This window comes from Microbulbifer aestuariivivens (assembly GCF_039545115.1).
Taxonomy (GTDB): domain Bacteria; phylum Pseudomonadota; class Gammaproteobacteria; order Pseudomonadales; family Cellvibrionaceae; genus Microbulbifer; species Microbulbifer aestuariivivens.
Genome location: NZ_BAABRT010000015.1, coordinates 1 through 57,671, shown reverse-complemented (window position 1 = coordinate 57,671; position 57,671 = coordinate 1). Strand labels below are relative to the sequence as shown.

The 57,671-nt window shown below is 58.8% G+C and carries 46 protein-coding genes and 1 tRNA gene (1 of these 47 running past the window's edge); 17 read left to right on the top strand and 30 right to left on the bottom strand.

Going from position 1 to position 57,671, the window contains the following annotated elements:
* The 7 genes from ABEA58_RS10110 to ABEA58_RS10080 all read right to left on the bottom strand — a co-directional run.
* On the bottom strand, positions 1 to 577 hold the 5' portion of the coding sequence (locus ABEA58_RS10110; protein WP_345551156.1) for an FAD-dependent oxidoreductase. The gene continues 638 nt to the left of window position 1, outside the view; 577 of the gene's 1,215 nt are visible here — the first part of the coding sequence; its start codon is at positions 575 to 577; its stop codon lies off the left edge, out of view.
* 64 nt (positions 578 to 641) lie between these two features.
* Positions 642 to 1,244 (bottom strand): isochorismatase family protein, encoded by a 603-nt coding sequence (locus ABEA58_RS10105; protein WP_345551155.1) that lies wholly within the window; start codon positions 1,242 to 1,244, stop codon positions 642 to 644.
* Positions 1,245 to 1,306: 62 nt separating this feature from the next.
* Complete coding sequence (locus ABEA58_RS10100) at positions 1,307 to 2,143, bottom strand: alpha/beta fold hydrolase (RefSeq protein WP_345551153.1); 837 nt, start codon at positions 2,141 to 2,143, stop codon at positions 1,307 to 1,309.
* On the bottom strand, positions 2,121 to 3,563 hold the full coding sequence (locus ABEA58_RS10095; protein WP_345551152.1) for an aldehyde dehydrogenase family protein: 1,443 nt from the start codon (positions 3,561 to 3,563) through the stop codon (positions 2,121 to 2,123). Before ABEA58_RS10095 ends, ABEA58_RS10100 begins: the two co-directional genes overlap by 23 nt.
* Positions 3,564 to 3,572: 9 nt before the next feature.
* Positions 3,573 to 4,859: an acyl-CoA dehydrogenase family protein gene (locus ABEA58_RS10090; protein ID WP_345551150.1), complete on the bottom strand. Its 1,287-nt coding sequence runs from the start codon at positions 4,857 to 4,859 to the stop codon at positions 3,573 to 3,575.
* A gap of 64 nt (positions 4,860 to 4,923) precedes the next feature.
* Complete coding sequence (locus tag ABEA58_RS10085; protein WP_345551148.1) at positions 4,924 to 5,670, bottom strand: hypothetical protein; 747 nt, start codon at positions 5,668 to 5,670, stop codon at positions 4,924 to 4,926.
* Positions 5,671 to 5,777: 107 nt separating this feature from the next.
* Positions 5,778 to 7,490 (bottom strand): nitrilase-related carbon-nitrogen hydrolase, encoded by a 1,713-nt coding sequence (locus ABEA58_RS10080; protein WP_345551146.1) that lies wholly within the window; start codon positions 7,488 to 7,490, stop codon positions 5,778 to 5,780.
* 228 nt (positions 7,491 to 7,718) lie between these two features.
* Here ABEA58_RS10080 and ABEA58_RS10075 point away from each other — a divergent pair, with 228 nt between their 5' ends.
* A complete protein-coding gene (locus ABEA58_RS10075; RefSeq protein WP_345551144.1) occupies positions 7,719 to 9,047 on the top strand; it encodes an MFS transporter in 1,329 nt (442 codons plus the stop codon).
* A gap of 1,197 nt (positions 9,048 to 10,244) precedes the next feature.
* Here the strand turns inward: ABEA58_RS10075 and ABEA58_RS10070 are convergent.
* The 6 genes from ABEA58_RS10070 to ABEA58_RS10045 all read right to left on the bottom strand — a co-directional run bounded on the left by ABEA58_RS10070 (position 10,245) and on the right by ABEA58_RS10045 (position 16,422).
* Positions 10,245 to 11,105 carry a hypothetical protein gene (locus tag ABEA58_RS10070; RefSeq protein WP_345551142.1) on the bottom strand — a complete coding sequence of 287 codons (861 nt, stop codon included), beginning with the start codon at positions 11,103 to 11,105 and terminating at the stop codon, positions 10,245 to 10,247.
* A gap of 364 nt (positions 11,106 to 11,469) precedes the next feature.
* A complete protein-coding gene (locus tag ABEA58_RS10065) occupies positions 11,470 to 12,225 on the bottom strand; it encodes an alpha/beta hydrolase (protein WP_345551140.1) in 756 nt (251 codons plus the stop codon).
* A 465-nt stretch (positions 12,226 to 12,690) separates the two neighbouring features.
* Positions 12,691 to 13,551 (bottom strand): hypothetical protein, encoded by an 861-nt coding sequence (locus ABEA58_RS10060; protein WP_345551138.1) that lies wholly within the window; start codon positions 13,549 to 13,551, stop codon positions 12,691 to 12,693.
* Positions 13,552 to 13,577: 26 nt separating this feature from the next.
* Positions 13,578 to 14,282 (bottom strand): hypothetical protein, encoded by a 705-nt coding sequence (locus tag ABEA58_RS10055; RefSeq protein ID WP_345551136.1) that lies wholly within the window; start codon positions 14,280 to 14,282, stop codon positions 13,578 to 13,580.
* Positions 14,283 to 14,348: 66 nt separating this feature from the next.
* Entirely contained in the window at positions 14,349 to 15,002 is a 654-nt protein-coding gene (locus ABEA58_RS10050; RefSeq protein WP_345551134.1) for an alpha/beta hydrolase, read from the bottom strand.
* 613 nt (positions 15,003 to 15,615) lie between these two features.
* Complete coding sequence (locus ABEA58_RS10045) at positions 15,616 to 16,422, bottom strand: SDR family NAD(P)-dependent oxidoreductase (protein WP_345551132.1); 807 nt, start codon at positions 16,420 to 16,422, stop codon at positions 15,616 to 15,618.
* Positions 16,423 to 16,544: 122 nt separating this feature from the next.
* Here ABEA58_RS10045 and ABEA58_RS10040 point away from each other — a divergent pair, with 122 nt between their 5' ends.
* The 4 genes from ABEA58_RS10040 to ABEA58_RS10025 all read left to right on the top strand — a co-directional run bounded on the left by ABEA58_RS10040 (position 16,545) and on the right by ABEA58_RS10025 (position 20,377).
* Positions 16,545 to 17,177 carry a hypothetical protein gene (locus ABEA58_RS10040; RefSeq protein ID WP_345551131.1) on the top strand — a complete coding sequence of 211 codons (633 nt, stop codon included), beginning with the start codon at positions 16,545 to 16,547 and terminating at the stop codon, positions 17,175 to 17,177.
* A 155-nt stretch (positions 17,178 to 17,332) separates the two neighbouring features.
* Entirely contained in the window at positions 17,333 to 18,781 is a 1,449-nt protein-coding gene (locus ABEA58_RS10035) for an FAD-dependent oxidoreductase (protein WP_345551129.1), read from the top strand.
* Between the two features lie 104 nt (positions 18,782 to 18,885).
* Positions 18,886 to 19,857: a hypothetical protein gene (locus ABEA58_RS10030; protein ID WP_345551128.1), complete on the top strand. Its 972-nt coding sequence runs from the start codon at positions 18,886 to 18,888 to the stop codon at positions 19,855 to 19,857.
* The gene (locus ABEA58_RS10025; protein ID WP_345551126.1) at positions 19,847 to 20,377 is read left to right on the top strand and encodes a flavin reductase family protein; all 531 of its coding nucleotides are present in this window, start codon (positions 19,847 to 19,849) and stop codon (positions 20,375 to 20,377) included. The genes ABEA58_RS10030 and ABEA58_RS10025 overlap by 11 nt, the downstream gene beginning before the upstream one ends.
* A 260-nt stretch (positions 20,378 to 20,637) precedes the next feature.
* On the opposite strand, the gene ABEA58_RS10020 is transcribed toward ABEA58_RS10025, so the two are convergent.
* Entirely contained in the window at positions 20,638 to 21,591 is a 954-nt protein-coding gene (locus ABEA58_RS10020; RefSeq protein WP_345551125.1) for a hydroxymethylglutaryl-CoA lyase, read from the bottom strand.
* Positions 21,592 to 21,733: 142 nt separating this feature from the next.
* Here ABEA58_RS10020 and ABEA58_RS10015 point away from each other — a divergent pair, with 142 nt between their 5' ends.
* From ABEA58_RS10015 to ABEA58_RS10000, 4 genes are all read left to right on the top strand, one after another.
* The gene (locus ABEA58_RS10015; RefSeq protein WP_345551123.1) at positions 21,734 to 22,948 is read left to right on the top strand and encodes a CaiB/BaiF CoA transferase family protein; all 1,215 of its coding nucleotides are present in this window, start codon (positions 21,734 to 21,736) and stop codon (positions 22,946 to 22,948) included.
* Between the two features lie 86 nt (positions 22,949 to 23,034).
* Positions 23,035 to 23,709 carry a Crp/Fnr family transcriptional regulator gene (locus ABEA58_RS10010; RefSeq protein ID WP_345551120.1) on the top strand — a complete coding sequence of 225 codons (675 nt, stop codon included), beginning with the start codon at positions 23,035 to 23,037 and terminating at the stop codon, positions 23,707 to 23,709.
* A 137-nt stretch (positions 23,710 to 23,846) separates the two neighbouring features.
* Positions 23,847 to 25,034 carry a class I SAM-dependent methyltransferase gene (locus ABEA58_RS10005; RefSeq protein WP_345551118.1) on the top strand — a complete coding sequence of 396 codons (1,188 nt, stop codon included), beginning with the start codon at positions 23,847 to 23,849 and terminating at the stop codon, positions 25,032 to 25,034.
* A gap of 37 nt (positions 25,035 to 25,071) precedes the next feature.
* A complete protein-coding gene (locus ABEA58_RS10000; protein ID WP_345551116.1) occupies positions 25,072 to 25,467 on the top strand; it encodes a hypothetical protein in 396 nt (131 codons plus the stop codon).
* Between the two features lie 378 nt (positions 25,468 to 25,845).
* Here ABEA58_RS10000 and ABEA58_RS09995 read toward each other — a convergent pair whose 3' ends face one another.
* The 7 genes from ABEA58_RS09995 to ABEA58_RS09965 form a co-directional block, all read right to left on the bottom strand.
* Complete coding sequence (locus ABEA58_RS09995) at positions 25,846 to 26,694, bottom strand: enoyl-CoA hydratase/isomerase family protein (protein ID WP_345551114.1); 849 nt, start codon at positions 26,692 to 26,694, stop codon at positions 25,846 to 25,848.
* 106 nt (positions 26,695 to 26,800) lie between these two features.
* On the bottom strand, positions 26,801 to 28,177 hold the full coding sequence (locus ABEA58_RS09990) for an amidase (protein WP_345551113.1): 1,377 nt from the start codon (positions 28,175 to 28,177) through the stop codon (positions 26,801 to 26,803).
* Between the two features lie 109 nt (positions 28,178 to 28,286).
* Positions 28,287 to 29,687, bottom strand: a complete 1,401-nt coding sequence (locus tag ABEA58_RS09985; RefSeq protein WP_345551111.1) for a phenylacetate--CoA ligase family protein — start codon at positions 29,685 to 29,687, stop codon at positions 28,287 to 28,289.
* Between the two features lie 17 nt (positions 29,688 to 29,704).
* On the bottom strand, positions 29,705 to 31,099 hold the full coding sequence (locus tag ABEA58_RS09980; RefSeq protein WP_345551109.1) for an MmgE/PrpD family protein: 1,395 nt from the start codon (positions 31,097 to 31,099) through the stop codon (positions 29,705 to 29,707).
* Positions 31,086 to 32,447: an MmgE/PrpD family protein gene (locus tag ABEA58_RS09975; RefSeq protein WP_345551211.1), complete on the bottom strand. Its 1,362-nt coding sequence runs from the start codon at positions 32,445 to 32,447 to the stop codon at positions 31,086 to 31,088. The genes ABEA58_RS09980 and ABEA58_RS09975 overlap by 14 nt, the downstream gene beginning before the upstream one ends.
* Positions 32,448 to 32,449: 2 nt before the next feature.
* Positions 32,450 to 33,100: a 3-isopropylmalate dehydratase small subunit gene (leuD, locus tag ABEA58_RS09970; RefSeq protein WP_345551108.1), complete on the bottom strand. Its 651-nt coding sequence runs from the start codon at positions 33,098 to 33,100 to the stop codon at positions 32,450 to 32,452.
* The gene (locus tag ABEA58_RS09965; protein WP_345551106.1) at positions 33,097 to 34,527 is read right to left on the bottom strand and encodes a 3-isopropylmalate dehydratase large subunit; all 1,431 of its coding nucleotides are present in this window, start codon (positions 34,525 to 34,527) and stop codon (positions 33,097 to 33,099) included. Before ABEA58_RS09965 ends, leuD begins: the two co-directional genes overlap by 4 nt.
* 249 nt (positions 34,528 to 34,776) lie before the next feature.
* Between ABEA58_RS09965 and ABEA58_RS09960 the strand changes: the two genes are divergently transcribed.
* From ABEA58_RS09960 to ABEA58_RS09945, 4 genes are all read left to right on the top strand, one after another.
* Entirely contained in the window at positions 34,777 to 35,520 is a 744-nt protein-coding gene (locus ABEA58_RS09960) for a hypothetical protein (protein ID WP_345551104.1), read from the top strand.
* 93 nt (positions 35,521 to 35,613) lie between these two features.
* Positions 35,614 to 36,387, top strand: a complete 774-nt coding sequence (locus ABEA58_RS09955) for a DUF3108 domain-containing protein (RefSeq protein WP_345551103.1) — start codon at positions 35,614 to 35,616, stop codon at positions 36,385 to 36,387.
* Between the two features lie 373 nt (positions 36,388 to 36,760).
* A complete protein-coding gene (locus ABEA58_RS09950) occupies positions 36,761 to 37,627 on the top strand; it encodes an NAD-dependent epimerase/dehydratase family protein (protein WP_345551102.1) in 867 nt (288 codons plus the stop codon).
* Positions 37,628 to 37,696: 69 nt separating this feature from the next.
* Positions 37,697 to 38,506: a hypothetical protein gene (locus ABEA58_RS09945; protein WP_345551100.1), complete on the top strand. Its 810-nt coding sequence runs from the start codon at positions 37,697 to 37,699 to the stop codon at positions 38,504 to 38,506.
* 9 nt (positions 38,507 to 38,515) lie between these two features.
* Here ABEA58_RS09945 and ABEA58_RS09940 read toward each other — a convergent pair whose 3' ends face one another.
* Positions 38,516 to 39,226, bottom strand: coding sequence for a hypothetical protein (locus ABEA58_RS09940; RefSeq protein ID WP_345551098.1), 711 nt, complete (start codon positions 39,224 to 39,226; stop codon positions 38,516 to 38,518).
* A gap of 208 nt (positions 39,227 to 39,434) precedes the next feature.
* Between ABEA58_RS09940 and ABEA58_RS09935 the strand changes: the two genes are divergently transcribed.
* Positions 39,435 to 40,415, top strand: coding sequence for an alpha/beta hydrolase family protein (locus tag ABEA58_RS09935; protein WP_345551097.1), 981 nt, complete (start codon positions 39,435 to 39,437; stop codon positions 40,413 to 40,415).
* Between the two features lie 148 nt (positions 40,416 to 40,563).
* Positions 40,564 to 40,640 (top strand) — tRNA-Arg (locus ABEA58_RS09930).
* A gap of 219 nt (positions 40,641 to 40,859) precedes the next feature.
* Here the strand turns inward: ABEA58_RS09930 and ABEA58_RS09925 are convergent.
* The 3 genes from ABEA58_RS09925 to ABEA58_RS09915 all read right to left on the bottom strand — a co-directional run bounded on the left by ABEA58_RS09925 (position 40,860) and on the right by ABEA58_RS09915 (position 45,888).
* Positions 40,860 to 41,609, bottom strand: coding sequence for a PP2C family protein-serine/threonine phosphatase (locus tag ABEA58_RS09925; RefSeq protein WP_345551096.1), 750 nt, complete (start codon positions 41,607 to 41,609; stop codon positions 40,860 to 40,862).
* A 26-nt stretch (positions 41,610 to 41,635) separates the two neighbouring features.
* Positions 41,636 to 43,138, bottom strand: coding sequence for an Hsp70 family protein (locus ABEA58_RS09920; protein ID WP_345551095.1), 1,503 nt, complete (start codon positions 43,136 to 43,138; stop codon positions 41,636 to 41,638).
* 197 nt (positions 43,139 to 43,335) lie between these two features.
* Positions 43,336 to 45,888: an SUMF1/EgtB/PvdO family nonheme iron enzyme gene (locus tag ABEA58_RS09915; protein ID WP_345551093.1), complete on the bottom strand. Its 2,553-nt coding sequence runs from the start codon at positions 45,886 to 45,888 to the stop codon at positions 43,336 to 43,338.
* 551 nt (positions 45,889 to 46,439) lie between these two features.
* Here ABEA58_RS09915 and ABEA58_RS09910 point away from each other — a divergent pair.
* Positions 46,440 to 48,215: a coiled-coil domain-containing protein gene (locus ABEA58_RS09910; RefSeq protein WP_345551091.1), complete on the top strand. Its 1,776-nt coding sequence runs from the start codon at positions 46,440 to 46,442 to the stop codon at positions 48,213 to 48,215.
* Positions 48,216 to 48,231: 16 nt separating this feature from the next.
* Entirely contained in the window at positions 48,232 to 50,085 is a 1,854-nt protein-coding gene (locus ABEA58_RS09905) for a coiled-coil domain-containing protein (protein ID WP_345551089.1), read from the top strand.
* A gap of 273 nt (positions 50,086 to 50,358) precedes the next feature.
* Here ABEA58_RS09905 and ABEA58_RS09900 read toward each other — a convergent pair whose 3' ends face one another.
* The 5 genes from ABEA58_RS09900 to ABEA58_RS09880 form a co-directional block, all read right to left on the bottom strand.
* On the bottom strand, positions 50,359 to 53,193 hold the full coding sequence (locus ABEA58_RS09900; protein ID WP_345551087.1) for a bifunctional serine/threonine-protein kinase/formylglycine-generating enzyme family protein: 2,835 nt from the start codon (positions 53,191 to 53,193) through the stop codon (positions 50,359 to 50,361).
* Positions 53,194 to 53,233: 40 nt separating this feature from the next.
* Positions 53,234 to 53,437 carry a hypothetical protein gene (locus tag ABEA58_RS09895; RefSeq protein WP_345551086.1) on the bottom strand — a complete coding sequence of 68 codons (204 nt, stop codon included), beginning with the start codon at positions 53,435 to 53,437 and terminating at the stop codon, positions 53,234 to 53,236.
* The gene (locus ABEA58_RS09890; RefSeq protein WP_345551084.1) at positions 53,437 to 55,332 is read right to left on the bottom strand and encodes a hypothetical protein; all 1,896 of its coding nucleotides are present in this window, start codon (positions 55,330 to 55,332) and stop codon (positions 53,437 to 53,439) included. Before ABEA58_RS09890 ends, ABEA58_RS09895 begins: the two co-directional genes overlap by 1 nt.
* A 368-nt stretch (positions 55,333 to 55,700) precedes the next feature.
* Positions 55,701 to 56,156, bottom strand: coding sequence for a hypothetical protein (locus ABEA58_RS09885; RefSeq protein WP_345551082.1), 456 nt, complete (start codon positions 56,154 to 56,156; stop codon positions 55,701 to 55,703).
* Positions 56,157 to 56,569: 413 nt separating this feature from the next.
* Positions 56,570 to 57,166 (bottom strand): hypothetical protein, encoded by a 597-nt coding sequence (locus ABEA58_RS09880; RefSeq protein ID WP_345551080.1) that lies wholly within the window; start codon positions 57,164 to 57,166, stop codon positions 56,570 to 56,572.
* Positions 57,167 to 57,671: the final 505 nt, after the last annotated feature.

Below are 57,671 nucleotides of genomic sequence, written 5' to 3'. Positions count from 1 at the left end.
TGACAACGAGAAACTTCTCATCGTAGGTGAAGCCCATATAACCGATGCCGGACTGCTTGCGCACCACACTGCGGGCGCCTTCGGCACCAACCAGGTAAGATCCCTGGATGCGCTCACTGCCGGAAGCGGTATTGACGATTGCGGTAACGCCGGACTCGTCCTGCTCAAAGGACACCAGCTCAGAACCGAAGCGAACATCCGCGCAGTCGTATTCTTTCAACGCGTCGCAGATAAAGTGCGTGAGTTCGTACTGCTCCAGCTGCAGACGGAACGGATAGCGAGTCTCGTCGGCGATCAGAGACATATCGAAGGTAGCCACTTCGCCGGTGCTGCGATCGCGATACTGGTAACGATCCGCATGCAGACCTTTTTCCAGCATTTTATCGATAACACCATCACCCAGATCTGCGATCATCTCCAGAGAGGGGGGGTGGAAAGTAGATGCCCGCAGGTCGATAGGCAAAGTTTCACACTTTTCCAGCATAATTACCGGAATTCCCTGCTTTACCAGGGACAGTGCCAACACACAACCACTGGGACCTGCGCCAGCGATGATCACGGGGGATTGTATAGACATAGCGACTCGCCAATCTTCACTTGTTGTTTTCTGTAAGGTCTCTTAGCGCATAACCGAACGTTGATTATGCGATCTGAGGTTCCGGCAAGAGTGTTTCCACTTCTGCAAGCGGCATAACATCCGCATACTTTGCATGCATATCGAACAGGTTGGCCTGATGGGCCTCGGCATTGCGATCACCCACGGCCTCCTCCGGCACCACTACGCGATAGTCGTACTGGAGACCATCCACGACCGTGGCGCGAACACAGCCACTGGTCGTCAGCCCTGTCACAACCAGCGAATCCACACCCTGCTGCTGCAGCCACTCGTGCAGGCTGGTGCGGTGAAAACTGCTGGCCCACTGCTTCTCGATCACCGGCTCGCCCTGAAGCGGAGCCAGCCTTGGGTCGACCTGCACCCACTCGGAATCCGGGGTGAGAAGATTCAGGTGTCCGATGCGCTCACGGAACACCCGCGCTTCATCTTCATGGTGATAAACCACCGTGGTGAAAACCACCGGCAAACCCAGGGCGCGGAAGCGCTCCAGCAACCTGCGGTTAGCTTCCACCACATCGGGGCAATCGGTTCCGAGCGGACAACGGCTGCTGGTAAAACCATTGATCATATCCACCAGCAGCAGCGCCGGACGATTGCCAAGGCCAAGGCTGTTCCTCTTGAGATCCATGGATAAATCGCCCTCTTAAGAAATCAAGGTATCAGGATTTAACCGCGCACCGGCTTTACAGCTCAGCCAGTTTGCGCGACTTCGAGAAAAAACTGTCGCAGCACATCTGCCACCGCTTCGGGATGGCGATCACACACATAGGTGCCAGCCTCTGCGGGCAATGCTGCCGAGCGGCCCTGGGGCAACAGCTCCACAGAGGGGGCGACGGCACTGTTTAGCAGGTCGCGGCCACCGGCACAGACCAGCGCCGGGCAATTGATTGCCGCCATCTGCAGAACCACGTCCTGTTCCACCACCGCTCGATAGGACGCCTCGTAATAGTCTCCGCAGGTAAATGCGAGCAATGTTTCACGCACACTGAGAGAGAGATCGGCCTCTGGGTCTTTGCCGCGCAAGCGTTGCCACATGTTCTGCCAGTGGCTGCCGCTGTCGTCGATAGGAAACGCTCTTGCTGCCGATGGCAGGGCCCGTTTCTGCGCTTCCGTCAGCAGTGTGGGGCCGCTCAGCGCCAGAGCGCGAACAAATTCTGGCTGGTCATAAGCAAGCTGGACGGCAATCGCGGCACCGGTATGGTGACCAAACACCAGAGCGGGCTGGTCGAAGGCTGCACTGACGGCTTGATAAATCGCCGCGGCGAAGGCTTCGATCGTGACATCCCCAGCCAGCGGATCACTACCGCCAAAACCGGGGGTATCCACTGCCACCACGAAAAAATTTTCTGACAGCATGGGCATCAGCCGCAGATACATCGCCGACGAGCTGGGAGTCTGGTGCAGCATCAACAGCAGTGGCGCGCTCTCTTTGCCACAGTAGCGGTAGTGGAGCTGCCCATTGCCGAAGTCGAGATAGCCGCGACGAATCACCGTCAACCTCCCATCAGCAGGGCAAACTGCCGACATCGACGCTGATCCACTTGACCTCGGTAAATTCCTCGGTACTGTAGTGACCGCCGCTGCGCCCCATTCCAGACAGACCCACACCGCCAATCGGTGCCAGTGCGTTGCTCTGGAAGGAGTGGGTGCCGATATGCACGGCCCCGGAGGCAATCCGCCGCGCGGCATGCAGGCCCCACTGCAGATTGCTGGTCAGCACCGCCGCCGAGAGCCCATACTCGCTATCGTTGGCGACATCAATGGCTTCCTGCAGGTCATCTACGGCAACGACGCTGGTTACCGGACCAAAACTTTCTTCACGCCAGGCGAGGCTATCCCGGGGCGGATCGAGCAGAACGGTGGGCTTGACCACCAGGCCCTTATAGATCTCACCGCCAGTGAGGATCTTCGCCCCGCCATCAACGGCGGCACGGACATGCTCCAGCACTTTTTCCACCGCGCGCGCATTGATCAGCGGGCCGTATACCGTGCGCTCTTCACGCAAATCGCCCAGATACAGGCTTTCCGCTTCAGCCTTCAACGCCTCGATAAACGGCTGATAAATCTCGCGCTCCACCGCTATACGGGAGTTGGCCATACAGATCTGGCCACTGTGGGTGAAAATTCCCTGCGCGGCGATCTTGGCGGCTTTGACCGGATCCATATCCTTCAAAACCAGCAGCGCACTCTTCCCACCCAGTTCCAGCTGCATACGCCGCATCTTGGTGAGACCGGCCTGGCCCACCGCAATACCGGTATTGGTTGAACCAGTCAGGGCGATACAGCGCACATCGGGATGGTTAATCAGCTCGGCACCGCACTCAGCGCCAAACCCAGTGACGACACTGACGGCTTCCGGCGGCACACCCGCATCCAGCAGCAGGCGGCCGAAGGCCAGTGCGGTCAAGGGGGTCTCTTCCGATGGCTTGATGACCAGGCTGTTGCCGGCGGCCAGCGGGAAAGCACACATTTTTGTCAGCAGGGAAAGCGGCGCATTATAGGGCGACACCACACCGACCACCCCCAACGGCTCGCGGATAACCAGCGACATGCGGTGCGGATCATCATTGGGGAAGGTCTCGCCATATAGCCGCCGGGCCTCGCCCGCGGCAGTGCGCAGCAGGTCGACGGTATAGGCAATTTCACCGCGAGCCTTGGTAATTGTGGAACCACTTTCGTCGATCAGGGTATCCAGAAAGCGCGCCTGCCCTTCCGCTTCCGCAAGGCTTGCGGCGCGCAACAGCGCAGCCTCACGCTCCGCCGGGCGCAACCGGTACCAGGCCTCAAAGCCACGCACCGCAGCGCGCACAGCACAATCAACATCACCGGCACCAGCACGGGGAACCTGCGCGAGAACAGCACCGGTAGCGGGAGCGGTCACCTCGAAGGTGCCGCCATTCGCCGCCGGCATCGCCTTCCCACCGATAAGCATATGGAAATCTTTCATGCCGGTTTCTTAGGCCTGTTGTGCCGCTGCTTTGTCACCGACACCGAACTGATTCTGTTCAGCGCCCTCCACTTCCATCTGCGCCGCCATCAGGCGACCGCGCTCGGCCGGGAATGCCTGCACAATACCCATGGTGAGCTCGCGCAGATAACGCGCGGCGTCGCCCATGGTGCCGGAAGTACCGCTGGCCTTAAGCGCGTTGGTGGCAATACTGAACCCAGACTCGGCGACAACGCCCTTACACAGCCGCCACTGCTTGACCACTTCTTCCTTGGGAGCAATCGGTGGCTCACTGGACTCAAGCTGCAGCTGACGACGCAGCCACAACAGGGCAGTCTGCAGATCCACCATCATCTTGCCGATCAGCTCCTGCTGATAGGGTGCAGAACCAATTGGCTTGCCGGTATCGGCAAATTTTTTCTCGGTCAGGTGCTTCAGCACAGACTGGTAGGCGGAGTTGGCAGCGCCGGCGTAGCCACACACAGCAGCCATCTGGTTGCCGACAAAACTGCCTCGGCTCATTTGCATGCAGCGGGTGAAGGCACCGGGAATAGCGAGAGACATCTCTTCCGGCACGAAGTAATTTTCCAGCACAATGCCGCCGGAGCTGCTGCCACGCATACCGATAGCATCCCACGGCGCTCTTTGACGCACACCTTCACCATCGCGATCGACAAAGAATGTACAGAGTCCTTCCGCGGTGTCGTAACCCTCCAGGCTGGCGGTTACCAGATACTTATCCGCAACACCGGTACCGGTGCCGAAGGATTTGACCCCATTAAGGATGTAGCCGCCGTCAACCTTGCGGGCTTCGGTGCTGATGGTAACCGCGGCCTTCTCGGACTTCACCGACTCACTGGCGAAGTTCGCGAACCAGAGGCCGTCGCGGCCCATACCATAGAGAATCTGCTCGGCGAATTGGCGCACCTGCGGCGCTTCTTCATCAGAGAACAGACCCGCTTCCAGCGCCTCGATTGCCAGCAAACCCCGCGAGGCGGCGCTGCAATGGAAGAAGTAAGCGAGTGCGGTAGAGGGACAGGCAGAACCCAGGGAGAAACACGCGGCCGCGAGATCCCGAAGGCCGCCACCCAGACCGCCGTATTGTGTGGGGATGATCAGACCCAGCAGGCCAGCCTTGCTGAACTGGCGCACATGGGGCATATGGAACTGGGCGTTGGCATCCACCTCGCGGGCGGCCGCACGCACATCGGCCAGTACGGACTCAACGACTTCAGCGCGGGCGCGCTCAGCCTCGTTCATATCCTCAACGAGAATTTCACCGGTGAATTTCATCATTATTCCCTACCCTATTTCTACCGTTTGACGTGGGGTTACGAGATCCAGGATCGCCGTAAACACCTCAGGCATTGTTCTTGAGCAGCGCGCGAAGCGCATCGCAGTTTTCTTTACCAATCAGGCCGCCGATCTGATTCCAGACCTTGTCCACATCCGGATCAAAAATAATCGCGCGGTTGCGACGATCCCGCTCCGACAGTGCTGCACTATCCACAGCCTCCAGGGCCTCATCGCTAATGCCCCGCTCCAAGATCGAAAACCAGTGATCCAGATAAGCATCAACAGATGCATCGAGGCCCTTGAAGGCATCCATGGTGGCGCGACTGACCAACATCCACGGAGACATAATCGCCAGCTGACGCATATCCAGCTGGGCTTCGCTCAAGCCCGGCATCGCGCGGCCGGCTTTGCAGGCTTCTGTCAGCGGGGTGTACACCTCATCCATATAGGTAAGGTTGGCACCGAGATCGAGGCGGGGCACCAGGTCGAGGTGGTAAGCACAGTGGCCGCCAGCGGCAACGGAATCCAGAGTGAAATGCGGCACAGCACTTTCACCGGGTGTGAAGGCAAACAGCATATGGGAGTCGAGGCCGATCTGCGGCACGGCGATGGTACAGGTGACCATCTGCTGCAGGGGCCCACCGGAATAGACGCGCACCTCGCCCACCTTACCCTGCGCCATCGGCGCATGGCTTTCGAGGGTCATGTAGGGACCGCCATCGTCGCCGGGGATTTCAGTGAGACCGAGAGCTGCAATAATCCTATCTCGGGTTTTGGTGGCCAGCGCCTCTGGTAGCGAAGCTGCGCTCATAGGGAACTCCGGGCTTTTTTCTTATTTCTAGGTGAATAATTGTGGGGAAATCAACGCGCCGCCACATTGATAATTCTCAATAAGGCGGCGCGTGGTATCGGCGCCGATTACTGGGCGGTGATGGCACCACACAGTTTCCACGGACGATTGGTAACCAGGTCGGTATTGCGGGAAACTTCTTTGTTTTCTGCCGCCGCCGGGTAGAGGGTGACGGTGAGCGACTGCGCACCGGCCTGCAGAGCATAAAGCTCCGGCTGACTGAGCAGGCCATCGAAGGGGCGCTCCTTCCATGGCGTCAACACGGTAAAGTCGCGCTGCAATGCGGTCGCAAAGCCCTGCCCCAGAGGCGAGCCGATCGCCGCCGCCAGCAGGTTAATGCGGTTTTCCGCCGAGCGTTCCAGCAGCCCGGTGCGCAGCTCCCAGGCCTCCAGCGGCTCCAGCGGAACCACTGCGGTATCCACGCCACTCATAGCCAGCAGGCGGAAAGTCTCCGGGTAGATACTGTCATCCGAGGTGACCGCCGCCAGGCGACCAAAAGGCAACTCCACAGACTCGAAGCCATCCGCCGGCACCGACCAGGCAAACCGGGCGCTGGGGTGCACCTGCCCCTGAGCAAGCAGAATGCCGGATTCGCCCACCACCACCGCGCAATAGCGGGATTGCCCATCATCACAGCGCAATGGCAGCGCAGTGACAATCACCGCATCAGCCGCGCAGCACTGACGCAAGGACTCAATCACTTCGCCGGAAAAATCAATCGCAGCGGGCAGATCTTCGGCAATGACCTCAGCAGCGAGCAGCGGCGGCACGGCGACCACCAGCGAGCCGGCGGCAACCGCCTCGCGGGCCAGGGAAACCGCAGCGCGCAGACCATCGCGACCACCCTGCAAAGGATCGACAACAGTTGCCGTCAGGCTCTCGGCGCCGCACCACTTTGGATAGGGCTGCGTAGCCGGATCGGCGCCGATAGCGGCATAGAGCTCGGGGCGGCGGCTGGCAAACACATCGGTGCCATCCGGACGGCATTTATTGTCCGCCAGTTCCGGCTGGATATCCGCATAGATGATTTCTTCCTGGTCTTCCGAGGCGCAGACCAGCACGGTGCCGTCCGGTGCGACAATCTGGCTCTCACCCGCGCCACAGAGGAATTTCTGCGGAATGCCGGTCGCCTCGCTCACGGGCACCAACAATGGTTCCGGTACCAGCGGGCCCACCTTGTTGGCGCCGATGATAAAGACGCGGTTTTCCGGCGCCCGCACCGGCACATGCAGAGAGCCCTCATCACTGGCGAAGGAGTTATAGCTGTTACACAGAATCTGCGCGCCGCGCAGCCCCAGCGTCCGCGGCGGCTCGTTGATCACCCCATCCATACAGGCATAGAGCCCGATGCGCCCCAGCGGCGTGTCGACCACGGGGCCGGGCTCCTGTGCGGGCTTGAGAAAATCGTTTTCGTGACCGATGTAAATCTGCTTGTCGTTATCGGCGAGCAACTCTCCCTCGGGGGAATACAGCAGGCTGGTGCCGGTGACGCTGCCATCCTCACGAAGAACTGTACAGTTAATGACCACATAAATGCCCAGGGAGCGGGCCTTCTCGGCCACCGCCCGCATAAAGTCGCCATCGAGCGTCACCGACACTTCTGCGCAGTGCTCCTGATTGTCATACCAGGACAGGTGGTTGCAGAACTCCGGCAGCACTACCAGATCCGGCTGCACCTCGGCAGCCTTGTCCAGCATGCGCAAAACCGTTGCCAGGTTTTGCTCAACATCTGGCCCCACATGGAATTGTGCCGCCGCTACTCGGATGGTTTTGTTGCTCATGTTACGTTTTTCTCCCGGACTAACAGCCCTCCAGCACCCGCGGGAGAGCAAGTGAGGGCCACAGCCTGAGGGCGTGGCCAGCATCAATTGTTATAAACTACTATCATTATATCTTTTTAACAATAATCCAAATAACATGGCTTCACGTAAATGGTGTCAGTAACCCCGGTGAAGTATTCAAACTGAGGCACTAACACTCGTTTTTAACCCCATCAGAGAGACGTCCCTATGGCCAATCCACAGGCTCGCCGGATTCTCGGTCTGCAAGTCGCAGACGGCGTATCCGGCACTAACATCCTGACTTTTTACTTCGCCTGCCTAGCGACCATCATGTTCGCCTCCTTCATCCCGCAGAGCCAGCCGTTCCTGCTGACCGAGTTCTTAGGGATTCCCCAGGAACGCCACGGCGTGGTCAGCGGCCTGCTGAATTTCTGGGCTGAGATCGCCATCATCATTGCCGTGGCGATCTTTGGCCCACTGTCGGATCGCTTTGGCCGCCGCCCCATTACCGGCTTTGGCTTCCTGGTGATGTCCGCAGGCATAGCCCTGTATCCCCACGCCAGGGATATCACGGAGCTGCTCGTGGTGCGGCTTGCCTATGCCGTTGGCCTCGCTGCTGTAACCACCACCATCGTGGCCCTGGTTGCCGACTACATAAAAGATGAAAGCCGCGGAAAAGCCACCGGCCTGCAGGGGGTGATGAACGGCGTCGGCGCCATGATCTGCGTTTTCCTGCTGCTGCAACTTCCCGCCATCCTGCAAAATGGCGGCGCCACCGCACAGGAAGCCGGCATCCAGACTTACAGCATGGTGGCCGCCGTCGCCTTTATCAGCGGCGTGCTGATGCTGTTCGGCCTCAAGCCCGGCGGTCAGGCACCCGGTGAACACAGCGAGAGCCTGCTCAATATCACCCGCAATGGCCTGCGCGCTGCCCGCGACCCCCTTATTGCCCTCGCCTACGGCGCTTCCTTTGTGGCGCGAGGCAACCTGATGATTGTGGGCACCTTCTTTACCCTCTGGGTAACCAACTACGGCACCACAGAAATGGGCATGAGTCGCGCCGACGCCCTTGCCCGTGCGGGCATGATTGTCGGTATCGCCCAGGGTTGCGCGCTGCTCACGGCACCGCTGTTTGGCATTCTCGCCGACAGGATTCCCCGCATACGCGCCCTTGCTATCGCCCTGCTGGTTTCTGCAATCGGTTACGGTTCCACCTTTTTCATCCACGATCCCTTCACCACCGGCATGATCGTTTGCGCCGCATTGATTGGTCTTGGGGAAATTGGCTGCATCATCACCAGCGGTGTATTGGTGGCCCAGCAGGCGCCTGAAGCGCATCGCGGCGCAGTCATCGGCTTCTTCACACTGTCCGGAGCCGTGGGCATTCTGGTCGCCAGCGTAATTGGCGGTTACCTGTTCGACGTCTGGCGCCCCTCAGGTCCGTTCGTATTCTTCAGCATCGTCGCTACCCTGGTTCTGCTGTGGGCGATCCTGCTGGAGCGACGCACATCCAACGCCGCAGATGAACCGGCACTGGACGAAGCACCGGCTACCTGATTCGCACCTTATCGGGAGCCTCAATAGGCTCCACCTCTCACGAGGACTGTGCCCGCTCCCGCATAACAATATGCGCGAGCGGGTGCTGGCAAGCTGTACTTTTAAAGACTGTCAGCGCAGGCGGGTATAAGGGCATCTCAGCGCCGGGAACCCGACGCGGCTTGACGGCACCTTAAGGCCACGCTATCCCCTCAAGCCTTGCCACTCAAACCTTGCCACCAAAACTGCCCTCCAAAGCTGTCCGCGAAAGCTGCCAGCCAACTCCCAAGCAACTCCCAAGCAACTCCCAGCGAGTTTCAAGCAAACTCTTAAACTGCAAGCTACACTCTGTTGCCTGCCTACTCTGTTGCCTGCCTACTCTGTTGCCTGCCTGATCAGTAGCCTGCCTGATCAGAAGCCGCCACATCTCTGCAGTGACAAGCGCCCGCGCCGCAATCTGACTTTGTGCACATGCGTTCGCGCAGTCAATAACCTCGGCGCTTGCCTCCCTCTCCTGCCCCCTGCCCTCTGCCCTCTGCCCTCTGCCCTCTGCCCTCGGTCGATAACATCACCCGTCTGCCCTGCTATGGATTTACGCCCTGCTGCCAAGGTTCATACGCGCGCTCCGATCTTGAGCTGACACGCCAATCTGCGGCCAACACTTTAGGACTTCACCTTACGGCTACAGAGGTCAGATCCAAACACTGCGGATTTCTCTGGGTACCGACAATCGCCGCTAGCGCAGAACAGGCCAAGCTAATCCGCAAACAAACTTGTAAAAAACAGTACGCAAAACTGGCAAACAATAACAACAGGGGGAATTGACTCGAGCCGTTAAGCCACACCGCGCTAACAGAAGGCACAGCTCTGTGATGGCCAACAAACAGCCAGATTGGTTAAGCAGCACCCGGCAAGAACACATTTCAACTCGGGCACGAAAGCCGGGAAATAATTGATAGGCGCTTACAGGCGGGAGAGGATCAGAGTGTTTGCAACAGGCTCTGGCATAGGGCAGCGCAGAGGGCTCGCTGTAAGTTACGCGCTGAATATGGCAATTTAAGGAGAGAAGATCCAGGCTTCACGAAACGAAAAACGCCCGCAAAAGCGGGCGTTTTCATCCTGTGAAACAAGGCATCAATACAATACCTCTACAGCAATACCTCTACTTCAATACCCCGGCGGCAATACAACCGGGGCAATCAGGGACCACACGGGCAATCAGGGAGTCTCGGCGTCAACAAACAGGCGAACCGGTGTTTTTCCAGAGATGCTCAGCGCAGACTTGGACCAATTTCCGGAGAATACCGCCTTGAGGAAGTTGTCCACACTTGCCGCCACATCCACAAAGAAGTGCGACGGAGTTTTCATGCAGTTGGTGCAGGCCGGGCAGTGGTTGTCACAGAAGCTGCAGTGGAAATACTTCGGTGAGTAACCACACGGACCCCAGCTGTATTTTCTGTCAACACGGAAGAATGCCCGCTGGCTGTCACTGCGACGGTAGGCCTCGGCTGCGGCCTTCTCCTTGCCAACAAAGCAGGTATCCACGTTAAAGCCCCAGTACATCGCCGGGACGGAAACGCGAGCCGTTTCAGTAGCATCGTAAGGATCGATACTGAACACCGCATCGGCCAAGCCGGGCGTAGAGGCAATGGCATTCTGCGCGGCCTGACCGCCAGCGGAGTGACCGCCCATAACCCAGTTGCTGATCTCGGTGCAGGTGCCGCGACCGGCGAGCCAGGAGCTCATATTGTTCTTAACTTCCTGGGCAAGATTGCGATAGCGATTTGCATCTTTTTTGGTCAGATTGCCCGACTCATGATCGATGATCACAGCCACGTGACCATAGCCGGAAATCGCTTTCAAAAGACGATCGTAGCCTTTGATGGACATGCCGGTGCCGACACCGAGCACCACGGCCTTACAGGACCCAGAGACATTTTCCGGATAGTGAACACGCACATCACCGCCGTTTGCGGAAATATCAATACTCGCGGCGTACACAGGAGCTGCGGCGATGGTGAGCAGCGCAGCGAAAGTACGCAGTGCAACCCGGCGAACAAAATTAAATTGAAGCTTCATGGAATCTCCAGAAATTTTTCAAACTCTCAATTTCCACGCTGTGCCGTTGCGATTGAAACTTGGGATCCACCAAATTGGTTATCACTTGCTGCATACGCTCTTTGCAATGGCTGTGGCAATGATCGCCAGAGCACACCCAAGACGCGATAACCATGATGTCGAATCTAAACCAGCTACAGACGACGCAGAAACCAGATAAGGAAGCCGATGCTCGGTTGCCGCAAGCCCCACACCAAAAACGCCTGGTGCATATAGAGAGAATGCAGTGACAAAGTTGTTCGAGCACAAAGCTGCCGTTTAACAGTTACTTGCGCGGGATCTTTAAAACTTCTTTAACACTCCCGCGCGACAGAGAACCTCAGACTTACATCGTCAACAGTAAACCGATTTCCTGCTCAATAATGGCCTGCTGCTGCTCACGGGAAATCTGAGCCGGCTTATCATTGTTCTGCAGGGAGTCACTGTAGTAGAACTGCGTGTGGTTACCACCTTCGATACGCACGAATTTGGTATGGGCGGGAAGCTTCTTCTTGCTGTCTTCGATATCGCCAAGAGAAGTCAAGCCGTCGGCGGTACCAAAGATGGTGGTCACCGGCTTGTTCAGGTTGGAGAGATTCGTCAGCGGGCTGGTGTAAGAGGCCAGCAGGAACAGAGAGTGTACGCGATCCTTGGCAGCACGGTTGGCACTGACATAGTCAGCCGCGACAACACCACCAAGGGAGTGACCGCCGATTACCCACTCAGTGACCTTGCTCTCGTCCCACTTTCTTTTTACATAGGTGGCATATTGAACACCCAGAAAACCAAAGTTAAACGGCGGGGTCACCACTGCGGCATAATAGCCTTGATCAGCAAAATGACGGGCGATCGGAGCGTAAGCGCGCGGATCGACAAAAGCACCCGGGTAAATGATCAGGCCACGGGTGGATACCGGGTTTTTCGGCTTGAAGCCGAAGAAGTGCGAAACACCTGTCCAGCTGCGCTTCTGGATAACTTTGACCGTGTCTGACGAGGTCATCGCGGCATCTACTTCAGCTTGAGCGTCAGCCAGTGCGGGGGTGTTGAAAGAAACGATTGCCAGAAAAAATCCGACGGCCTTTAAAGTGTTATTGAACCTCATGTTCTTCTCCTATTGGAATTATTGTATTGATATCTGAGCTTTTAGGATTTGACGTTCTGGCTGCCCGAGCTTTGAGGTTTTAGGCTTCACTTCACTGTGAATGAGTTAGCCCGAACCCACAGAACATCGACGATCTGACAACATAACTCCAGGAGGTCGCTCCCAAAATCTTCACGCTTATTGTTATATCTTTAAGCCTAATCTTTATACCCTCAAAAATTCTGAAGCGGCAATCGGTTTTTTGACAATAACCGTGGTATGTCACTAAAAACGCTTAATGATTTCTTTTTTTGTGACAGGCTGCACACTGAAAAGCATTCCGCAATTAAGCTTAGACAAGGTAAAAGAGCAAAAAATACGACCCGAAATCATTGCGCAAATAGCCCCATGTCACTTTTCAGATAAAGAAAAACGCCCGCGAGAGCGGGCGTTTTCCATCCTGTGAGGGAGTACATCCAACAACAGTTAGGGCATTTCGGCGTCTACAAACAGGCGTACCGGAGTTCTTCCGGAGATAGCCAGCGCCGACTTGGACCAGTTGCCGGAGAATACCGCCTTCAGGAAGTTGTCCACGCTTGCAGCTACGTCCACGAAGAAGTGGTCAGGGGTTTTCATACAGTTGGTGCAGGCCGGGCAGTGATTGTCACAGAAGCTGCAGTGGAAGTACTTCGGAGAGTAACCACAGGGACCGAAGCTGTATTTGCGCTCAACACGGAAGAAGGCTCGCTGACTGTCACTGCGACGATAGGCTTCAGCTGCCGCCTGCTCCTTGCCCACAAAGCAGCTATCCAGGTTAAAGCCCCAGTACATGGCCGGCAGGGAAACGTGAGCGGTCTCAGTGGCATCGTAAGGGTCGATGCTGAACACTGCATCCGCAAGGCCCGGTGTTGAGGCAATGGCATTCTGCGCGGCCTGACCGCCCGCGGAGTGGCCGCCCATGATCCAGTTGCTCACTTCGGTACAGGTGCCGCGACCGGCGAGCCAGGAGCTCATGTTGTTCTTAACTTCCTGGGCAAGATTGCGATAGCGGTTTGCATCTTTCTTTGTCAGGTTACCCGACTCATGATCGATGACAACGGCCAGATGGCCATAGCCAGATATCGCCTTCAACAGGCTGTCATAGCCCTTGATGGACATGCCGGTACCGACACCGAGTACGACGGCCTTACAGGAACCTGAGACATTTTCCGGGTAGTGAACCCGCACATCCCCGCCACTGGTGGATATATCAATACTGGCGGCAAAAACCGGCGCCGCAGCAATGGTAAGGAGCGCAGCAAAAGTGCGCAGCGCAATCCGACGGGCAAAATCAAATTGAAGTTTCATGGAATCTCCAGAAATTTTTCAAATCCTCAATTTCCACGCAGCTCTGCCGCCATTGCAGCTTGAGAGTCGCCTGACCGGTCATCCACATTTGATGTCGCGTCTTTTTGGATATGTGCCAAAGTGGCAAGAAGGCTCAACGCAAATAGAAGCTCAGCACTATTTCCGACAATAAAAGCCCACTCAAGACCCGCACTCGCACCATTCACCAGGAATATCTGCAGGGCACCGGCAAAAAGCCAGGGCCACTGCGCCACCCGCCACAGCCAGATACCGGCAACAATCACCAGTAAATTGACAGCGATTGTAGCCAGCGGGGGCTGCGAATCCGCGGATATCATGCGCGGATAATAATCCGCGACAACCAATTCCAGCGGCGCAAGCTCAAAGACATACCCATAGGTAATGGCAATGATCGCCAAAGCCCATCCAAGACGCGGTAACCAAACGCGTATACGCTCACTGGCCACATACCGCTGCAGTAAATAAGCAGCAAAGACCAGCAGCCCCGGCAACAAGATGGCATGAATCCAGAAGCGCATCATGCTCATTACCCCATATACAGGGGACTCCAACAGTAGCGGGGCAAGCGCGATAACCATGTTGTCGAGTGCCAATGCCAGCAACAGACAACGTAGAAACCAGATTGGGAGGCCGATGCTCGGTTGCCGCAAACTCCAAACCAACAGGCCCAGATGGGACAGGGAAAGTGCGGCGAAGAATATTGCGAGCATAGAGCCTCCTTTTATGAGTGATTTACGCGGGGCTTTAACAGCCCCACAGCTCAGAGAACCGCAAACTTACATGGTCAGCAGCAAGCCGATTTCCTGTTCAACGATCGCCTGCTGCTGTTCGCGGGAAATCTGAGCCGGGTTGTCATTGTTCTGCAGGGAGTCCCAGTAATAGAACTGGGTGTGATTACCACCGTCGATACCCACGAATTTGGTATGGGCGGGAAGTTTTTTCTTGCTGTTCTCGATATCCCCAATCGAGGTCAGACCATCGACAGTACCATAAATTGAGGTAACCGGCTTATTCAGGTTGGACAGATTGGTGAGCGGGCTGGTGTAGGCAGCCAGCAGGAACAGGGAGTGCACGCGATCCTTGGCGGCACGGTTGGCACTGACATAGTCAGCAGCGACAACACCACCCAGGGAGTGACCACCGATCACCCATTCAGTGACCTTATCTTCGCCCCAATGGTTTTTCACGTAGGTTGCGTATTGCACGCCCAGAAAATCAAAGTTGAACGGCGGGGTTACCACAGCGGCGTAGTAGCCCTGGTCGGCAAAATGACGGGCGATGGGGGCGTAGTTGCGAGGATCGACAAAGGCACCCGGATAAATGATCAGACCGCGGGTGGACACTGGGTTTTTCGGCTTGAAGCCAAAGAAGTGGGAAACACCAATCCAGCTGCGCTTCTGAATCACTTTTACGGTGTCTGACGAGGTCATCGCGGCATTTACTTCAGCCTGAGCGTCAGCGAGTGCGGGGGTATTAAATGAAAAGATTGCCAGAAAAAATCCGACGGCCTTTAAAGTGTTAGTTAACCTCATGCTCTTCTCCTATTGGAATTATTGTATTGATCTCTGAGGTTTTAGGATTGAATGTTCTGCTTGCGCGAGCTTTGAGGTTTCACTTCACTTGGCAACAGTTAGTGCGAACTCACAGAACATCGGCTGCCTGACAACACACCTCCAGAAGGCCGATCCCAAAATCCATTTGTCTATTGTTATAGCTTTAAGCGATTCCTTTATAACCCCACAGAAACTGAAGCAGCAATCGGTTTTGGTACGATCGTCACCCGGTGACGCGCAAATCATCTGTTGTGTTCTTTTTTGTGTCCTTCGTCACAATGAAAAACCCGCCCAAAACCAGGCCGGAGCAATCCACCGCATTGTGTAAAGTCAAAAAAAGCGGCCATCGCTGGCCGCTTTTTATTGGTAATGACTTGCCACGCAGGCAAAGCCAAAGAATATCGAGAACCGTGTCGCCATCTATGGCTGATTTGCACTACCCGGCAGCCCCCCCAAACATTTCCCGGCTTGCGCGGGGACGATATATGCCTCAGGCCGGATTGGATTCGTAGGCGGTAAACAGGTCGCGCTTATTGAAGCCCGCCGTGAGAAAGCGGACAAACGCCTTACCGCCGGTCAGCCAGACCACCCGGGTCCCGGACTTCTGCGCCTTGAGCACACCGCGCACCAGGAAAGGAGTAACGGTCTCAACGGTATCGCCGAGGATATTGAGAATCTTGCGGGTCTTCTGCCAATCACTGGAGGTAAGGTCGTAATCCCCCACCAACAGGTCGGTCACCACGATCCCCGGGCTCAGTGTATTGACCTGCACCCCGGTGCCCTTCACCTCTTTTTGCAGCGATTTATTCAGGTAGTTAAGGGCGCGCTTGGTCGCGCCGTAGGCCGCCATACCCGGCGCGACCTGCCCGGTGCTGCCAAAGCCTTCCATATTCCAGATCTGCCCGTGCCCCTGCTCCTGCATGCCGGTCAGGGCTACCTTGCAGGCCAACAGCAGGCCGGTGAGATTGGTATCCACGATACGCTGCAGGTCCTCTGCCGACTGCTGCGCAAGCGGCTTGCGGGCAATACTCATGCCGGCGTTGTTGATCCAGTAATCCACCGGGCCATTTTCACTGGCAAAAGCCCACAGCTCGGACAGCTGCTGCGCAGAGGTAATGTCGCAGCGCAGCCCCGCCACCGCGGATGCGCCGTACTTTTCCGCCAGCTCTGCAACCGCCTCATCCACCTTGCTTTGGGAGCGGGCACTGATAATTACCCTACAACCGCTGGCGAGAAAGTTTTCGGCCAATCCGCGCCCGATACCGCGGGTACTGCCTGTAATCACTACCGTTTTCATGGAGTCGCTCCCATTGTTATTCAGCCAATCCTGTCCAGGCGCGGCGGTGAAAACTCTGGCCGCCGCGATGAATATGAGCTATTGTTATATCATTAACACGTTCGATTCAAGATGACCTCACTATGTCAGAGCATTTGACCATTAATAACAGCCCAACTGAGACTGATTACCCCACCTTCCCTATTGGCTCGGTTGGCTACAACCTTATGATGATGCGCGGGACCTGGCACGATCAGGTGGAGCTGTTTCACCTGGACGGACGCCCGCTGGAGGACGATACCGCGGCAGGTAGCGGCACCCCCGGCCCCAGCCCCTTCGACAACCTGGTCTATCTCGATTTCGACGGTCACACCCTGAAACTGACCAACGTCCATTTCCGTGGGCGCAAGCCAACCGCCAAGACCTTTACCGGCCGCCTGCGTGACGACCTGCTGGTGTTCGACCCCCTTGGCCCCGGTGCCTATGAAAATATTGGCGTGTCCGGCGGTGTCGGCATCCTCACATTCAACGCACTGGAGCTGAACACCGCCTGCAAGGTGTACATGGAGCCGGACTTCATCATTCTGACCGCCCCCGGGCAGCGGGTAAGGCACACAGTGCTCTACCGCGACGGCGTAGCGACCCGCACGCTCACCGCCCGCGGCACCCGGCTCTCCCCGACCTGCGACCGCCGCCATGCGCTGGACCCCCGGGGTATTGAAGGGCCCGTTCATGAAACGCCCTTCCATTCCTCAATCTGGGCGCACCTCTGTTAAACCCTGTGCAGCCCATTTTTGCGAGGACCGGCTTTTCCGCCACCGCTTGACAATTGTCATCCACCGGGGAAAAGCACCTTTATTATGCTGCGGATGAATTTGGTGGCAGCCGAGGGCTGCTGACCGGTAAAACAATCAAGATCAGGAAGTAACACATGCAGGAGTATCGGATCTGGGAGTGCCTGGTTTGCGGCTGGATTTACGATGAATCCAAGGGTGCACCGGATGAAGGCATTGCCCCCGGAACACGCTGGGAAGACATTCCCAGCGACTGGCTTTGCCCGGAGTGCGCGGTAGGCAAGGAAGATTTCGAGATGATCGAGGTGCGCCGAGTGGCAGCACCGGCATCCGCTGCCGCCGCCGAAGAAAAAACCACTGCGGCGCCGAGCACGGAAAAAACCGAAGAAGCGGAAGGCAACTTCCAGCAGATCGATTACGCCTGCGCACCTATCGTCATCATCGGCACCGGCCTGGCCGGTTACCAGCTGGCGAGGGAGCTGCGCAAGCTCGATCAGCGCACCCCCCTGGTGATCATTTCCGCCGACGATGGCAACAACTACTCCAAGCCCCAGCTCAGCACGGCTTTTCACAAGCAGCGCACCCCGGAACAGCTCGTCAGCCATACCGCGCGGCAGATGGCGACCACCCTCAGCGCCCAGGTTCTGACGTTTACCGAGGTCACCGGCATTGATACGGCAAACCGCTGCCTGACCCTGAAATCCGGACTGCAGAACCAGCAGCTGCAGTACGGAAAGCTGGTCCTCGCGCTGGGATCGGAACCCATTGAAGTCACAGTTGGCGGCAACGCCGCCGGTTGCGCCTTCCGCATCAACGACCTGCAGGATTTCCAGCGTTTTTATACCGCCACCAGCGGCGTCAAGTCCGTACTGGTGATCGGCGGCGGGCTGATCGGCTGCGAATATGCCAACGACCTGGTGCAATCGGGTTTCGAGGTCCATGTGGTCGAGCCGCAGGCAAAACCTCTCGGCTCCCTGCTGCCGGAAAAAGCTTCCGAGCTGGTGGAAAAGTCGCTGGCGCAAGCCGGCGTGCAGTTCCATCTCGGCACCACCGTCGACTCCCTCGAATACTGCAACGGCGGTGTTCGCGCCACACTGGCCAACGGTGTGCAGCTGGAGGTGGCCCGGGTGATCAGCGCCATCGGCGTACGCCCGCGCACAGCGCTGGCAAAAAGCATGGGGATTGCGGTCAACCGCGGCATCGTGACCGACCGCTACCTCGCCACCGGTATCGAAGATATTTATGCCCTGGGTGACTGCGCCGAGGTCGATGGCCACAATCTGTGTTACGTCGCACCCTTGATGGCGGGCGCACGCGCGCTTGCGCACACCCTCACCGGCACACCCACACGGGTAGCCTACGACAATATGCCCGTGAGCATTAAAACCACCCTGTGCCCGGTCACCGTATCGGTACCGCCACGGGACGCAGCGGGCGAATGGCATTATGACCGCTGCGACAACCAGGGCGTAACCGCCCGCTTTACTGACGCGCAGGGCCAATTGCTGGGCTTCGCACTGGCGGGCGATGCCTGCAGTCAGGCAACTCACCTCAGTGAACAGGCACCACCCATCATGCAGAATTGATTTTTGCCAAGGCGCAGGATCATACGTCGTGTACGATGGTGGTTTATAGCTCACTGAAGCAAGATGAAAGTGCGCGGCAAGCGCGCAAAACGGGTAACAACAATATGAGCACCGATAAAAAACCCAGTAACTGGCAACAGGCAATCGAAGGTGAGTGGCACGGCCTGCCCTCCCTGTTCGAATCCGATGGCACCCATGTTGGCTACAACAAAGTCACCCGGGCCAGTGAATATGAAGACGGGCGCACCACTTACTGGATGAACACCCGTTTTGATGCAACAGGACCACTGAACGACCGCTTCGAGATTGGTTCACCCTTCCGTTTCGGGGTGATCGATTCCGATATGGACCGCATCTACACCGGTCCCGACTTTTTCGGCAGCGGCCGCCCCTACGGCCTTCTGGTGGACTCCAACTATTTCTCGCCGGGCTGGAACGTGAACCTGCGCACCATGAATCACGTGGTGCCCGACCTGGGTATCCAGGTCTACTCATCCCAGCTGTTTGAAGGCGACACCGTAGTCGGCGTTTTTAACGGCCTGTACATCGTTACCCACGATCACAAAACCAATCCCAAGACCCAGCAGCGTGTCGAAGCCTTCCTCGAGAAAGAGAAGCTGGACGGCAAGCGCCCCTTCAACTTGCCGGTGAAACACGCTGGCAAGTTTACCGGCCGCTTCGAAGTCTACAACGACCAACAGGAGCTGGTGGGCCATAACGACGTTGTCATCCACCACAATCCGATCAACCTGCTGCACTCCGAGCAGACCATCGAGATCAGCGGTGTTGTGAACGCCAAGTGGAAAGCCATGCGCACCCGCAACGGCAACCACCACCAGTATCACGGCCCCGACATGTACGGCAACGGTATGTCTTACGGACGCTACCTGTACTCCGTACGCCACGTGTACGGCGAGGCCTTCAAGCTGTGGTCCCGTGAGACCGTGGTCGATGAAGACTACAACATGGTCTGCGCCTGGCAGTTTATGCAGTCACAGAAAGAGAAATACACCACCTTCGGCGTACTGCGCTGGGAACAGGGTGACCTGAAGCTGGGGGCCAACTATGTCGAATAAAGCAGAAGCGCTGGCTACCGCCACGCCCGACGGCGCAGAGCAGCAGCACTCGCTCGAGCCCCTGCAGTTGCGCCAAGTGTTCGGCCAATTCGCCACCGGGGTCACTATCGTGACCACGGGCGGTGTCGACGGCGAAGCCGTGGGCATGACCGTGAGCAGCTTCAATACGGTCTCTCTGGAGCCACCACTCATTCTCTGGTGTATCGACAAGAAGACCGGTTGTTTCGATGCCTTCAACCAGTGTGAACACTTCGCTATCCATGTGTTGAGCCAGGAACAGAGCGAACTTTCCAGCCTGTTCGCACGCCGCGGCGTGGAGAAGTTCTCCGGACTCGATTACCACATGAATGATCGCGGCGTGCCGCTACTTCACGAATTCTGTGCCCGCTTGCAGTGCACCCTGACAGCCCGCTATGAGGGCGGCGACCACCTGATTATGGTCGGCAGGGTAGACAGCGCGCACACCCAGGATCGCGCTCCGTTACTTTTCCACCGTGGGCAGTACGCGCGCATCGGTTAAACCCTCGACGTCCACTCCTGCATTGTTCGCAGACCGGTAGTGATCCTACCGGTTTTTTTGTTTTTGGCTCAGGGAAAAGTTATCAAAAGACAATAGCAGTTAAAGAAGGCGCGGGCTTAAAAATGGCCAATGAAGAAGCGCTTAAAGGAAGAGAAATAAAAAGGAGAAATAAAAAGGAGAAATAAAAAAGGGAGCCAGAACAGCTCCCATCAAGTGCAACCACATCAAGCACAACCGCACGAAGCACAACCAGATCACTTTCAGGCTAGTACAGGCGACTCACTTCCCGCGTACTGAAAGCCTTTGGGCAGTCCGGCGTCTGGAATAAAGCCGTACAGAGGTTCGTCCGGCAATGCCGCAGCGAGAATTTTCCGCGCCTCCATCAGCTTGGACATATCCACGCCGGTTGAATAACCCATCGCCTCCAGCAGGAACACCAGGTCTTCCGTAACAATGTTGCCGCTGGCTCCGGGAGCGAAAGGACAACCGCCGATACCGCCCATGGAGGAATCCACCGTGGTGATACCCTCATCGACCGCCGCGAGCACATTGGCCAGACCCTGACCTCGTGTATTGTGCAGGTGGATGCCGTTCAGCGCATCGCGGCCGAGATTTTCCCAGATCAGTCGGATCAGCCTGCGCACCTGTGCCGGGTTGGCATAGCCAGTGGTATCAGACAAACCCACTTCATCACAGCCGGCCTTCAATAGCGACTCGCCAAGGCGCAGCACCGCCTCCTCGGATACAGGGCCCTCCAGCGTACAGCCGAAACAGGTGGAAAGACTGCCCTCAAAACTGGGCCGCTCGTTTTCGGGCAATTGATTCAGCAGCTCCCGAATGCCGCGCACCTCTTCCATCACCTGCTCGTGAGTGCGGCGCAGGTTTTTCAGGCTGTGAGTTTCACTGACCGAGAGCGGGATGGTCAGCTTGTGAGCACCCGCTTTCAGCGCGTCCTGCGCGCCGCGTAAATTGGGCACCAGCACGGCTACCGTCAGCCCCGGGATGGTCCGCGCATAGCGCACAATCTCGGCGGTATCCGCCAATTGCGGCAGGACCTTGGCCGGCACAAACGAGCCCACCTCGATCTCGCGGATTCCCGCCGCGGCCATGGATGCGATCCAGCGCTTTTTGTCTTCGGTGGCCATGATGCTGGCAATACTCTGCAAGCCGTCGCGGGGCCCTACTTCGCTGATTTCAATTTGTTTCACGCTCACACACTCCCCCTTTATAGCTTCAGTAACAGCGGCACAAGGTACGAACAATCACACCGCTTGACCTATTGTTATGTTATTATAACATATCCTTCACTAGCGATATAAACCAATGCTTCAAACTGAAGAAAATGGGAGAGCCGCAATGGCGAATCTTGGAGACTTGCCACTAGCTGGCCTCAAGGTGGTCGAATTTACCCATATGGTGATGGGCCCCGCAGCCGGGGGCATCCTGGCCGATCTGGGTGCAGAGGTCACCAAGGTCGAACCCTGTAACGGTGACAATACCCGGCGCCTGCAGGGCTCCGGCGCCGGCTACTTTGCGATGTACAACCGCAACAAGCGCAGCCTGGCTCTGGACCTCAAGTCCGCCGAAGGAAAAGATCTCGCCCTGCGCCTGATAGACGAGGCCGACGTGGTCATCGAGAACTTCCGCCACGGCACCATGGATCGCCTGGGCTTCGGCTATGCCGACCTCAGCGCACGCAACCCCGGGCTGATCTATTGCTCACTCAAGGGCTTCCTCAGTGGCCCCTACGAGCACCGCACCGCATTGGATGAAGTCACCCAGATGATGGGCGGCCTCGCCTATATGACCGGTCTGCCGGACCGCCCCCTGCGCGCGGGCACCTCGGTTATCGATATCACCGGCGGCATGTTCGGCGTAATCGCCATTCTCTCGGCCCTGCAGCAACGGCATAGCACCGGCCGCGGCCGGCACGTCACCAGCTCGCTGTTTGAAACCACCGCCTATCTGGTGGGCCAGCATATGGCGCAACAGGCGGTGTCCGGTGAGGAGCCACCGCCCATGTCGGTAAGGCGCAGCGCCTGGTCGATTTACGACATTTTTGAATGCGCCGGTAACGAGCGCGTATTCGTCGGCGTGGTGAGCGATACCCTGTGGCGCGCCTTCTGCAAAGAATTTGCGCTGGATGACCTGGCCGCAGACCCGGCCCTGCACACCAATGCCGGTCGGGTTGCGGCTCGCGATACACTCATGCCGCGCATCAACGCACTGTTTGCCGGCCTGTCGAAGACAGAAATGATGGATAGGCTCGACCGCGCCGGCATCCCGTTTGCGCCGATCAACAAGCCCGCCGACCTGTTCGACGACCCGCACCTGAACGCTGCCGGCGGCCTGGTCAAGATCACCCTCGAAGACGGCAAGCAGGTCAGCCTGCCCGCCCTTCCCGTGGAGTTTGACGGCCAGCGTCCCGGCGTTCGCCAGGACCTGCCGAAAGCCGGTGAGCACAGTGTCGAGGTGGCTCAGTCACTGGGCTTGAGTGAAGAGCAGATCGATGCGCTGATCGAGCACGGCCTCCTCAGGGGTACTGAAAAAGCCGAGCCCGCGGGGGCTTAGGCAAAGCAACGTAGACAGAGCCAATCTTTGCGTTTAGTCTCCTTGGAGAGCAATTCTGAGAGCCGTAGACTGTGAATAGCCCAGTGATGAAACCACCGGAAACATTTTTTCACTCCAAGCTATTTCGCGGTCTTGGCAATGAGGAACTGGCTGAACTGACGGCAATTTGCCAGCGCAAGCGCGTCCCCGCAGGCGAAATGCTGGTTCAGCAGCACAGCGCTGCACAAAATGTGTACGTTCTGGTCTCCGGGGCCCTGATGATCGAGCGCCTGTCCCGTTCGGGACGGCGCCAGGTCATCGCGTTTTCCTACTCTGGTGACTACATTGGCTTTACCAATACCGATGAGTATGAGTACAGCGTAGTGGCGCTGAGAGAGACAGAGCTGCAGGTCTTCCCACGACGGGATTTCCTCACCCTTGTGGACCGCTTCTACACCCTCAAGACCAATGCCCGCCAGATTGGCGGCAACGTACTGGCGCAGACCCTCGACCAGCTATTCGCCCTGGGGCAGAAAAAAGCCCATGAGCGCCTGTGCTTCCTGCTTGCACAGCTCGGCCGTCGCCAGTGTGGCACCCAGAATGCCGATATTGAACTGATCATGAGCCGCCAGGATATCGCCGATTATCTGGGGCTTACGATCGAAACGGTCAGCCGGGCCTTCGCCCGCCTCAAGACCATGCAGTTGATCGAGATCATCAGCGCTCACCGCATCCGCATTCTTGACCGCAGTGTGCTCGAAGAGCTGGCCAGCGTTAACTGAGCCCCGCCCATTCCCATCCCCCCAGCATCTCCGCACCCGCACACTTCGAGCAAACTGCCCAAGTTGACAATTATCATGGGCAGTCAGGCACGCCCGGATAAACTTAGGAAAAATCCTCGCACATTGCGGAGTTTCCTATGGCTAATGCAGATCGGCAGGTGCCGCCCCCCTGGAATGTTGTTGGGCCTCACGGTGTTTTTCCAGAGGCGCGACATGATGAAGTGGCGCGGTTCAACTTCCTCACTAACCTCAATATTCATCTGGCATCCCAGATACTGCCCGGTGTGCGCAAGGCGTACGACAGCCGGGTAGAGAAAGGATCAGCGCCTGCAAACCGGCGTGAAGTTGGCGAGTTACTGAAGCGTGAACCGCTGTATCAATTGTGGAGCAGCCTGCGACGCAACACCATGGAGATGCGTCAGCAAAACAGCCGCGCCATGGTTTTCCGTCAGTTGCCCGAGCTGGTGGACAAAGCCCGCCAGCTCAATGAGGGCAGCAGCACCCTGCAGTTGGACAGCTCGGTGAAAATTCCCCGCTACGTCAGCGCGGTGGATATTCACTGCATGCCGGGCGGCTATCACACCGAGTACTGTGAGGAAGACGTCGCCGCCGGAGCCAACTACGACAGCGGAATTTTCGTCACCACTGCCGGTATGCTCGGCCGCTTCAGCGATGGTGGTGGTCAGGCGCTGGTGGAATGGCTGCGCGAACAGATGGAAGCGGGCTTCCGCCCTCGCCGTATTCTCGATATTGGCTGTACCGTCGGCCACAACATTGTGCCGCTGGCACAGGCGTTTCCCGAGACGGAAATCGTCGCCATTGATGTAGCCGCGCCGATGTTGCGTTATGCCAACGCCAGAGCGAAATCCCTCGGGGTCAATAACATCACCTTCCGCCAGGAAAATGCCGAAGCCATCGATGCCGAGGACGGCAGCTTTGATTTGATCATCACCTGCATGTTCCTGCATGAAACTTCCAGCCGCGCACTGCCGCGCATCCTGGCGGAAACCCATCGCCTGCTGGCGGATGGCGGCAAGGTGGTACATATCGAACAGCCGCAGTTTACCGATGATATGCCGCCCTACGAGCAGTTCATGCGCGACTGGGATACCCGCAACAACAATGAGCCCTTCTGGGGCACCCTGCACGACCTGGACCTCTTTGAGGCCATGGAGCAGGCCGGCTTTGACCGGGACCGGGTTACCACCTGTGGACTGTTTGCCGTAGTCGACGAAGAACTGTTCCCCAGTGCCGCCAAAGCGGCGGCGGACAGCGAGGACTACGGCCGCAAACCGGCCTGGCACGCTTACATCGCCAGCAAGTGAACTGAAGCCGCGATCAACCAGCATTCGGAGTAATGCCATGACACTGGACCCCATTAACATGGCGGGCACTAAAGCTCGCGGAAAACGCCCCTCCTACTTCCAGGATGTAGACGTAGACCGCCTGATGTCGATTCTTATGGCGGTTGCCGGTGAATTGGCAGTTACCCGCGAGAGGATGGATACACTGGAGCGTCTCTTAGCCGCAAAAGGGCTGGTGGCGCGCGAGGAAATAGAGCACTTCACCCCGGACAGCGACGCTGCCCGAGAGCGCGGTCTCTGGCACCAGGACTATATCGCCCGCATCCTGCGAGTCATCCAGCAGGAGATCGAGCAATTCGATGAGGACCACCAGGCAAAACAGCAGGCGAAAGAAGAGAACGTCAGCACCACCACGGAGCTGGATGAGCTGATCGAGGAACTGGCCAGTAGCTAAAGGCCAGTTCGCTATTCCGTCAATATCGAAGATACCTTGACGGCACGACAGATACACTGAAGTTACTTCGCTGAAGCGCAAGTTGATGGGGCCTTAAGGGGTTCTGACACTTGCGCTTCTTTTTTGTCAGCAAGCTCTCATCTTAACCGCCGAGCTATTCCGCAGAACCATCCTGCACAACAATTCCACTTAACCGCTCTGTTAAGCTTTTGCGCTGAAGTTTTCTGCTCTGCACGCAGCGTGAGGTCTGAGGTCTGAGGTCTGAGGTATGAGGTATGAGGTATGAGGGCCGATTATCAGCCCTCGGTGCGGCAATCATATAGCTACAGAAAAGACTGTTCGCTCCTGCGCTCAGGGCGCCGCAGACTCGTCTTGCAATCAGGACTCGTCGCCCTCGTTAGGCCAGCGAAAATCCGCTTTGCGGCGGGCCAGAAAGGCAGCGCAACCTTCGCGGAAATCGCTACCATCAAAGGCACCATCAAAAGCCTGCTGCAATTCCTGCTCGGAGTTTTCCCGCTCCTGCGCGCTGAGACTGCCGGCATTGCTCAGGTATTCCATCGAGGCTTTGGTCCAGCGCAGGGAATACTGGGAATTGCTTAGCAGGCTGCGCACCAGATCCCCCTCCTTCTGCGCCAGTTCAGATTCACCGGCAAGGTGCTGAACCAGACCTATCTGCTGCGCGCGCTCAGCGGTCACCGGCAGGCCTGTGAGCAGCATATCCTTCGCATTCGCCATGCCAACCTGATCGATCAGTCGCTGTGTATCGGGCAAACTGTAAAGAATTCCCAGTTTGGCCGGGGTAATGGCAAAGGTCGCGGCGGTATCCGCGAGGCGAATATCACAGGCCAGTGCCAGCCCGCAGCCACCGCCGTAGCAGGCGCCGCGGATAACCGCGATGGTGGGCCGCGACAGGCGCTGTAGCTTTAACTGCACATCACGAATGAGGATATTCTGGCGGCGCATCTCAGCGGGATTACTCATGGCGCTGGCCAGCTCTTTGATGCTGGCACCCGCACAGAACGCTTTATTGCCGGCGCCGGTCAGTAGCACAGCGCGAATCTCGCTGTCCGCTTCGACCTCGTCCAGCAGACCCAGCATGGACTCCCACATGCCCACTGTCATCGCATTGCGCTGGGCGGGGTTATCAATCGTTATCCGTGCCAGGGCACCTTCACGGTCCAGGCAGATCGCGCCAGTTGCAGTAGCGGCATCCAATGTACTTTTCACGGGGTTTTTCTCTTTTATCTCGGTGGTCACTGTGGGCCCCTGCCTGCACTTCTACTAACGTCTCTACTCAACGCCTCAGGACTCACACTTCAGAACTGGTGGTGTATCAGGCGGTTGCCGGGGTGCCCTGGTGACAAAGATGTTGCTCAAGCGCAACGCAGATCTCCAGCAGGCGCGCTTCGTCGCCGGCTCTGGCGATAATCTGCAGCCCAAATGGCAGACCTTCTGCAGTTGTTCCCAGTGGAATACTCGCCGCCGCCAGCCCGGCCATATTGACACTGCTGGTCAGGTTGGCCTGATTGGCCGGCGCCGCGCTGGAGAACGGAAAGGCTGTTTGCAGCGTGGTGGGCGTGAGGAGGAAGTCGATTCCCTCAAGCTGATTCCGCAACCAGGCACCTGCCGCTTCCACCGTGTCCATCGCCCGCACCAATTCCGGCGCACTGCGATCAGCACCCCAGCGCAGTAGACGCTGCAACTCTGCGGAAAAAATCTCGGGCTGCGCCTGCAGCTCGCTGGCGAAGGTGATGTTGGCCTCGGCTTCACACCAGAGCAGGCCGGCGCGGCGGATAGCGGAGAAATCCATCGCGGAGAAATCCCGGCGCACTTTGTCTGCACCCGGCAGATGATCGGCAAACTCGCGAAATGTCTCGGCAATTTCGCTCTCGGTACCGACCTTCTCACAGTGATCGATCACTCCCCAGCGAATGGATGACAGAGCCGCGGAAGCACGGCTGCCATTGCCATCAGGGACAGAAGCCTGCTTGCGACAGATAAGCGGCCACAGCGCTTTGAGGTCGCGACTGGAGCGGGCCAGCGGACCAACCGTGTCGAGGCGGCCACAGAGGCGGGTAACGCCGGGCATGGCGATTTGATCCCGCCCCGGCTTCACCCCGGCAACGCCGCAGTAACTGGCCGGGATACGAACGGAACCCATGGTGTCGGTGCCGAGCGCAAAGGCACAGATGCCGGCAGCCACCGCAGCGCCAGAGCCGCCGCTGGAGCCGCCCGGGGTGTAGCCGGCGCGCAGCGGATTCTCGCAGCGTCCCCAATGGGGGTTGTCATTGGTGGCACCGAGCGCGATCTCATGCATATTGAGTTTGCCGATAATAATCAGGCCGGCAGCGCGCAGTTGCGTCACAACGCTGGCATCCGTATCGGCAACGGGTGCCCGCTCCTTGTAACCGAGACCACTGGAGGTGGGCATGCCGGCCACGTCGATATTGTCCTTGACCGCAACCGTGAGACCGTCGAACTCAGACAGCGGCCTGCCCTCACGACGCCGCGCGTCGGATGCGCGGGAAGCCTCCATGGCGGCCTCCGCATCGACAAAGTTGTAGGCGTTGATAGAGCCATCCTGCTCATCGATTGCAGCCAGGGTCGCAGCGGTCAGCTGCTCGCTGGTGAGATCACCGCTTCGCAGGCGCGCCGCCAGTGCAGTGGCATCTTCCTTGAGGAGAGCACTCGCTTGTGGTTTCTCAGACATTGCCTACTCCTGGCTCACAACTGAAATCGCCTGACTCTTATCCGAAACTGAACCCCGGTCTTTTTCCGGGGCTTTATGCACAACAGTATCCGAAAGTTTAATCGAGGCCTTATGCGAAGCGACGATCAATCAGGCGCAGCGGTTTTTGGCGTTTTTCAAGTTCGGTCAACTGCGCGGTGCCACCGGGCTGCACCAGCTCAACGCCGACTTCAAGCCCCAGCTTGCGCTTCAGCATAACGGTACACTCTTCGGTCATTGCCGGGTGATCCGCTACCGGTGCAGCGACTTCCACCAGCACGGTGAGGTTTTCCCGGCCAGTGTCATCGCGCTCAGCGACACAGACATATTCGCCGGTGAAGCTCGCCAGCTCGGCGAGCATGCCGCCAATACCGTGCGGGTAGACGTTGATACCGCGCAGCTTGACCATATTGTCGGAGCGGCCGAGGAAGCCGCGAATACGCTTGAAGGGCAGCTTAAACGGGTTCTCCCCGGGAATTTCCTCGGTGATATCGCAGGTATTGAAACGGATGACCGGGTAGACATCGTCTTTGTACAGGCAGGTCACCACCATGTTGCCCGCGTCACCGGCAGCCACTGGCTTATTGGTATCCACGTCCAGCAGCTCCAGGTAGTGGGCATCCTCCCACACATAGAGTCCATTCTGGTCCGGTCCCTCAGCGGCGATACAGCCGGTGTCGGCCACGCCGTACCAGTCATAGAGGGCAGCACCGCCCCAGGCTTCGCTGAGCGCGGCACGGGTTTCCTGCCCCAGGTGACCGATGATCATATCGATCTTGATATCCTTGCCCGGAACCAGGCCATTTTCTTCAGCGACACTGGCAAGTTTCTTGATGTAATCGGCGAAGCCCACCAGCACGTTGACACCGAAATCACGCATCAGGTGCACCTGTTGCGCGGAGCGGGTTTCGAGACCGGTGCCTGCAGACAGGAACATGGCATTGGTATAGCGGGTGATCGCTTCGCGAATGTAATGCCCACCGTTAATCATGCCGTGACCGTAAGTCGACTGGATGGTGGCTGCGGGTTTGAGCCCCATAAAACGGTAAGCCCGCGCCACCAGCATGGCCTGAATTTCCCGTCCGCGCGGCCCGAAGATGATCGGCTGGGGCCGTCCGGTAGTGCCGCTTGTGGTGTGAAAAACAACCGGCGGGCGCTGCTCCGGGGCCAGGCCTTCCAGGCCGCTGAAATCGCCGATTGGCGGATGCTGTTCGACGCTCTGCATGATGTCGGACTTGGAAAATATCGGCAGCTTTTCGATATCGTCCAGGCTTTGGATATCGCCCGGCTCCACACCCGCCGCACCCCACAAACGCTGGTAGAACGGAATCTGCCAGGCCCGCTCCATCAGCTTCAGGAAGCGCTGATTCTGCAGTTCCCGCAACGCCTCCTGGGTCATGCCCGCATAGGTTTCCAGAAAAGCCTCGCCAAGCGGGTATTCCGCCAGCGCCTGATGCACATCAAAACTCTCGAAATAGCTTGGGTATGGCATGGAAGATCCGACTCCTGTCAACAAATAGCGTGGTCGAGCTGAAGCTCAGGGGTGAGCAGTTCAGTCAGTTGGGTGACGCATGCCAGCCGATCCAGTTGATCTACCTGCGTCAGAATTCGATGTGCCGCATCGCTATCCATGGGATAACGCGCAGAGGCGAGACAACGGATAAATTTTTCGGTCTGGCGTTCGCGGCCGAGGGGGCTGTCCGGGTGGCCGAGTATCGCCAGCATCTCTTTGTGATATTCGACTCCGCTGTGCAAACGCACGGTGACTGCCTGGGGTGCAAGCGCGTTGGGATCGTCACAGGCTGAGGGGCGCATGCGAATGCGTTCAGCCAGGCTCAGCCTGTGCGCATCGGCCAGCGGTGCCTCATCAAAGTCCGCCACGCCCACATCGCCGGTCAGCAGCAGCGTCGCCGCCACATAACCGATACAGAGTTTTGCATAGTTCACGCCCATCGATGGCAGTACAGGCCTGTCCACCAGACGGCGCACCAGCGGCGGTGCCTCAATGGAAACACTGTCGATATCAGCCGCGCTGAAGCCGTGCTGCGCCTGCAACTGCATCAGGGCGTCCAGGGTACCGTGCGCGGCGCGCCCGGTTGGAAAAGGTTTGTGGCTGATGCGGCCGATCTGCCATTCACGCCCCAGAAGCGCGAAGGCTTCCGGTGCATTGCCGGCCGATTCCATGATGGAGAAATATCCAAACTCGCCGCTGAGGAATTGCCCCGGGCCCACCAGGCCGAAGCCGGCCATATCCGCCGCGGTTACCGCATTGCGGGCATTGAATGCCGCCTGCATTGGCAATACTGCCACGCCTTCTCTGTGTGCCTGCATGGTGCCGCCGGTCTGGCTGTAAGCGATCGACATGGCCTGCAGGATTTTTTCCTTGCTGTAGCCGCGCAGGCGCGCGAGTCCCGCAGCGGCGCCGATGCAGCCTGCGGTTCCCGGACGGAAAAAACGCATCGGCTGGTCGGCACTCATCCCGAGGATAGTGGCCACATCGACCGCCAGGACGACCGCCAGCATAAGTTCAGCGCCGCTCACTTGGCGCGCTTCGGCATCTGCCAGAATGGCCGACAGAATCACTGCCATGGGGTGTACCACCGCATGCTCATGCACACAGTCGAACTCCTGGTTGTGAATCTGGTAGGCGTTGACCATCGCCGCACTGGGTACCGGGAGTTTAAGTCCTGAACCCCATACAGTTGCCACCGCGCCGTCCTGAGCACCGCCCCAATTGGATGCGGTCTCAAGCAAACTGGCGGCCAATGGCAAGCGCGAACCGCTGATGCCGACGCCGATGGAATCAAAAATAAAGGTTTTACAGGCCTTGATAGCAGCGCTATCGAGATCCTCAAAGCGGGTGCCGGCTACATGCTCCAGCAGTTTTTGCTCATACCCCTGCACTGTGTTCTCCCACACCGCGAAGAAGAGCGAAGAAACCAGAGAGATCATCCTGGCCGCAAAGGTTCAGCACCACTTCAACCAGATCGGCGCCTGATGCGTCGGCCACACCGGCCGCGGCAAACAGCTTGCGCGCTTTGGCAATAATGTCTTCCGCAGACAGGGGCCACTCCGGGTCTCCCCAGGCATCGTGCAGGGTAATGTCCCGCTTGCCGCCATTTGAGAGTGACACATTCACAGTGGCGCCAAAGTGGGCCGGGTAGGCAGCCTGGTGCACATCGCTGACTTGCAGCTTCACTCTGCTCCTCAGTGCGGCGACTTCCTCACGCTGCAGATAATCCGGCTCGAAGTGCGCGATAGTCGGCTCACCGTAAAGCAGGGCCACGGCAACACAGTGCTGCAAACTGAAGCGCGCCTCGGCCGGGGAAAGCGGTTGCGGGCGGTCACAAAATTGCAGAGCGTCTGCGTAGGTGCCGATTTCCAGTGCAGCGATGTCAGCAACCGCCAGTCCGTCGAGAGCCCGCACGGCATCAATGGCCGCATGGGTATGACGGCACGCAGGCCAGGGTTTGAAGCTGCACTGGTATAGAAGCCAGTGATCGGTAGCGTTATCGATCACCGCCAGAGGCACCGCCTGGGAAGACGTTGCGGCGAAGAATCCCTGGGTGCCTTCCAGCAGGCTGGCTGGACCGCGTAACTGCTCGGAGGCCAGCAGCGCTGCCTGCACCCCGGCGTGCGCCGCCGCGGCATTGTGCAGGTGCTTGGTTTCCACCGCCTCGTGGCGCATCTGCCAGAATCCGCCGGTGCGGCTGCCGGCATTGGCGAGCGCCCACACGGTTTCCTGTGGTGTCAGCTGAAGCAGGTGGGCGGCAGCGGCAGCTGCACCGAAGCTGCCACAGGTGGAAGTGCTGTGATAGAGGGCATAGTGATCCCTGCCCAGCGCCCGGCCGATACGGATCATGGCCTCGTAGCCGACCACGATGGATTCCAGCAGCGCGCGGGGCTTGGCCTGCACCATTTCAGCGACCGTAATCGCCGCGGGGATAATCACCGGCCCGGGGTGCAGTGTCGATGTGCGATGCAGATCATCCATCTCGGATACACTGCCCAGCGCACCCTGGTAGGCGAGCGCGTCCTGCCAGCAGGAATCCTTAACGGCCAGGTTCCAGCAGTCGCCCGCCGTGCCCCAGCGGCTAAGATAATTTCGCAGTTTGCCCGCCAACTCACTTTTGCCGCCGTAGACGGTACAGCCGAGCCAGTCCAGCAGGTGCAACTGGGCGCGGCTGAGGGTGGGCTCATCAATGTCACGGGCGAGCAGGCGAACAAGCTGCTGCAGCAGTGATTCCGGCATCGTCACGGCAGCACACCCTCCACAGCATTCTCAATCGGCGCATATGCCCAGGCGTGTTCCCGACGACGGGCCTGCTCGTATTTATCGATCAGGTCGCGGTGCTGCAGGGTCAGCGCAATGGGATCCAGGCCATTCAGCAGCATATAGCGCGCGGCCTCGTCGAGAGTGAAGCTCCACTCCAGATCGCCACTGCGAACCAGGCACTGCTCAAGGTCAATTGTCACCTGCCGGTTCTGCGGATCTTCGCTCAGCGCTTGCGCCAGTGTCCGTATGTCCTCCTCTGGGAGACACACAGGCAATAAACCGTTGCGGATACAGTTGGTGTGGAAAATCGCCCCGAAACCGCTGGCAATCACGGCGCGAATACCGTATTCCACCAATGCCCAGACGGCGTGTTCGCGGGATGAGCCGCAACCGAAATTGTCACCCGCCAAAAGGATGGATGCGCCCTCGTATTCAGGCTTATTCAGCACGAAAGACGGCTTCAGCTCACGGCTGCCGGGCATGGTATAGCGCCAGCCGGCAAACAACCCCTCGCCGAGACCCTGCTTGGAAACCCGCTTCATTTCCCGCGAGGGAATAATCGCGTCCGTATCGATATTGCGCTGCAACAGGGGCGCGGCGACTCCGGTATGAGAAATAAACGGCTTCATGCGCTCAGTGACTCGCTCTTGGCCAGCATTTCTGCTGATGTGATTGACCCGGCAATGGCCGTCGCCGCCACCGTTTCCGGGCTGGCGAGGTGCGTGCGTGTATTCGGCCCCTGGCGCCCTTCAAAATTTCGGTTGGTGGTGGAAATCACCCGCTGGAATTCCCCAAAGGTTTCACCCCCAGCGTAAAAGCACATGGAGCAACCGGAGTCCCGCCACTCAAAACCCGCATCGGTAAAAATACGGTGCAAACCTTCCTGCTCCGCAGCGCGCTTAACCCGCCGCGATCCCGGCACCACCACACCGCGCACGCCCGGGGCAATCTGGCGGCCCTTGACCACCGCCGCCGCAGCGCGCAAGTCACTCAGGCGGCTGTTGGTGCAGGAGCCGATAAACGCCGCGTTTACCGCGATATCGGTAATGGCATTGCCGGATTCCAGACCCTGGTATTGCAGCGCCCTGGTGGCCGCCTCCTGACGATGCGCTTCGGCATAATCACCGGCAGCGGGAATGCAGGCACTGATGCCGATGGCCTGTTCCGGGCTGGTACCCCAGGTCACGGCCGGCTCCACCTGCTCCGCTTCAACAACCAGATCGATGTCGAATACCGCGTTTTCGTCGCTGCGCAGGGTGCGCCAGTAATCCACGGCATCGCGCCAGTGCTCACCCTTGGGAGCAAAGTCTTTGCCTTCGAAATAGGCTTCAACCTTTTCGTCCGGGGCGATCACGGCGGTAAATGCGGAGAATTCCACTGCCATATTGCACAGGGTAAAGCGCGCTTCCACTTCCAGCTGCTGGATTGCGGAACCGGCGAATTCCACCACACAACCAGCGCCACCATTGGCACCGTACTTGGCGATGAGATGCAGAATCAGGTCCTTGGCCGTCACGCCGGGGCGCAATGTACCATTCACCATCACGCGCATATTTTTCGGCTTGCGCACACGCAGGGTGCCTGTCGCCATCGCGTGCTCCGCCTCACTGGAGCCAATACCCCAGGCCAGCGCGCCAATCGCACCTTGAGTGCAGGTGTGGCTGTCGGGGCAGACCAGAGTCAGGCCGGGCAACACCAGCCCCTGCTCCGGGGAAATCACATGCACGATGCCCTGATCCGCATCGTCCACATCATAGAGGCGGACATTGGCCGCACGGGTTTCGCGCCGTGTAGCCAGAATAAAATCGGAGCCCGATGGCATCAGTGTTTTGTCCCCGCGACCGGGGAAGGTATCGACTATGTGATCCATGGTGCAGAACACATGGCGGGCATCGCGCACGCCATAACCTGCCGCATGCAGACTCTGCAAAGCCACCGCCCCGGTGCGCTCATGGAGAAACACCCGGTCCAGATACAACAGGGCCTCTCCATTTTCGAGATCACACACTGTGTGATCCGACCACAGCTTGTCGAACAGGGTACTCGTTCCCTTCATCGCCATACTCAGCGCTCTCCTGTACCCTCGAATCGAGGGCAGACCTTTCTCTTCAACATTTGCTATATTATTATAACATTAGATCTTTGAGAACCACGATTTGTCCCAATGAATACAAATGAACCACGCCCCCTACTCGGCCCCTGCTCCGTGGCAACCCTGGCAAGCCCCGACGCAGCGCGCCTAGTTGACGACTATTGCAGCCACCTCCATTGCCAGGTGCTCTGCAGTGAAACCCTCACAGAGTCCATGACTCAGCAGTGGGGCTGCACAGGCCTGACCGGCAATCAATACTGGCTGTTAGGCAACTCCCTGGGACGCCCCTGGCTGCGCATCGTTGACGATCCCGCTGCCGTGCCCGCCGCTCCGCTGACCCGCGCGGGCTGGATGGCACTGGAAGTTCTGGTTGAAGATGTGGACAGCCTCACCGCCGCACTGGTGAAGTCTCCCTTCCAGGTATTGCGCCCCGCCGCCAATCTGGAGCTGAGCGACAAGATCCGCGCAGCGCAGGTACAGGGCCCGGCCGGCGAGCTTCTTTATCTGACCCGGGTTGCCGATGAAGTGCCGCCTTTCCAGCTGCCGCAGGCCGAGTGCGCCGTCGATCACCTTTTCATCCCCGTGCTGGCCAGCAAGGATCGCTCGGCATCCCTTGCGCGCTACGAGGAACTGGCACAGCACAAGGGCCTGAGTTTTGACACCAAGGTCACGGTCATCAATCAGCTGCGCGGCCTGCCAATCGAACAGCGCCACCCGCTGGCGACACTGCAGCTGGCCGAAAAATGCCTGATTGAAATCGACCAGCTGGATAACCTCGATGCCTTACACCAGCAGCAGGGAACCCTCGGCGCCGGCATTGCCATGGTGACCTTTTTCACCGACAGCCTGCCTGAGGGCGTCGAGGCTCATTGCCATAGCAGCGCACCCTATAATGGACGCCGCAGCTGCACCCTTTACGGGCCCGATGGCGAGCGCATCGAATTGATTGAACGCTAGAGACCGCGATAGCGATAGCGATAGGAATCAACAATCAGCCCCGATCGCCGCAGAAAACAAAACAACTGATAAAAGCACTACGCAGAGGAAATCATGGCCTACCGCACTATTCGAGGACACATCCGTTACACCAGCCGCAAACCCGAGCGGCTCGGACACGAGCGGGGGCGCGAGTTCTTCAGCATCACCCAGCAGTCGGATAGCGTGGATGTTCTGCAGGCGCACTGTGAAATCGACGATGCACCCAGCGTTACCCGCGACATTGTGCAGGCACTGCGCCACAGTGACTCCGCGCCGCTGGACTGCTCGGTACGCCTGACGGTCGGCGACAAGTTTGAAGGTACAGGCTGGTTTCGCTTTACCGATAAAGTGGCCGAATGTGAGACCTTCAACCAGCGCGACGGCCGCATCAGCCAGCGCATTGAACTCGACGCGCCGATACAGTGGATGCAGTGCCACCCCATCGCCGGCGACAGCCTGCTGATGCGCCTGTATGACCTGGAAAAGGGCCCGGGCAAGCAACACTTCCCGCACATGATGCTGTCCTCGCCGGATCACCGCGGCGCAACCGGCCCACTGCTGTTCCCGATGGGCTTTTCACTGGTCTATGTCGGGGAAACCGATATCACCGTGGAAGCCGGCACATTTCGCGCGCGCCACTTCCAGGTTACCGATACCGCCGCAGACCTGCCGGAAGAACACCCGCCCTACAATGTGTGGTGCACCGCCGACGATGACTACATCCTTCTGCGCGCCGAAGTAGAAGGTTATATGCAGACCCGCTACGAGCTGGCGGATCTGCAGTACTTCGAAACGGAAAACGGCATCACCAATGCCCGCCAGGCCGAGACAGAGGCAGCGGTCTAAGCGCCTCTGCACTTAGCCCATCGGGCGGCATTAACAGCCGCCCGATGCAGCGCCTGATTTTCACCTTTCCGCCAGCAAAACCCGCAGCCACAGCTTTAAAGCCACCGCAGTACACCAAAACGCCCACCCAAAATCTCTACGGCTCCGTCTGCCCGTCTGCCCGTCTGCCCGACTGCCCGACTGCCCACCTTCCGCCTTCCGCCTTCCGCCTTCCGCCTTCCGCCTTCCGCCTTCCGCCTTCCGCCTTCCGCCAATCACAATGATTCAGCGCCATTTCTCACGCGCAGCGCGCGGGAAATTGACAATGATCAATGCGCCAAGCCCCTCGCAACCAGTAACAATGTTCAGTTGGCAAACCCCTGTGGAGAGAACAATGAGAATACTGATACTGGGAATGGGCCACGTGGGCAAAGCCCTTGGCAGCCGGCTGCGCGGCAATGGGCACAAGGTGATCGGCACCACCACCACTCCCGCAAAAGTGGAAGCCCTGCAAGACTTTGCCGACGAGGTGCTGGTCCTTAAAGGGCATGAAGCCGATAAAGTCGCCGCTGCGGCAAAAGATGTCGACCTGATTATCGTCACCGTCGCACCCAATGTTAAAAATACCCGCACCCGTGAAGAGCGACACCAGCACTACCGCCAGACCCTGGTGGAAACCTGCTCCAGCGCCGCCGCCAGCTGCGAGCGCCTGATATTCCTCTCCTCATTCTCGGTTTATGGGGATGGCGGTGAGGGCAACGACCCCATCACCGAGCAGACGCCTACCAGCAACCACGATGAGCCCTCTTCGCTGTATTACCAGCAGGCGGAAGAGGTGGTGCTTGCGCGCAGCGGAGGCTGCGTGCTGCGCTTCCCGGATATGTATGGCGCGCCGGGGGATATGACCTTTCCAGAGCGGGTGAAACTCGCCCACTCATATTTCGGCGGCAAGGCGCTGTTCGGTGCGGACGCGCTGCTGTACGCCATTCATTTCGACGACGTGGTGAGTGCCGTGGTCCACGCCATCGACCACAAGCTGCAGGGCATCTTCAATGTGTGCGACAACGAACGCATCCCCGCTTCCAACGCCCGGGTGTTTGACGCCATCTGCGATCACGAAGGGCTGTCGCGGCTCGAATTTCTCGATCAGATCAAGGCGCCGAATCGAAGAATTTCCGCGGACAAGATTTACCAGAGCGGTTATCGGGTAGCGCACGGAGACCCCAATGCGCAATACCTGTCAGAGACCGAGAGCGCCTGAGCGCCGCGGGTTAAATAACCGCGCAGCGCCCAACCACCATTCATCTGCGGATATTCAGTGAGACCACTTATGCATTCGGATACCAAAACCATCGATCAGTTTCTGGCAGAGAACCCGGACGTAGACGTCAGCAAGGCCTGGGAGCGCTGCTGGGGCATTCTCACCGACATCAAGGAAACCATTGCCAGTCGCTTCTCTGGCCTGCAGCTGGAACCAAGCTGCCGCGACCGGGAGTACTACACCTCGCCCCATGGCGAGTTCGAGGGCTCCTTCCAGGCCTGGAGCGGCGGCGACTGCGAGTGGCTGGTGAATTCCTGGCTGGGAAATCGCAAGGCCAGCATTCTCGACATGAATGCCACCGCCTACCTGGGGCAGAATACCGATGTACCGCACTTTGTGATGGTATTCGGCACCATCCCCAAGCTGTTTTTTTACTTTGACTTTATGCCGCGCCGCAACCTGTTGCTGGACAGCGACTACCTCGACAAGTACTACGCGCCTATCAACGAGGAATACCTCGCCCTGCGTGGCAACAGCAACTTTCAGTGGTCGGTCAGCCACGGCCCCTATATGCGCGCACTGATCAACCCGTCCACCCAGAGCCTCACCGGCGACCTGAACGACGGCAATATCGATATTCTCGAGGAGTATGCCCGCAATATGCTCAAGCACTGGTTGAGCTGGTATGACAATGCCAGTCCCGTGCCCCAGAGCGAGCGCGCTGAACTCAGAAACAATGACCACCTGTTGCGGCGTCTGTGCTATGAGCGGGACCCAATGAACAAGCTGGCCACGCGGGTATTCGGCGAGGAAGGCGTACAGGAAATGCTGACGCTGCGGATGGGCGCGGAGCAGATGCTCCGCGCGGTTGAAGCCTGATATCCAGGCTCAGTCCATCAGGGGCGGGGCTTCGACTTCGCCTTTGATCAGCTGGGTCAGATATTCCGGGGCGATCATGGTGCAGTAGTGGGTGCCCATGAAGCTTCTCGGTACCGGCATCAAAGAGCGGTACTCCACATGCAGCGCCTTGCTGCGCAGCTTCAGCTTGTCGCCCTCGCTATAGGCAACCTGATACAGCTCCGGGCGCAGCCACAAGGGACCGATATAGACATTGTTTTCCTCGTCCAGCTCAATCCGCTCACGCGGCAGCAGCCCTTCAGCCCCTTCCTGTTCCAGCGCCTGATAAACATCGTCCAGCACCACGTCCAGCCACTGCTGGCACTCGCGGTCTTCCTCGGCCACCAGCACTTCGCCTGTGGATTCGTGAGCCGTGCGAATGCGCTCGGCGGTTTTCATCTTACAGGCAACGGTGACCGGAAACTCCGCGCGCTGTCCATCCACAAACTGGAATCCCATATACTGGTGGCTTGTCAGCGGCATGGCGGTGGGCTTGGATTCCTTGAAGCTGGTCATGTAGCTACCCTCTTCGTACACCGTATTGTCCACGGCAAGATCGGTGCCGGCGATAAACTGTTGCGCCCGTGCGCAGAACGATTCATCGGAGGAAAGAGGGTAAGCGACTGCGCTTGTGGCGGAAAGCAGGCTGCCAGCCAGCCCGAACAGGATCGGCAACGCGGCAAGGGAACGGACTATCTTCACTGTATCGACCTCACGGGGAAATGGAAAAAACAAGTTGTTTGAATTCTACGCTCTGAGTACGCCTATTCGGCAGGCGCGGTTCATGGATACCCCAGTTGATGGACATGTAAATTGACAATTATCAATCTGCGCTATCAGGCAGCTACCTAAGCTCCTTCCCTGTCATTCAGATGCTCTATCTAAGGCTCTTCTATAAAAGGTGTTCTCCATGTACATGACACGCAGTCTCTTCGATGCCTTCAAGGTAGAAGCTCTGGCCTCCCCCTACGATACGGGCATTGCCCGGATTTACTACCCGGCACAGTACGGGGACTCCTTTGCTGAGCGCAATACCGGCGCGGTGCCCATGGACAGCGCCCTCGCGCCCTGCCCGGTACTGATTCTCTTCCAGGGCATGAATATTGATTCCAGCGGTTATCGCTGGCTGGCAGAAACACTGGCGCCGGCGGGCATCGTCACTGTGACTTACCAGATGGTTTGCGAGGAAATGCCCGGTTATATCGCCGCGAGCCCCGGTATCGATATTCAGGCACTGAAGCCGGAACACTTTGGCCAGCGGCCCTCGGCGCTGGCGCTACCAGCACTGCTCTCCATGCTTGAGCGCCACAACAGCCAGGGGATATTGCAGGGCAAGCTGGATCTGGAGCGGCTCGCCTTCGGCGGACACAGTGCCGGCGGCACCCTGGCGCTGCTGAATGCCAACCCCCAGTGGTTCCCCGCCCTGCGCGCGGTCTTCGCCTATGGCGCCCATACCGGCGCCTCCACCGTCCTCGGCTGGCCGGAGGAAACCCTGCTGCCCATCAGCCCGGGAGTGCCGGTTTTCATCACTGGTGGCGAGCAAGACGGCTGCATCGCCCACAGCGCCCACCGCTACGGCTCCGGCAACCAAAGTGCGACCGCCCGCATTGAGCAGACCTTTGCCGAGGCCCTTGCGGAAAACGGCGGCGACAACGCCCTGCTGCTGCTTGAGGACGCCAACCACTTTTCCCTCTGCACCCCGGCCGATGCAACCAGTGGCCGCGGCTTTATCGACCTGCCGGTAAAAACGGAGCAGGCGCGCACAGCCCTCGGCACTGCCATCAGCCTGTTCCTGCGCGGCTTCCTCAACAACGACGCCGTGGCGCGGGAGGAATACCGGGAGATGAAAGGAGTTGATCAGGCACTGATCAGCAAGCTGCTGCGCAAGTGAGCCCATGCCCCGAGGCCTCTGGCCTCTGGCCTCTGGCCTCTGGCCTCTGGTCTCTGGTCTCTGATGGCACTAAGCCGCTGATTCCCATAGAAAATTCAAAATTTTCTTGACCTGGGCCGCCATCCTCTCTATTGTCCGCTCCCGCAACGCGCTCGTAGCTCAGCTGGATAGAGTACCTGGCTACGAACCAGGCGGTCGGAGGTTCGAATCCTCCCGAGCGCGCCATCTCCAAAAGGCCCGATCCGCAAGGATCGGGCCTTTTTCGTATTCTGCGCAGGTGGGATAGGAGACGGGCCCGCCCTGATGAACAGGCGGGGGTCACAGCCAGCCGAAACGACCTACAGGTCAGAAGGTTAGAAAGCTAGCAGGTCAACGGCGGATAACGGCCCACACCAGTGACCAAGGCTGAGAGCAGAAATAGGGTTCAGGCGGTGGAGAACTGAATCAGCCCCTCCACCAGCGGCAGAACCGCTGCGCCACACCGGCAAGCTGATAGTCGAGCAGCACAAAACTGTAGTTGTCACTCGCGGGCGTGTTTTCTATCGCGCGAGTGAGCCGGGCCGAGGTCTCCTGCAGATCGCCCCCGCCACCGCAGATCTCAGCCAGCCGCGCCGCCCCAAGCATATCGCTGACGCCATCCGAGCAGAGCAGCACCCCGCCATGACGCCTGGGGCGAAACTCCATCTCCTCGGGGCGCAGGTGCGGGATGGAAGAGATACCCAGGGCCTGACTGATCAGGTGCCTGTCGGGATGGTCCTCGGCCTCCTGTACCGTGAGAATGCCTCGCGCAACCATGTCGCCGACAAAAGAGTGGTCCGTTGTCAGTTGCGAGAATGCCTCACTGCAGCTCCAGCCATATGCCCGGCTGTCCCCGCTCCAGACCAGCGTAAAGCGGTTTTGGCAGCGCCTGAGCGCCACAATCGTGGTGCCCATGCCGGCCTGCTCCCGGTTTTCCCTTGCCGCCACCTTGATCACGCTATGCGCGCGCTTTACCGCGTCCTTCAACTCGCTGCCGGCCTTGACCTCCTCGACCACGGTAGCCACCGCCAGACGGCTCGCCACCTCGCCGGCCGCGTGTCCGCCCATACCGTCCGCCACCAGCCACAGCCCCAGCTCGTCATCGGCGAATACCGCATCTTCATTGTGCGCACGCACCTTGCCCACTTCCGACACGGCAATACTGGTCACACGCATAGCGGTCAATCTTCTCTACTCACCATTCAGACATTCACGTCCATTTTCTGCAGCCAGCCCCGCTGCTCGAAAAGCGCCTTGTCCAGCGCCTCGGTCTCCTCATCCATGACCTGCTGGATCTGCCGGCCGCTTTCCGGATCGCGGGCGGTAATGGTCACAATGCCTTCCAGGTCGTAGCGCATTTCGATTTCCAGCGGATATTTCTTGCGGGGGCGTTCAATCGGGCCAAAGGCAAAATAGCCGAGGCTTTTCTCTTCGGCACCGTCGCCCTCGCCGCGCTTCTGCACCGCCTCGATAATCACGCGGGTCTGATCGTCACGGCTGGTGTAAAAAGTGGTGGTGGCGCTGGCGGGCACGGCGGAATTCTGCTCAATCAGGACTTTCACCGCCGGCTGACCATCGCGCCCCAGGGTGCGAATTCCCAGGTCGTAGGAACAGATGGACTGCAGTGCCTTGCCGCTCGCCTGACCGAAGGCCTGCTGGGCCAGTATGGCGGCACCATAGGCGACGGCCTGGTGCGGCTGCTTGCACACCAGCTGATCGCGCTCCTTGCCACTGGCGCGGGCCACCTTGTCCATCACCAGTGGCAGCAGCGAAGATCCGCCGGTCAGCAGCACTGTGTCGATAAAGCTCCAGTCCATGCCGGAGGCCCGCAGCGCCTTGTCGCACACCGCCAGGGTATCGTCGACAAAATCGTCTATCAGCTGGTGGAAGCGGTCTTTGGTGAGGATAAATTCCAGTGTGCGGCCGCCAATCACCAGCGTCTTGTTAATGCGCCCTTTGCCGGGCTTGGCCAGGGTGTGCTTGGCCTCGTTGGCGAAGCGTCGCAGAACCTGCTGCGATGCGGGGTCGTCGGGCTTGAAGCCGTGCTGGCGCTGGAACTCCTCGACGATAAAACGCACGATGCGCTCGTCGATATGCTTGCCCCCCAGGGTATTGCTGCCTTCGGTAGCCAGAGCGTAAAGCCCGTCCTCCGAGGACTGCAGCACTGTGGCATCGAAGGTGCCGCCGCCCAGGTCATAGACAAACAGCGTCTGTTCGCCACCGGCCTGATGGACGCCGTAAAAGGTGGCCGCGGCCACCGGCTCCTCAATCAGCTTCACCTGCGAAATCCCGGCCATCTGCGCTGCCAGTTTGGTGGCGCGACGCTGTGCATCATTAAAGTTGGCCGGCACAGCAATCAGCACCCCGCCGATATCCTCATGGGCAAAGGCATCCACATCCTTGAGGATTTTTTTCAGCACCAGCGCCGACAGTGCCTGTGGATACCATTCGCGCTTGTCACTATCGGTGAATACCGGCAGCTTGGCCTCCATATCCAGCTTAAAGAAGCGCGCGTGTGGCAGGCCCGGCTCGTCTTCCAGGATTTCCTCCACCGGCGTGCCCACCAGACAGCCCTCTTCACCCAGGTGCACGACGCTGGGGGTACGGAATTCATTGGCATCGTGAAAATCCGGAAACAGTGTCGGCTGCCCGTGGTCGTTCACATAGGCCGCGACGCTAAAGGTGGTTCCCAGGTCTATTCCCAAATACAGCAACTTTCTGCTCCCAGGCTCACTGCCAACAAGTGGGCATTGAATTATTTTTAATATTTTTTACCAGACCCAACCGCTCTTCTGGGCGCTTACAAAATTATGCAATCACTCTGAAGGGCTACATCAACGAAGCAGTCCGGCTTGAAAAGGGTAAAACACAAAACCCCGAATGATGATTTTAATGCGATGCCCTAAAGCTCCAGGACGAGCCGAATGCCTACATCGTTGTCACGAAGCGATACGGGACCCCAGTCACGGAATTCAGAGTTCATGAGCCACGAAGCCTTGGCCCAGGAGCCACCGCGTAGTGCTCGCTTGGTGCAGTCGCCACTGGTCCAGGCAGCACCATTAACAGGGGCGCCGATGTAGGATTCATTCTTGCAGTCCTGGGCCCATTCATACACATTCCCATGCATGTCATGTAGACCGAAGTCGTTGGCGGCGAAGCTGCCTACCGGTACCGTCTGGTCCTCGTTGCCGCAATCATAGCCGGGGGAACCGCTAAACCGAGCTTGGCTGCAGTAGACCTTATCGCCCCAGCTGTAGTTGCTGGAAGAACCCGCCCGTGCCGCATACTCCCACTCCGCTTCACTGGGCAGGCGAAAGCGCTTGCCGGTTTCCTTGCTCAGCCACTGCGCGTAGGCCGTCGCATCACCCCAGCTCACATTGATCACCGGGCGGTTGCCGCGACCCCAACCCTCATCATCGGGTTTAGGACGACCTGTGGCGGCAGCAAAGGCATCGTACTGGGCGAAGGTCACCTCATATCGGCTCATCGCGAAGGACTTGATCGCCACCCGGTGTGCCGGCTTTTCTTCTGCAATGCTGTCATCATCGCCCATCACAAAACTGCCACCGGGGATAGGTATCATTTCATTACCCGTCAACAGCTGTTTCAGCTTGGCCGCCTGCCGCTTGCGCGTTGCCGCCGCAGCTGCGATTTGAGCCTGCCGTTCGCTGTCGATGCGCGCCACTTCGCCGGCAACAGATGCGCGCGCGGCACGCCACTGCTCCGTGCCCTCCTGCCAGTTGGCCAGCGCTGCGGGAAAAGCGCCTTGACGCTGCTGCAGTTGCGCCTGGTTTCCAGCTTCAAGTGCTGCCGCCACCGGAGCCGGGTTCGCGAGGCCGTAGTCCTCTGTCAGCTTCTCCCACGCGCTCTGTGCACGATCGAAACTCTGCTCGGCCTCATGGAGTTCGCCCGCAGTGTCGAATGTCTGCAGCAGTTCTGCGTAGCCCTTGCGTACCCGTTCGAATACCGGCTGCGCCTGTTCGAAGGCGTTCTCGCGCAACAGCGTCTCCGCCATCGACAGGTCGCCTTCCAGCGTGGTGAGCTGAGAACCTGCGAAAATGCCATCCTCGCTCAACTGTTGCCAGCTCAGCAGCGCCGCCAGTTCATCGCTGTTGTTGCGCTCGGCAGCGCGCACATCGCTGTCGAGGCTGCGTCGGGAAGTGTCAAGGCGTTGCCTGAGCACCTTGATCTCCCCCTGGATCTTGGCCAGGCTGGCTTTGTGCGCGGCGATCTCTTCCTTGCTCATGGGCAGCAGGTTTTTCAGGCCCTCCAGGTTAAAGCTGCCACTGGCGGCCAGGCTGCCGATACCGAGCAGCGCCACCAGTACGCCGGCGGCGATGCCGATGCCCTTCCAGGGCAACGCCGGCAGAACCGGGCCGCCAGTGGGCATCAGCGCCTGCTGGAAGGCGGCGATGTCGGCAAAGCGGGCTTCGGGTTTGGCCGACAGCGCTCGATCAATGTGCGCCGACCACTTGCGCGGCAGCCCTTTGACCAGCGTGTGCAGGGGTTCGATGCGCCCTGCGGGCACCTCGCCGCTCAACAATTCATAAGCCATTACCGCCAGCGCATACTGATCGGCGCGGCCATCCAGCTCCTTAACGCCTCTTAATTGCTCCGGCGCCATGTAATAAGCGGTGCCCATGGCGGCACCGGTCTGGGTGCGCTGGCTGGTGGACTGGACCCGGGCGATGCCGAAATCCATGATCTTGATCTTGCCGTCATCACTCAGCCAGATATTTTCCGGCTTGAGGTCCCGATGCACGGTGTATTCGTGGGCGTATGCCAGAGCTTCACAGAGCGGCTTGAGGATATCCTGCACTTCTTGCAGGCTGAACTGCTGTCTCGCCAGCCTGCGGTTTTCCATGACCTGACGCAGGTCCTGGCCCTGCAGTAATTCCATCGTGAGAAAAAAGAAGTCGCCGTCTTGCTGCACGTCGTAGACATTGACGATATTGGGGTGGCTGAGCTGCTGGGAAATACGCGCCTCATCCAGGAAGCGCTCGCGGGCGTTCTCGTTCTGTAACAGCGCCGGCAGTAACACTTTAAGGGCGATTTCCTTGCCGGTGGTCTTGTCCAGCGCCCGGTACACCGCGCCCATACCACCGGCACCTATCTGCTGCCGCACCTCATAGCGGCCGGCGAGCAGCTGGCCCACCTGCAGATTGACCGCGGCGGTGGTGCCGGCTTCAAACTGGGTGGCGGATTGCGGCAGGTCGGCAAGTTTCGTTTGCGACAGCGGAGAGGGGGATGCAGCGGCAGAGGCGGCACGCAAGGCCCGCTCAATGTCCTCAAGCTGCTGCAGCTGTGCCTCGTATTTCTCTTTCAGGGCATCCGTAGGTGCCTTGCCTGCGGCTTCGCTCAAACTTTCGCGCTTGCCGGTGATGGCGGCCTGAATAACTTCTGCAGAGGCTCCGCTATCGAGGCCCAATTTCTCCAATACTTCTTCCCGTAGCACGTGCAGCTCTCCCCTAGGTATTTGCGCATCATGAGGTGTGATGAGAGGTTTTTTACTCAGGGTGAATCACTCTGAGCTTTTTATAACGAAAATATATCGAATATAAGCGAAATAACTGATAGGCAGGTTATCAGCTACCGGCTTGCCATGGGTTATTCCGTACTTTGCCGCTGCGGGCGGCTCCCCTGCCAGCTTTTCTGCCAGATATCTATGCCGTGCCCCAGGCAAACGATTTCGAGTCAGCAATCGATTGCCGTTCACTGTGGCTGGCACAGTTGACATATGCGGTTACTTATTCGTTATTTATCCACTATTTATTATTTAGGAGTTGTTACTCATAGCCCAGCAACGCCTTTTCATGCTGGAACGGCTCAGTTTACCCCAGTAAACTCTGAAACTTAACGTGTCTTTGGCTAACTTGTTTTTACTTCATGTGTCTCTGTTTAGTTAGCCTTTTAAAGACTGTTTGCAGATAAAATGTAATTCACTCAAAAAAGCAAAATTTACCCTCAAAAACGCAACTTGCTCACACTCCTTCGCGGAATATTCTCATGGCGACAAAAGATTTCGACTCCACCCGCAGTGAATTGGAACAGCAGCTGGCTCAGGCACGTGCAGAAGCGGAGCGAGCCCGCCTCGCCGCCGAAGGTGCCGCTGAGGGCAACCAGAGTGCTGTCGACCATGCCGGTCTGGCCAGGAATCAGGCAGTCCAAAGCCAGGAGGCCTCTGACAGCGCGCGCGCACAGGCCCAGGCCGCCAGCGATGCCATGAGTCAGGCCGCGGCGTCTGCGCAGCAATCCAGCAGCGCCGCCAGTGAAATCCAGCAACAGGCCAATCTGGCCGCACGAGCGGCTGCGGAAGCGGAACGCGAAGCCAGCGAGGCCCGCCAGGCCTCCGATAGCGCCGACAGCGAGGCCCAGGCTGCGCGCTCCGCCAGCGGCGAAGCCGAGTCGGCACTGAACAGTGCAACGCAGATGGCGAGCGCAGCCGGAACCTCGGCCGCCACCGCCGAACAGCAGGCCGGCGCCGCCGCCACTTCGGCATCAGAGGCGCAGTCGCAGGCCAGCCACGCCGGCGCATCCGCCAGCGAAGCGCAGACCCAGGCAACTCAGGCGAGCAGTGCCGCGAACGAGGCGCAAACCCAAGCCGGCCAGGCCACTACTTCCGCGCAGGAATCACAGGCCCAGGCCGAGCAGGCCGGCAGTGCCGCCAGCGAAGCCCAGGGCCAGGCACAGAGAGCCGGCGGTGCCGCTGACGAGGCGCAAACCCAGGCCGCGAACGCATCCACCTCCTCGGCCACAGCCGCCAGCCAAGCGGATCAGGCTGGCGTTGCCGCCGAAGATGCCCGCATCCAGGCCAGTGCCGCCATAAGTTCGGCAGGAACTGCCGAGGCACAGGCGCAACAGTCGCAAGCGGCCGCCACCGAGGCCGCCGCCCTGCGCGAGCAGGCAGATCAGGCCGCGGAGGGCGCGCAACAGAAGGCGGCTGAAGCCGGCGAAGCGGCGCAAACCAGCGCGCAGAGTCGGCAGGCCGCTGAAGAAGCTGCGGAGCAGGCCAAAGAAGACGCCGAGGCGATCGCCGCTGAAGCGCAGAGGGCCAAGGCCGCCAGCGAAGAAGCCCAGCAGGAAGCTGAGGAAGCCGAGCAGGCACGGGACACCGCAGCCACCGCCGCCCATCACGCCGAGCACGCAGCCCACCACGCGGACAACCAGGCCAACCAGGCCGGCAGCGCCAGCGACCAGGCCCAGTCTTCTGCTTCGCAGGCACAGAGTGAAGCCGCTCAGGCCGCCACCGCCGCCGCACAGACCCAGACCGAAGCCAACCAGGCGCAAAGCGCCGCGAGCAACGCCGCAATTTCAGCGCAGCAGGCACAGGGCGCCGCCGGCGAAAGCGACGACCTGCTACGGCGGGCACAAACCTGTGTCGACCAGATCGAGTCGCTACTGCAGGAGGCCAGGCACCTCAAGGAAGCGGCCGAAGAGCAGCGCCGCGAGGCTCAGCGGGCCAACGAACAGCTGGCCAAGCTGCTTTCACAGATGGAAAGCGAGGCCCAGGCCTTCGTCGATAACACCGAACGCGAGGCCGAACAGGCCCACACCGCCTCCACCAAAGCCTGGGAGCACAACCAGAAGGCGATGGACGCAATGATCGAGGCACAAAAGCTGGTGGAAGCGGCCGAGCGCCACGCCGGTGACGCCGAGAACGGCGCGCGACAGATTCTCGCCTTCGTGGATACCAGCCGGGAAACACTCAGTGAAGCCAGCGGCGCTGCCAGCGATGCCCGCTCCGCCGCCGACGATGCCCGTTCAGCGGCCAATTCCATCTAGAGCACAAGCAATCACCATGGACAGCACCACCGATAAATGCCGCAGCGACCTGCAAGCCGCACTGGCCCGCGCCCGCGCCGAGGCGGAACAGACCCGACAGGCGGCGCAACAGGCCCAGGCAGAGCAGCAGGCTGCACAACAGCAGGCACAGGCCGCCGGGCAAGCGGCCAACACCAGCAATGACGCCCGGCTGCAAACTCAGCAACAGCAACAGGCCGCCACAGCCAGCGGCAGCGAAGCCGACCAGCACACCATACAGGCGCAGGCCAGTGCCAGCACGGCACAGCAGCAGGCCCAGCAGGCGCAACAGTTCAGCTCCGAGGCGCAACGCCAGGCCACACAGGCCAGCCGTTACGCCGACATCGCACAGCGGCAGGAAGAACAGGCCGACCGCGCCAGCGGCCAGGCCCATAGTGCCTCGGCCAGTGCGAGCCAGGCGGCCGCACAAGCCGCCAGCGCTGCCGCAGCGGCGGAAGGCCAGGGGCGCAGCGCCCAGCAGGCGGCGGACAGCGCGCAGACTCAGGCGAGCGCTGCCACCGGCGCGAGCGCCGAAGCGCAGCACAACAGCCACACCGCGAGTAACGCCGCCTCCGCTGCGGCCAGCCAGGCAGACAATGCCGGTAACGCTGCCGGCGAAGCCCTGCGCCAGTCCCAGACAGCCACCAGTGCCGCTGGCACAGCACAGCAGGAGTCCCGCGAAGCCGGGGGTTCCAGCAACGAAGCGCAACAGCGCTCGAGTGCGGCAACCAGCTCCGCCAGCGAAGCCCTGTCACAGGCGCAAGTCGCCAGCGGTGCCGCAGCCACCGCCACAGCTCAGACCCAGGACGCCACAGCCTCCGCCGGCGAAGCCCGGACAGGGGCTGACGCCGCCGAGGCCGCCGCAGCCCGCGCCGAAAATATGCGGGAAGAGACCCGCAACAGTGCCGGGGAGGCCGAGCGCGGCGAGCAGTCCGCTGAGGGCGCGGCCGAGTCCGCCGCCGAGCAGACTGCCGAAGCCGAGCTGGCCGCCACAGCCGCGCGGGCACAGCAGGAACAGGTTCAGCAATACCATGACAGCAGCGCCCGCCAGCGTGAAGAATTACTGCGGGAACTGGAAGAGGCCGCCAGCGCGAACGCCGATGCCGATGACTCTCAAGAGGAAGCCCGGGAGAGACTGCGCGCGGCCCAGGCGGCGGAGAAGCACGCCCACAACCGCGCGGCTGAAGCCAATGCCGAGGCGAGCCGCGCCGCCGCTGCCAGCAACCAGGCCTCAGCCGCCATGGGGCAAACCCAAAGTGCCCTTTCCGAAGCCCAGGCGACAGCGTCTGCAGCTGAAGACTCGTCCCGGCGCGCCGAGCAGGCCGACCTCGCCGCAGTCACCGCCCGCGGGCGCGCCGCAACCAGCCTCAGCACGCTGGAACAATTACTGGAGCGCGCCCGCCATATGGTCGGCGACCTGCAGAGTGCGCTCGACGACACAACCTCCGAAGCCAATGACAGCAAAGAGCAGCTGGGCTATGCCGAAGACGCCGCCGAAACCAGCCGCAAGCACTTTGGTGACTTACTGAAAGCCGCACAGCATGGCCGCGAGCAGGCACAGGACCGGGAACTGGATGCCTATAACGGCCGGGTCACAGCGGAGGGAAACCGGGACTACACCCGCGAGCATACTGCGACAACCGAGCGATTGGCACAGACCACCGCACAGCACCATGGCGATGCGGGCAACGGCCTCGGCCATTGCGAACGACTGTCCGGTGCATGCAACAGCGAAAAAACACAAGCGCGTTCAGCCCGCGACGAGGCGGAGCGCTGGGTGGACGAGGCCCGGGAACGCAGGCGGCGGAAAATGGAGCAGATGAACAGCACACCCAACGGCTGGGCGGGCTGATCATCCGGGCCTCGGGGAGCGGGTTGAAGTGGGCTGATAGTCGCGCCGCTTTCCCGAGGAATTTGCCTGTTTACAAGGATTTCTCGCCGGCGATGGTCACTCACGACGGATCATCCTGAGACGGGCGGCTAGGGGGCAGACTCTTATACTCTTGCCTGCCGCCTCGGCCTTTTTCCCTCAGTTCAGCCCTTCGGAACCCTTCATCAACCGGTGAAAAAATAAAACACAAAATCCCAAACAGTGATCTTTTAAGGACCGTTAAGTACAGCGCCCTTAAAGGTCCTGGGCGAGCCGGAAGCCGAGATCGCGGTCATCATCCGCTGAGCTATACCTAACACGGCTGGCGGAGCGCAGGTACTCCATACCGTTGAGCCAGGAGCCGCCGCGTACCGCGTGCTGCGAGCAGTCGCCGTCGGTACGGGCTTCACCATGACTCGGCGCACCATTGTATGTGGCATTCCAGCAGTCCTGGGTCCACTCCCACACATTGCCGTGCATATCGTAGAGACCGAAAGCATTGGCCGCAAAGCTGCCCACCGGTACAGTGCCACGGTCTTTACCGCACTCACCATCGGCGTGATGACTCCAGCGCGCATTCCCGCAAGAAATGGAACTGCCCCAGCTGTATTTGTTATCAGAACCCGCCCGCGCCGCGTACTCCCATTCCGCCTCGCTCGGCAGGCGGAACTGTTGTCCGGTCTGCTTGCTCAACCACCGCGCGTAGGCCGTCGCGTCTTCCCAGCTGACGCCGATCACCGGGCGCTTGCCGCGTCCCCAGCCGCTATCATCGGGCTTGGCGCGCCCGGTGGCCGCGGCAAAAGCATCGTACTGGGCAAAGGTCACCTCGTATTGACTCATTTTGAACGGCTTGAGGGCCACTCGGTGCACCGGGGTCTCGGCACTCTTACCGCTGTTAGACCCCATCAAAAAACTGCCTCCCGGAATACTCACCATCGCATTACCCGCCAGCAGCCGCTTCAGGTTCTCCGCCAGCCTTGCGCGCTCCTGCTCGCGTTTGCGCTTCGCCGCCGCTGCCGCCTGGGCCTGTCGCTCGCTGTCGATACGAGCGACGTCCCCCGCGACCGCAGCAATCGCCGCCCGCCACTGCTCAGCACTCTGCTGCCAGCTCACTATCGACGCGGGGTAATCCCCCTCGCGCCGATGCTGATGCCCCAGCTTTTCCGCCTCCAGAGCCAGGCGCGCCGGCTCAGGATCAGAAAGCCCATAGTTTTTCTTCAGTTTCTCCCAGGTGCTTTTTTCCTCGGCGGCATCGTTACTGTACTGCCGCAATTTATCCCCCTGCGCCTTGGCCTGCCGCCAGGCTTCGGCAGCGCCCTGCCAACTTGTCAGGGCCTCGGAATATTCACCGCCACGCTGCAGCTGCAGGGCCTGGGTCTGCGTCTCTTTGGCCGTGGCGACCAGAACGGAATCGGTTTCGGAGCGAAGTTTCAGTCTCAACCACGCCTGCTCAGCCTGCTCGGCCTGAGCTCCGGCGGCGTACAGCGACTCCGCGGCCGTGAAGTCTTTCTGCAGCTGCAGGTACCCTGCCCTTACCCGCTCGAAGACCGGCCGCGCCTGTTTGAAGGCCTCATCGCGCAGCAGAACCTCCGCCATCGATAGGTCCCCTTCCAGCTCGGTGAGCCGCGAACCGGCGAAAATGCCATCCTCGGTCAACTTCTGCCAGTTCGACAGACTAATCCAGTCGCTGCTGTTGTTCCGCTGCGCATCGCGCACATCACTGTCGAGACTGCGGCGCGAGCTATCCAGGCGCTGCTTGAGCACCTTGATCTCCCCCTGAATCTTGGCCAGGCTCGCTTTCTGCGCGGCGATCTCTTCCTTGCTCATGGGCAGCAGGCCTTTCAGACCATCCAGACTGCCGCTGGCGACGATACCGCCGATCCCGAGCAACGCCACCAGTACGCCAGCGGCGATGCCGATGTTCTTCCAGGGCAGGTTCAGCTCCAAGCCACCCCTGGGCTCCAACGCCTGCCTGAAGGCAGCGATGTCCGCAAAACGATCCTCGGGGCTGCCGTTGAGGGTGCGCATCACCGTGGTGGCGAAGCCACGGGATAGATCCCTGCGCGACTCGCGCAACGGCTTGATGAGGCCGGCCGGGACTTCACCGGTCGCCAGTTCATACAGCATGACGCCGAGAGCGTACTGATCCGCCCGGCCATCGATGTTCTTCTGCCCCTTGAGCTGCTCCGGCGCCATGTAATAGGCGGTGCCCATGGCGGCGCCGGTCTGGGTGCGCTGGCTGGTGGACTGCATGCGCGCAATGCCGAAATCCATCAGCTTGTAATCACCGTCCTCCGTCAGCCACACGTTCTCCGGCTTCAGGTCCCGGTGCACGGTGTATTTGTGCGCGTAGGCCAGGGCATCGCCGACCTGGCTGGCGATGGTGCGCATCTCCTGCTCGCTGAACGGCTGCCGGGCGAGCTTGCGGTTTTCCATCACTTGGCGCAGGTCCTGACCTTCCAGCAGTTCCATGGTGAGAAAGAAGAAGTCACCGTCCTGCTGCACGTCGTAGACATTGACGATGTTGGGATGACTCAACTGCTGGGAGATACGCGCCTCATCGAGGAAGCGCTCGCGGGCGCGCTCGTTTTTAAGCAGCGCCGGCAGCAGCACCTTGAGTGCGATTTCCTTGCCGGTGGTCTTGTCCAGCGCCCGGTAGACCGCGCCCATGCCACCGGCACCGATCTGCTCCTGAACCTCGTAACGGCCGGCGAGCATTTGCCCCTCGCGCAGATTCACCTGCGCGGTATTGCCGCTATCAAACTGGGTCGCGGATTGGGGCAGATCGGCCAGTTTGGTCTGTGAAAGAGAAGCAGCGCCGGCTGTACCGGTAGGCGTCGGGGTTGTTTGCGGCGCTGTTTGCGAGGTTGTGTGCGGGGTTGTGTGCGATTTGGCCTCCGGCACCAACTGCGCGGCCAGCAGTGCAAGTTTTTCCTGCTGCTGGCGAAATTTATTGCGCAGCGCATCGGTGGGGGCTTTTTCCAGCGCCTGTTCTAGTTGCACCTGCTTGCGGGCGATAGCCTCGCGAATCTGCGCCGGGCTCGCCTCATCATCAAGGCCCAAAGCCTGCAGTTCTGCATCCTGGATCATGCAATCATCCCCCCAAAGCTCATTGTATTGTGCACTTTATTCATTGTTGTTCGTCTTCGGATTGCCCGCATCGCATTGCCGCAGCCGCAGCAACCTTCGCACTATTCTTGTCAGCTTTGTTCTGTTCAGTGCTTTCCAGAACTGCGCTATTCAGCCCAGAGCGGTGCCAATCGGCCGCCGGATCAGCCGCCAAATCAGCCTCAGTATCACCAAGCCAATGATCCAGGCTGTTCAGTATTTCCATTAATTCTCAGCGAGGCTTTCCAGTTCAGCGCGGCAGTCAGCAACGATTCTGCTCACCGTTGTCTGCAGCTTTTGCACCGGCACCTGCTGGCGCTGCCACTGGCTGATCTGGGTATCGATATTGGCGAGCCGCTGGCGGGCCTGCTGGGATTGCTTTTCGCTATTTTGGCGTTCGCGCTGCTGCCAGTCGGCCAAAGTGCGGTCCAGCACGGTCTGCCACTGCTTCTTGATGCGCTCGAGGAAATCGCCAATACGGGACTGTTTCTCACGGGTGAGGTCCGCGAGAATACGGCGGCTGCTGTTCTGCACCTCTTCCCGTACCCGGGTAACCTCTTTCTCCAATCGCTCCTCGTCCTCACGCTTCCAGCCGTAATAGCTGTAAATAAAGGCACCGATGAAGACAAAGAAAATAACGATGCCGAGCAGCGGGTTGTCACGCAGGTTAATGCCAAACATGGCCAGCAACGACACACTCATCAGAATCACAAACGCCGCCCGGCGGGCTTCGCCCAAACGCTGGAAAAAGCCGCGCTTGGGCATTTCCCCCTGGTAGCGCAATTCCAAATTGACCGCGCCGGCCAGGTCATTAATCAGGCGCTCTTTGTCCAGCTGATCGAGCTGCAGAACCGGCTCCATCCCGGTATGGCTCTTGAACTCATAGCCAATCGAGCGTTTGAGCGCTTCCAGGGAATCGTCGAGGGCTTCCGCGTCGCGGCGCACCCCCGACTTCAGCGCGTCGCGCAGGAAGCCGGTGAGCGCCTGCTGATAGCGGCTGCTGAGAGACAGCTTGATCGACTTGTACCCGCTCTCCATCGCCAGATCATCAATACGCAGGGAATCCACAAACTGCTTCAGCTGCTGGCCCGTGTTGCCGGTGGCGGTGTCGTTGCGCCGCGCGCTTTCCTGCAGCTGCTTGTTGATATCGGAGACGCCATCACCCAACTGGTTACGCAGCTGGCTGGCAAAGCCCATATTGGCGTTATCCAGGTTGCCTGCGTGGGTTTTGCGTGCCTCCCGCTTTTTGCGGCTCTCCAGCTGGCGCAATTCCTGGGCCAGTCGGTCGTTGACCGCCTCCACCGCGGTCTCCGCCTTGCGCCCCAGCAGCAACAGCTGCAGGGCCTGCCGCAGCCCGTTGTCCGGGTTGGTGAGGAATTCAGGCAGCTGGGCTTCCACATGGGTGGTAATCAGCTTGGGCGGCAGGTTGATCTGCGGGTGCACCACCTGCTGCCACCAGCCGTTCTCCGGGATGCTGACCTCCTCCGCCAGCTCATCCACCGGCAACAGCGGCCAGAACCCCTCCATTTCCACCATCAGATCGTTGATGGTGGTGCGCTCGGTCTGCGACAGCGCATAGTGCGGATGCCCCGCCACCATCAGCACGTTGGTTTCCCGCAGGATTCGGGTCAGCAGCGCCGGGGATTCCTGAATGAAATTTGTACTGTCGGGCAGTAACAGGTTGACGTTTTTCACCGCATTGACCCGCTCGGTAGCCAGCTTGAGATCCTGAGCCTGCGTCAGGTCAATGGCACTATGGCCACTGATCACATTGACCAGATCGTCCCAGGAATCAAACTCCTGGCGCCGCCCGCTGCTGTTCTCGAACGCGTAGCCCTTATCCTTCAGCTGAACCTCGATCAGGCCGATCTGTCCGGAAAGTTGCATCGAAAACACAGCAAACTGCTGCCCATAGAGCCATTTCAGCACCGTTTCACGGCTGCTCTTGTCCAGACACAGCAAGGTCACGGAAAAGGGCCTGCGCTCCAGCGACTCAATCAAAGTGCCGAAATGATCCATTAGCGGCATCTGCGCCTGCCCCTGCTCCAGCGTGGCGGCCAGGCTTCGGGCATCACTTACCGTCTGGCGAAAAAGGGATTCAATCTGTGGAGTGCGGGACATGGCTGCGCCTCAGAAAGTCTTGCCAGGGCTTATGGGGCACTGGCGGTATTCTTATAGGTATAGGTAAAAACAAGCGCCTATTTTATACAGAATTAGCATTTAAATAACTTGGCGATTTCTGGCACAGATGAAAACCTTTAGCAGCAGGATTAGAAATTTAATGATGGGCACTTATGGCAGGTTGTACAGCTTATTCAAAAGCAGTAACAGAAGGGAAATAGATAGACGTACAGGTGTCTATTGAAATACCGGAAGAGCTAAAGCGCGCAAAGGATGAATAGGGCATTATAAAGTTACTGTCAGCCCAATTGCTCAGTATGGCGCGAGATACTGGAGCGGAGAACCCAGCCACGGAGTTGATTGACTTGTTAGGGTGCACTTTGCACTGACTCAATTAGCGGATAATAATCTTCTGCCATATGGCCGTCTAAGACTGACTTAAACTCAGGACTAAGAAATATTTTTTTTGCCTGGGCAGACTCTTTTACAAACCATTGACCTTCAAAAATCGGGTTACTCTTAGTGGCCAATTCATATATTAGTTTTATGTAGTCTTCCGACACAGCATCAAAAAGCCATATAGCAGGAACTGGCTCCGTATCGAAGCTCCGTGTGCAGTTGTATCTAGGAAAAAGTGTAACAACCCTCTCAAGAAAGGCCTCGCAGCTAGCGTCCGTCCTAACGTGCCCATTTACACACTGATGATATGCGCGATCAATTTCAATATACTTTTCTGGAAATGGACATTTATTCCCAGCAGCTGATGCCAATGAACTGAAAAGTAACATGATTGTGAAAGCCGATTTTTGTTGCTTCATCACCACGATGTCTCATTTGCACCTAGTCATACCCACAAAAATTAGACACTCTAACTATACAGAGTGTCTACTAAACGTGGGTAAGTCTTAATGCTAACGCCGGAACGCAGTGCGACAAAAACTAAATTTCCGACTGACTTCATGTTGGAAATTGCTAGCTGCTGAGAGAATGAGACGTAGCGCACACTTGATGTTAAGGCGCTCGAAATCGCGAAAGTGCGTGGCTTGAAAATGTGCTGGTTTGATATGAATTACATTTATCATTTCTACGCTGAATTTTATTTGAACCCAACTGCGAAGTTCTGCCCAGCTGTTGCGCGCTACGACGCACATAACGTGGTAGTAATTTGCGCGACGTTAGGATCGGCAAATTGACTGTTTTGTTATGTGATTAAAAGCATTAAGCCGAATTTAAAAAACTAAAGAGTAACAATATCGAGCTTTTTTACAAAGATCAGTTCACAGGCTCCAGCCCCAGTATCGTTTCGCGTCTTTGAGCTTTTCCAATACCAATTATCATTACTAGATTTCACGTTTACTAAACTGCCAGATATTTCGATGATATCTCCTTTACGAACTTTATCAATCTTGCTCTTTACTGACTCGTTGGCAGGAATAAGATGCATATTTGCGCTATGAATTTCGATTTCGCGTCGTGGTATAGGGAGCGAGTCAACTTTCCATCTATAAAATCGGCCTGTTTGTGATATCTTAATTTTTTCGAGGACACTCTCATCCGACATATTGCCCCAACCTAAAGCTAGGTCAACAGGGGAAAGATCTGCTTCTCGATCTAAACGATAATTTTTCTTTGATAGAACCTTTGCTTTAATATCAAATACTGCAATTTCCGTAATATTGTATTCGCCAAATCTAAAACTAATAGGTGAGTCTATATATTTCTGCTGAGGAACATCGGGTGCCATTACTCCTGGGCCAAGTGAAACTTGGCCTGAGTAATTATACAATTTCCAAATTGCTCCAATTATCAATAATAAAAAAATACTTTTTTTCATACTTCACTCAGGTCAACATAACGCCGCTAGCAGGGGCAGCCGGAGCGCAGCGTAGGCTGTCCAGCCCAGCCACCGGCAGGGCGATCCTGCCTAGCTTGGTTATGGCTGCCGCGCTGAGCACCAACTACTAGCACTTTGCCAGCCACGGATTGGCTGACCACTGCCCGATGTTACGAGGGAAGAATACCGCACCTCCCCCACCAGATTATTCACTTATTGGTACTCCACGATACTGCAGTGGACTAGCCACCTCTGCCGAACCAGAAAGAGCGCTCTAGGAACGAAACTGCTTCAGGCCGGGATGGCCAAGCTGCTCATTGCTGGACGCTAAAACAGTGCAAAATATTACCCGCTTGCACCAACAACAATTTTTACCGCCCGGCAACATAACGCCGCTAGCAGGGGCAGCCGGAGCGCAGCGTAGGCTGTCCAGCCCAGCCACTGGCTGGGCGATCCTGCCTAGCTTGGTTATAGGTGCCGCACTGAGCACCCGCTACCGGCACGC

Excerpts from the sequence above, each read along its gene's own strand:
- ABEA58_RS10105 (WP_345551155.1), bottom strand. The coding sequence starts at position 1,244 with ATGGATCTCAAGAGGAACAGCCTTGGCCTTGGCAATCGTCCGGCGCTG.
- ABEA58_RS10100 (WP_345551153.1), bottom strand. The coding sequence starts at position 2,143 with ATGTCGGCAGTTTGCCCTGCTGATGGGAGGTTGACGGTGATTCGTCGC.
- ABEA58_RS10095 (WP_345551152.1), bottom strand. The coding sequence starts at position 3,563 with ATGAAAGATTTCCATATGCTTATCGGTGGGAAGGCGATGCCGGCGGCG.
- ABEA58_RS10090 (WP_345551150.1), bottom strand. The coding sequence starts at position 4,859 with ATGATGAAATTCACCGGTGAAATTCTCGTTGAGGATATGAACGAGGCT.
- ABEA58_RS10085 (WP_345551148.1), bottom strand. The coding sequence starts at position 5,670 with ATGAGCGCAGCTTCGCTACCAGAGGCGCTGGCCACCAAAACCCGAGAT.
- ABEA58_RS10080 (WP_345551146.1), bottom strand. The coding sequence starts at position 7,490 with ATGAGCAACAAAACCATCCGAGTAGCGGCGGCACAATTCCATGTGGGG.
- ABEA58_RS10075 (WP_345551144.1), top strand. The coding sequence starts at position 7,719 with ATGGCCAATCCACAGGCTCGCCGGATTCTCGGTCTGCAAGTCGCAGAC.
- ABEA58_RS10070 (WP_345551142.1), bottom strand. The coding sequence starts at position 11,105 with ATGAAGCTTCAATTTAATTTTGTTCGCCGGGTTGCACTGCGTACTTTC.
- ABEA58_RS10065 (WP_345551140.1), bottom strand. The coding sequence starts at position 12,225 with ATGAGGTTCAATAACACTTTAAAGGCCGTCGGATTTTTTCTGGCAATC.
- ABEA58_RS10060 (WP_345551138.1), bottom strand. The coding sequence starts at position 13,551 with ATGAAACTTCAATTTGATTTTGCCCGTCGGATTGCGCTGCGCACTTTT.
- ABEA58_RS10055 (WP_345551136.1), bottom strand. The coding sequence starts at position 14,282 with ATGCTCGCAATATTCTTCGCCGCACTTTCCCTGTCCCATCTGGGCCTG.
- ABEA58_RS10050 (WP_345551134.1), bottom strand. The coding sequence starts at position 15,002 with ATGACCTCGTCAGACACCGTAAAAGTGATTCAGAAGCGCAGCTGGATT.
- ABEA58_RS10045 (WP_345551132.1), bottom strand. The coding sequence starts at position 16,422 with ATGAAAACGGTAGTGATTACAGGCAGTACCCGCGGTATCGGGCGCGGA.
- ABEA58_RS10040 (WP_345551131.1), top strand. The coding sequence starts at position 16,545 with ATGTCAGAGCATTTGACCATTAATAACAGCCCAACTGAGACTGATTAC.
- ABEA58_RS10035 (WP_345551129.1), top strand. The coding sequence starts at position 17,333 with ATGCAGGAGTATCGGATCTGGGAGTGCCTGGTTTGCGGCTGGATTTAC.
- ABEA58_RS10030 (WP_345551128.1), top strand. The coding sequence starts at position 18,886 with ATGAGCACCGATAAAAAACCCAGTAACTGGCAACAGGCAATCGAAGGT.
- ABEA58_RS10025 (WP_345551126.1), top strand. The coding sequence starts at position 19,847 with ATGTCGAATAAAGCAGAAGCGCTGGCTACCGCCACGCCCGACGGCGCA.
- ABEA58_RS10015 (WP_345551123.1), top strand. The coding sequence starts at position 21,734 with ATGGCGAATCTTGGAGACTTGCCACTAGCTGGCCTCAAGGTGGTCGAA.
- ABEA58_RS10010 (WP_345551120.1), top strand. The coding sequence starts at position 23,035 with ATGAAACCACCGGAAACATTTTTTCACTCCAAGCTATTTCGCGGTCTT.
- ABEA58_RS10005 (WP_345551118.1), top strand. The coding sequence starts at position 23,847 with ATGGCTAATGCAGATCGGCAGGTGCCGCCCCCCTGGAATGTTGTTGGG.
- ABEA58_RS10000 (WP_345551116.1), top strand. The coding sequence starts at position 25,072 with ATGACACTGGACCCCATTAACATGGCGGGCACTAAAGCTCGCGGAAAA.
- ABEA58_RS09990 (WP_345551113.1), bottom strand. The coding sequence starts at position 28,177 with ATGTCTGAGAAACCACAAGCGAGTGCTCTCCTCAAGGAAGATGCCACT.
- ABEA58_RS09985 (WP_345551111.1), bottom strand. The coding sequence starts at position 29,687 with ATGCCATACCCAAGCTATTTCGAGAGTTTTGATGTGCATCAGGCGCTG.
- ABEA58_RS09975 (WP_345551211.1), bottom strand. The coding sequence starts at position 32,447 with ATGCCGGAATCACTGCTGCAGCAGCTTGTTCGCCTGCTCGCCCGTGAC.
- leuD (WP_345551108.1), bottom strand. The coding sequence starts at position 33,100 with ATGAAGCCGTTTATTTCTCATACCGGAGTCGCCGCGCCCCTGTTGCAG.
- ABEA58_RS09965 (WP_345551106.1), bottom strand. The coding sequence starts at position 34,527 with ATGAAGGGAACGAGTACCCTGTTCGACAAGCTGTGGTCGGATCACACA.
- ABEA58_RS09960 (WP_345551104.1), top strand. The coding sequence starts at position 34,777 with ATGACTCAGCAGTGGGGCTGCACAGGCCTGACCGGCAATCAATACTGG.
- ABEA58_RS09955 (WP_345551103.1), top strand. The coding sequence starts at position 35,614 with ATGGCCTACCGCACTATTCGAGGACACATCCGTTACACCAGCCGCAAA.
- ABEA58_RS09950 (WP_345551102.1), top strand. The coding sequence starts at position 36,761 with ATGAGAATACTGATACTGGGAATGGGCCACGTGGGCAAAGCCCTTGGC.
- ABEA58_RS09945 (WP_345551100.1), top strand. The coding sequence starts at position 37,697 with ATGCATTCGGATACCAAAACCATCGATCAGTTTCTGGCAGAGAACCCG.
- ABEA58_RS09935 (WP_345551097.1), top strand. The coding sequence starts at position 39,435 with ATGTACATGACACGCAGTCTCTTCGATGCCTTCAAGGTAGAAGCTCTG.
- ABEA58_RS09925 (WP_345551096.1), bottom strand. The coding sequence starts at position 41,609 with ATGCGTGTGACCAGTATTGCCGTGTCGGAAGTGGGCAAGGTGCGTGCG.
- ABEA58_RS09910 (WP_345551091.1), top strand. The coding sequence starts at position 46,440 with ATGGCGACAAAAGATTTCGACTCCACCCGCAGTGAATTGGAACAGCAG.
- ABEA58_RS09905 (WP_345551089.1), top strand. The coding sequence starts at position 48,232 with ATGGACAGCACCACCGATAAATGCCGCAGCGACCTGCAAGCCGCACTG.
- ABEA58_RS09900 (WP_345551087.1), bottom strand. The coding sequence starts at position 53,193 with ATGATCCAGGATGCAGAACTGCAGGCTTTGGGCCTTGATGATGAGGCG.
- ABEA58_RS09895 (WP_345551086.1), bottom strand. The coding sequence starts at position 53,437 with ATGGAAATACTGAACAGCCTGGATCATTGGCTTGGTGATACTGAGGCT.
- ABEA58_RS09890 (WP_345551084.1), bottom strand. The coding sequence starts at position 55,332 with ATGTCCCGCACTCCACAGATTGAATCCCTTTTTCGCCAGACGGTAAGT.
- ABEA58_RS09880 (WP_345551080.1), bottom strand. The coding sequence starts at position 57,166 with ATGAAAAAAAGTATTTTTTTATTATTGATAATTGGAGCAATTTGGAAA.